The sequence below is a fragment of the Paraburkholderia sp. 40 genome (genome assembly GCF_050434105.1).
Lineage (GTDB): Bacteria > Pseudomonadota > Gammaproteobacteria > Burkholderiales > Burkholderiaceae > Paraburkholderia > Paraburkholderia tuberum.
Window position 1 is genome coordinate 864,751 of sequence record NZ_JBNPVY010000003.1, and the last position, 56,353, is coordinate 921,103.

The following is a 56,353-nucleotide window of genomic DNA, read 5'->3' on the forward strand; positions in this document are numbered from 1 at the left end:
AGAGCAGTTGCGCATCGCTGCGTGTGTGCATCGCGGGCTCACGCACCAGCCACGTGTAATAGCCGCTCGTCGAGACGCCGAGCAGCCGCGCCATCATCGCAATGGGCCAGCGGGCCCGGTTCGCTCTCATGAACCCGTACCGCCCTTCGGTGGAATGGATCCCGTCTCCCTCGCGAACCAGGCTGCCGCGTGAGAATGAAATGAACGCGTCCCACCCGAAACCGTGAGAGCAGAGAAACGAGGTGAATCCTCACGAGCCAACGGCATCGAAGTGCCCAGGTGGAAAATGCACGCATTTCCCCAGCAACCGGAGGATTCACGATGAACAGTATGGCAGTCGGTGTAGACATCGCCAAGAACGTGTTCCAGGTGCGTTACGTCGATCAGGCAACCGGCGAGATCGTGAACAAGCCAATCAGGCGGGCCAAGTTCCTTGAGCATTTCGTGAACCGGGCTCCGTGTCTGATCGGGATGGAAGCGTGTGGCGGAGCCCACCACTGGGCTAGACACCTGATGAAGCTCGGTCACGAGGTCCGGTTGATGCCGGCGGAATTCGTTAAGGCTTTCAACATACGGAACAAGAACGATGCAGCGGACGCCCGAGCGATTTGGCTGGCAGTGCAGCAGCCGGGCAAGCCAGTGGCAGTGAAAACGGAAATGCAGCAGGCGATGATGGCGCTGCACCGCATGCGCGAGCAGCTAGTGAAGTTCCGCACGATGCAGAGCAACGGACTGCGCGGAATACGGCGAGGTGATGAGCAAGAGCCGAGCGAAGCTGGACAAGGAGATATCGGCCGTATTCGAGCGGATCGCAGAGCGTCTACCCGCGGCGCTGATCGATACGTTGCGCGAGCAATGGAACGGGTTGGTGAGGCTCGACGAGCAGATTGCCCAGGCGGTTTCAAGAGTGAAGCGCAACAGCGGGTTTAATGTTTGGAGCCTTGAGGTTGACTTGCTGAAGCAAGGGTCGCGGCGAAGACCTCGAACGGCGAATGGAAGGCATGAGTGAAGTTGACCCGCGAAAACGGACACCTATGCTTTTGATCAGGAGGTGTCGAAAATGGGCAGGCATCGTACCCCATACCCTGTGGAATTCCGGGCTCACATGGTCGAGCTGGTTAAGGCCGGAAGAACGCCTGAGGATCTGGCGCGCGAGTTCGAGCCGACCGAACAGACGATCAACAACTGGGTCGCGCAGGCCGATCGCGATGCGGGTGTGCGTCACGACGGGCTGACCACGGCCGAGCGGCAGGAACTCACACGGTTGCGTCGCGAGAACCGGCAACTGAAGATGGAAAGGGACATTCTCTCGCAGGCCGCGGCCTGGTTCGCGAGGGAGACGGGAGCCGTTCCGCCGAAGGGCGGTACGGATTCATGAGAGCGAACCGGGCCAGGTGGCCCATTGCCACGATGGCACGGCTGCTCAGGGTCTCCGCGAGCGGCTACTACGCATGGCTGGTGCGTGAGCCATCGAAACGCTCGTGTAGCGATGCGCAACTGCTCGAGCGCATCCGCACGCTGCATGCGAATTCACGCGGCACATATGGGGCGCCACGTATCCATGCGCAGCTCGCGTGGGAAGGCGTGCATGTGGGATGCAAGCGGGTCGCACGTCTGATGCACCTGGCCGGCCTGCATGGTGCGAGCCGGCGGCGCTGGCCACACACCACGCGGCAACGCGCGGGGGCTCGGCGCGCTCCGGATCTGGTGCGTCGGCACTTCTGCGCGGAGGCGACAAACATGCTGTGGGTGGCGGACGCCACCTACATCCCGACTGGCGAGGGGTTTCTGTATCTGGCCGTAGTCCTCGACGTGTTCAGTCGCCGAATTGTAGGCTGGGCGATGTCAAGCCATCTGTACACCGAACTGATGCTGCGCGCACTCGATATGGCGTTGCTGCAGCGACGCCACGAGGGCGTAATTCTACATTCGGACCAGGGATGCCAATACACCTCTATTGCATTCGGACGGCGCTGCCGCGAAGCCGGTGTGCAACCGTCGATGGGGACGGCCGGCGACGCGTACGACAACGCGATGTGCGAATCGTTCTTCGGCACGCTTGAAGCGGAGCTACTCTCGCGAGAACTCTTTGCGACTCGTGAACAGGCCCGGCAACGCATCTTCTGGTTCCTGGAGGGCTGGTACAACGTACGCCGCTTACACAGCGGCATTGGCTATCGTTCGCCGCTTGAATTCGAAAACCTCAACGTTAAAAGGCAAACCGTATCGCCTTGCGGGTTGTCCACCGGCGGGCAGCGTCATGGTCGTGAGAGGCGACCCGCCGCCCGCCCGTGGACAACCCGCGACTCAACACTCAACGGAGGTTAGATCGCATCAAATCGCAGGCTGCAAATCCGTCCGTCGAACCGGGTCAACCTCAGAGTTGCACGAGGTCGGCTGTTCAGACTGTCGGCGATAGCGTCAAGTTCGTCCTGACTGTAGACCGGAAGGTCCGTGCCTTTGGGCAGATACTGGCGCAGCAGCCCGTTGGTGTTTTCGCAAGTGCCGCGTTGCCAGGGACTGTGCGGGTCGCAGAAGTACACCTTCACGCCGGTTGCGGCGGTGAGTTCTTGATGCCGCGACATTTCTTTGCCCTGGTCGTAGGTGAAGCTCTGCCGTAATGGCGCGACAATCGAATTGAGTTTGGCGGAGAAGCCGGCCAGCGCTGAAGCGGCGGTGGCATCTTCCATCCTGGCAAGCAGCACCAGACGGCTGGTCCGTTCGACCAGCACGCCTACCGAGGACTGGTTGCCGGCACCCTTGATGAAGTCGCCTTCCCAGTGCCCAGGCAGCAGTCGGTCTTCGATTTCGGGCGGCCGCACATGAATACTGACCATGTCGGGAATCTGTCCGCGCCGGTCTGTGCCCCGTGTACGCGGCATGCGCGTGCTGTGGCCATGGCGCAAGCACGCAATGAGCTGACGGCGCAGTTCGCCGCGCGGCTGGGCGTAGATAGCCGTGTAGATGGTTTCGTGCGAAACCTGCTGGGTCGGGTCGGTCGGATACATACGCTTCAGTGTGCCCGATATCTGCTGAGGTGACCATTTCCACTCGAGCAGAGTGAGAACGATGCGCCAGCAGACGCTTTGCAGGCAAAGCTTTGGGGGGCGGCGACCCGCGCTGCGGCGTGCGGCACTGAGCGCTTCAGCCGACACGGACGCGTAGCCAGCAGGCAAGCTGTTTCGCGCCAGTTCACGGCTAACGGTGGCTGGCGAGCGACCGAGTATCCGGGCCATGGCCCGGATACTCGAACCCTGCAGATGCAGACTTGCAATGATCAGGCGCTCTTCAGGCTGAAGTTGTTGATACTGAGTTCTTTCGTGCATCGCAACACCTTATACGAAACAGGTGTTGCACTTCAAATTTGAGGCCGCCCGTTTCGATAACGACCTACTGGGCAGAGGCTGCAGGACGTCAGTTCGTCTGGAGCGACTGGCAACCAGCCTGGGCGACACATCTCGAGCAGAGACAGAATTGCGGAATACTCCTTGCTCAACCGGAGACCCCCATAGCCACCAGCCCGGAGGAACAGAAGCCCGCAGGAGGTTCTTTACACCCAGCGTGCCACTCTCATTGCGAGTCGAAGGTTCAAGCTCGCTGCGCGCAAGAAGCTCAGTGTCGGTGTCCTTGCGGAGGCGCACTGGTTCCTTCCCCCGCGGGCCACCCCATCGCGCCGAGCAGTCGAAGAGATGTTCATTCGACGCGGCGCGATAGTGCCGGAGCCCATTGTTGACACCTCGTCTGTGGCCGTTTTAAAAGAGCCCTGCTTGATAGCGATTCATAGGGAGTGACTCGCGTACATACAACACTTGCCGGGAACGAGTAAGGTCGCAGCGTCGCCGCTACGCCTCCCCCTAAGAACCGTAGGTGCAAGTTTCCATGCATACGACTCAAGCGTTCCAAAGCCACACGCCTAGGCGACAGGCATCCGTCAACTGACGCCTGCGCATTGCCTTGCCAAGGGGCGCTCACGATGCGCGTGCGTCCACTCGCATACCGTTCGACTGAAGCCGCCAACGGGCTCGGGACCCTCACGCCCAAACGCGGTGCCTGCGCCGCTCGTCACGACTGTTCCGATGTAATAGCGAGGTCGAAGGCACGAGAGTCAAACCGTTTCCAGCATTTACATGTCAACCAATACCTATTTTTTTGTGGCAGCTTTGGCTTGTTCAACGGCCTGTCTGGTCGCCTTGTTTGAGGCGGAAGCTGCTGCCTCACCGTTGTTTTCGGGAATTCCGCGTGCTTCTTCGGCGGCCCTCTTGCTGGTTTCAATCGTTGCGCTCGTCGCCTCACTGACCGCCGTAACAGCTGATTGCAACGCACTCACAGCGGCTTCGCTTCCCGCCGGTGCATTGTTTGAGACCTTGTCAATAAGCGCTTGGGTATTCCGCTGTTGCCGCCTGAACTGGGCCTCAGCACTCCTGGCCAGTTCGGCCTGGGCGTTGAACATGATGTTGTACAAATGCCGCCAGTACGACTGTGCTTCTTCCATGACGGCTTGCGCCCGCTTTGCCTGCAATGCGAACAGCTGCTGCGGGTCTTTGGTTGACAACGCCGTGCTGATGATTGCCTGATTTTCGGAGAGCGTCGATTTAGCCGCCCGCAGGTTCAGCTCAGTCAGCTTTTCGATGCAGCCGAATGCGTGGGCCCACGCATCGGATAGGGTTTCGAAGCTGGCTCTCTGCGAAGCAACCGCCAGTTCGCCGGAAAGACTGCTCATTGCAACCTCCATCTGGGTAACGTGGCGAGTGGTCCGTGGAGCCACTTGAAGGAACCTGAACGACACGCCACAGGGCAGAAATCAGAGGTGCAGCAAGGGTTGGTCCCGGCAACGCGTGCAACGTCAGCTAGTGCTTTGCATTGCATACAGCGGCGCGCCATACAAGGCGCCTCAGTCATGCACGACGATGCATGGCGAGACAGCTTCCCTGACTATCTGCGCAACAGTCGCGGCGCGAGCACCGTCGCGCCGTTCTCTGTGCGTGCGCGTTCGGGAATGGCCGTATCAATGCCCGTCTCATGGGAAGAGCTGAAAAGCGTCGAGCTCGGCGCCCCCTGGACGATGAGAAGTAAGCGCCTCGCGTCGGCCGTTCGTGATGTGTCGCGCGCATGTGGCACGCTATCGGTAACGCGTTGATCGATACCTCGCGGATACCGGCAGGAGACGTTGCGGCGATCAGGTTGTCGCTGACGGCGGAGTGGATTGCGTGGGCAACTTGCCGACCATGTTCCAGGGCAGCAGTTCGTCGATGCGACTGATTTTGTGGTCCGCGATGTGAGTCAGGATGTATTCCAGATATGCACGGGGGTTGATGTCATTCAGTTTGCACGAGCCGATCAGACCGTACATGGCAGCGGCCCGTTCGCCTCCACTGTCGGAGCCTGCAAACAGGAAGTTTTTCCTCCCCAGACTTACACAGCGCAGAGCGTTTTCGGCGAGAGCGTTGCTGATCTCAATACGACCGTCTTCGCAGTACAGAACGAGTGCGTTCCATTGATTGAGCGAGTAGCGTATCGCCTTGGCCAACTCGGATTTTGCCGACAGGGTCGCGATCTTGTCCGTCATCCACGCCTTGATGGTCGCGAGCACCGCGAGGCTTCTCTCCTGCCGTACGCGCAATCGTTCGGCGGCGGGCTCGCCCCGGATATCAGCCTCAATGTCGTAGAGTTCGCCGATCAGCTCGAGTACGTGCCTTGTCGACTCAGTCGGCGTGCGGACATGAACGTCGTATATGTACCGTCTCGCGTGATCCCAGCAAGCCGCCTCACGAATCTTGCCGCCTGCATACAGCTCGTCGAAACCACCGTAGGCGTCGGCCTGCAGGACGCCCTTGAATCCGGCCAGATGAGTCTGCGGATGTATCCCCTTTCGGTCGGGCGAGTAGGCAAACCAGACTGCGGCCGGGTCCGTCGAGCCCGAACGGCTGTCGTCGCGAACGTACACCCACAGGCGACCCGTGCGCGTCTTTTTGTTGCCCGGTGCAAGCACCGGGATCGGCGTGTCGTCCGCGTGCAGCTTGAACGTTGCCATCGTGTAGACGCGCAGCGCTTCGGTCAACGGCTCGCACAAAGCCTCGCACTGGCCGACCCAGCGCCCCATGCTGGCGGGGTCGAGCTTAACGCCGTCACGCGCGGCAATTGCCGACTGCCGGTACAGCGGTTGATGATCAGCGAACTTCGAAACGAGGATGTCAGCAAGCAGGCCCGGATGCGCGATGCTGCGCTCAATTGGCAAGCCCGGCATCGGCGGCTGCGAGATGTGATTGCAGCAGGTGCAGACCGCCTTGCGGCGGATCGTGCGAATCACCTTGAACATGGCGGCGACACGGGCAAGCTGCTCGGACACGTCCTCGCCGAGTGGCCGCATGGTGTTGCCGCAGTTCGGGCAGCTCGGATCGGGTTCGAGCACGCGCTCTTCACGCGGCAGATGGGGCGGCAACGCCTCCTTCGAGGCTGCTGCGCCGGCGGGCACACTTGTGCCCGATGTGCGGTCGCGGCGAACATCCGCGACACCGCGCCCACCGCTCAGCTCATCCAGTTCCGTTTCGAGCCGCTCGATCTGCCGGTCCAGCTGCTCGGACTTGCGGCCAAACTGCACCCGTTTGAGTTTGTCGATCTGGGCCTTGAGCTGTTCGATCTCGATATCGCGCTCGGCAAGCTGGGCACGAGCCTCCAGCAGCAAGGCCTTAAGCGCATCGACGTCATCCGGAAGACGGGCATCATCGGTCATGCGCCGGAGTTTACGCGTGCCCCGAAGCGTTTACAACACCGATAGCGCCGCGGTTCGACGCGGCTGCCGCCAGTCAATGCCCTCGAGTAGCATCGAGAGTTGTGCCTGTGTCAGATGGACCTTACCGCCGTCGGCCTGCGGCCAGACAAACCGCCCTCGCTCAAGCCGCTTCGCCAGGAGCCATAGCCCGTCCTCCGTGGCCCACAGGATTTTGATGAGGTCACCGCGCCTGCCCCGGAAGATGAAGACGTTCCCGTCGAACGGATTCTCCTCCAGTGCAGTTTGCACCTTCGCCGCCAGGCCCTGAAATCCGGAACGCATGTCGGTGACGCCAGCCGCAATCCAGATGCGGGTGCCCGCCGGCAGCCCGATCATCGGGACAGTTCTCGTACCAGTAACCGCAGCATATCAGGCGACACGTTGCCGCGGATGCGCAGGCGTGCACGGTCAAATTCGATCTCGCAGACGTTCTCCGACACAGCCTCGCGCATGGACATCGATGTCTCGGTTTCGGCGACAACGCTCACCGGAAGAAACGGTGCAACGTCAACCTCTGACTGCTGTTGCACATGCGCCGGATGTGGTGCTCCGAATACGCCTTGAAGATATTGGCGACGCCATCTGAACAGCAGGTTGGTGTTAATGTCGTTGCGACGCGCGACCAGCGATACGGAAGCTCCCGGTTCGAAGGTCTGTTCGACCAGCTGTCGCTTGAATTCGCGCGGAAAGTTCGGGCGCCTACCGGGCGCTTCGTTCTTGCCATCTACTATGTCGGCCACTTTGGTTCCCGCCAAAAAATTTGGTGGGAACCAAATTACCTCCATTTATGGCTGCTTAGAGAACGGCCGAGATGAGGCGCTTACGATGAGAAAGGCGGTCGGCCGGCAGCACACGCTGAACGCCGACCCATGGGAAGGCTACTGGCGTACCAGGCAAGGTATCACTGCTGCGATGCGCCGTGCCGTGGGCGTGAAGCGTTAGGTGAGGCGGTTACGCCCGCCAGAGCTGGCAGCGGAAGAAGACGAAGCAACCTCGAAGCTTCTTCGCTCGCGATGGATAGGCTATCTGATGGCGTCGTCGGCGAAAGACGGGTCGACGATTAGGCCGGTGGCATTTCCGCACGCAACGCGGCGCTGCGCCCTCGTTACCCATAGGACTTTGTTCACTGCATGTGCATCGCTATCTCCCGGCGCCCGGTCGCACGGGCGACCGTGACGTTCGTTCCTGCACGCCGGGCATCACCGTAGAGATGGCGTGCTTGAATACAATCTGGCGACCAGTCGGGGGCACAAGGACGACGACTAACCGGTCGAACGTTTCAACCAGGCCGGTTAGCCTGATTCCGTTGACCATGTATATGCTCGAAAGCGTCTTTCCGCTCGCGAGTGCCTGCAGGAAGTCGTCCTGAACAGAGGCGTGATTCGACATACTCTTTCCCGGCGTAGGTGAGGCGGATTCGCTATCGTAGCGTGCTCTAACGGCAGGATGGGTTAGCCGTCGAACAGATTTCGCCGAGTTCCCTTCGGGGCCGGCAACAGGCAAGTCAGGGGCCTCCTCGCGGCCACCTTCGCTCCTTCGGTTCTCCGTCAGCATGAACATGTTGCGGAGGCAACGAAAAGTGATTGAAGTCTCCATGTGCCGATGCCCCTGGTTGTCGGCCTTCAATCCGCTGCGGTAAAACCGGAATGGCTCGAGTCAGCCGTCCAGCTGACTGGCGTCCAACACAACACGTCTCTTTGGAAGATTCAGCAAAATGGCAACCGGTACAGTCAAGTGGTTCAACGACGCGAAGGGCTTCGGATGGCGGTTTCAAGAGTGAAGCGCAACAGCGGGTTTAATGTTTAGAGCCTTGAGGTTGACTTGCTGAAGCAAGGGTCGCGGCGAAGACCTCGAACGGCGAATGGAAGGCATGAGTTGCACGAGGTCGGCTGTTCAGACTGTCGGCGATAGCGTCAAGTTCGTCCTGACTGTAGACCGAAAGGTCCGTGCCTTTGGGCAGATACTGGCGCAGCAGCCCGTTGGTGTTTTCGCAAGTGCCGCGTTGCCAGGGACTGTGCGGGTCGCAGAAGTACACCTTCACGCCGGTTGCGGCGGTGAGTTCTTGATGCCGCGACATTTCTTTGCCCTGGTCGTAGGTGAAGCTCTGCCGTAATGGCGCGACAATCGAATTGAGTTTGGCGGAGAAGCCGGCCAGCGCTGAAGCGGCGGTGGCATCTTCCATCCTGGCAAGCAGCACCAGACGGCTGGTCCGTTCGACCAGCACGCCTACCGAGGACTGGTTGCCGGCACCCTTGATGAAGTCGCCTTCCCAGTGCCCAGGCAGCAGTCGGTCTTCGATTTCGGGCGGCCGCACATGAATACTGACCATGTCGGGAATCTGTCCGCGCCGGTCTGTGCCCCGTGTACGCGGCATGCGCGTGCTGTGGCCATGGCGCAAGCACGCAATGAGCTGACGGCGCAGTTCGCCGCGCGGCTGGGCGTAGATGGCCGTGTAGATGGTTTCGTGCGAAACCTGCTGGGTCGGGTCGGTCGGATACATACGCTTCAGTGTGCCCGATATCTGCTGGGGTGACCATTTCCACTCGAGCAGAGTGAGAACGATGCGCCAGCAGACGCTTTGCAGGCAAAGCTTTGGGGGGCGGCGACCCGCGCTGCGGCGTGCGGCACTGAGCGCTTCAGCCGACACGGACGCGTAGCCAGCAGGCAAGCTGTTTCGCGCCAGTTCACGGCTAACGGTGGCTGGCGAGCGACCGAGTATCCGGGCCATGGCCCGGATACTCGAACCCTGCAGATGCAGACTTGCAATGATCAGGCGCTCTTCAGGCTGAAGTTGTTGATACTGAGTTCTTTCGTGCATCGCAACACCTTATACGAAACAGGTGTTGCACTTCAGATTTGAGGCCGCCGATTCATTACGCCAGATGATGGCGGAGAAGACCTGTTCGCACATTTCTCTGAAGTCCAGGGAAGCGGCTTCAAATCGCTGCAAGAGAGCCAGAAGGTGAGCTTCGAAGTGAAACAAGGCCCGAAGGGCAAGCAGGCATCGAACATTCAGCCGCTGTAGGCGCGGGTCGTCGAATGGTTTGAACCGGATGGCCCGCTCATGCGGGCCATCTGCTTTTCACCAGCATTGCCGCTTCCGGCATCGATAACAGATACCGCAAGATGTCACCGCCATGACGCCCTGGCGCCTTTGCAACAGTGGTTTACGAGTAGCATGCGCGAAGTCGTGACGACAAGGGCTCAAAGCGCTGGCGGCCAATATCCAGACGATATACCCGATTGCTTCTTTGGCCCGGGCCTACACGATTATTGCCACGTCAGCGCCCCCAATGCGTTGCGTGTGTGTTTCGGCCGCAGCGATGTCTGCGGCTTTTTTTGCGCATCGCGGTACATGGAACACTAGGCCGTGTTCACATTTGAAAGCGGCCCGAACGAGCAGGCAAGGGACGCGAACACGAGATAGCTGTCAGCGAGCTTGTCATACCGAGTGGAGACACGGCGAAAATGCTTGATACGGTTGAAGAAACGCTCGACCAGGTTGCGTGTGCGGTACAGCGCTCGACTGTAGCGGCGCTTTGTCTTGCGATTCGAGCGCGGAGGAATGACAGCCTTTGCACGAGCGGCCCGAATCTGATTCACGAAGGCATCGGAATCGTAGCCCTTGTCCGCGATGACTGCTTCGGTGCGCAGATGCTCGACCAGTTCTGCGGCGCACGAGATGTCGGCAACCTGTCCTTCAGTGATGATCAGTCGCAACGGACGACCTGCCGAGTCCACGGCCAGATGCAGTTTGGTACTCAATCCGCCCCGGGAACGCCCGAGCGCTTGCGGCCCACTTTTTTTGAGGCTCCGGCCGAATGCTGGTGCGCTCGCACGACGGTCGAATCGATCAGGACGCGGTCGATTTCCGTCTCGCCTGCCAGTGCATTCACCACCCGTTGCCAGACACCTGTTCGCCGCCAGCGTGAGAAGCGCATGTACACCGTATGCCATCGGCCGAATTCCGAGGGAAGATCGCGCCATGGACTGCCAGTGCGGGCAATCCACAGCACCGCTTCGACAAACCAGCGATTGTCGGCCGCCGTGCGACCCCGATCGCCTTCCTTGCCCGGCAGGATGGGTTCGATCTTTTCCCATACCTTGTCGCTTAGTAACGTGCGAATCATCCCGTCTTGCAATTGCAAAAAACAAGATGTAAACACATTTCGTCAAATGTAAACAGACCCTAGGCTTTTTCCGAAGTTGTAGCCCGCCGTTGCCGGATGGGCGGCTTCATTTTCGTCAACCCGAACCGCTGGCTGGCCCATTGCCGCCGTCATTGGCGGCTGTCTTCCGGGAAAGTACCTACTTAGCGCAAAGCGTGGCCTGTACTGACGACAGGCGTTTAGAACCAGGCCGAGAAGTTCGGAAAGGCGCGCACAATCCGTACTCTTCGGAACGATAGCTACAGCACGTCAAAGGGGTCGTTCCGGTACGTCGAGCGACCTGGCCACGCGACTGGAAGAAAAAGCACAAAATCGTTGCTGCCAATAACACTGGCCGCGCAAACGCCTCCTGACCTTGACCTTGCTTTCGGGTGCGGGGTTGTATCCGTTGGAGGTCGACACTAGCTGGATAATTTCGGCGTTCGCATCGCCCCGCGAGACGAGGGGGTGCATTGCATTCGAATTCGCCTCAGCAGCGTCCCTGACTAACCTGGCGATATCGATTCGCTATCCGCTCTGCTGACAAGCAAACGGCGCTTCAGCGTCATGCGGGGCGTCGCGCACATACAGCGCGCATCCACGGCTCGGACCTACACCTTCCGAGCACGACTTAACCGCGACGGCTCGGGCTCGCGCCCCTGCAAGGAACCACGACGTCAAAGTTGAACCACGGCGAGAAGCGCTGGCCCGTCGCCGATGACACGACTCTGATGCCCCTTGCCCGTCGTGTCCTCAAGCAGTATCGCGCCTCCTGCCGCAACGCGACGTCGCTCGCCGTCGCTTGCCTCGAACTCAATCTCCCCGCTGAGAAAAAATACCAACAGACACATGGGGGTCGCCGACCCATCCGCCGGGCAGGCGCACAAATCCGTAGCGGGTCGCTGCAGCGAAATCCGACACGTCAAAGGATTCTGCCGGCGGCGCGAAGTTGCGGGTAACCAGTTCGATGCTAACCGACGCAAAATGGCTTGCGCCGACCGAGTCTGAATACAGTTGCGAAAATGACAGTACATACGCCACGGAGCTTCTCCTTTTTCGCGGCCTATGTTCCAGTCGGCGTTCGACGTAACCCGTCAGATTGGAATCTCAGAGGTTTGAGTTACTCAGCGCTTTGCAAGACGTCGGCCGCACAACGACTCGGGTTGAGTGTCCCGCCCGCCGGCACAGGCGTCAAGGCAAGGTGACACAGCGGCGAGGGCATAGTGGAAGCTGGTCGCTTGAGCCGAAAAACGAAGCAAGGCGTCTACAGGTACGAATGAACCCCCAGGCTCTCTTTGACGAGAATGACGAAAGCTCCCTCAGGAAGCATCGAAACGCCTGGAAGTGTCGCTCTGCCCTCGCGAGCGCTACACACCTGATGCATTGGACACAAGCTGTTTTCGATGTGCATGACGAACATCCGCACCCTTGACAGCGTAGACGACAAATTCGGCGATGTTCTTCCCGTGGTCGCCGATACGCTCGATGGCCTTTGCTATAAACAGGTAGTCCAGTCCAATCGAAATCGTCCGAGGGTCATCCGTCATATACGTTACGAGCTTGCGCACAAACGCCCGCAACTCGTTGTCGATGGCCTCATCGTCCCGAACAATCTGTGCAGCGGCAACCGCATCCATCCGCGCATATGCATCCAGCGCCCGGCGCAGGATGTTAAGGGCCATTTCGCCGGAGACCCTGATTTCAGCGATGTTGAGCGCTCTGGCAACGCCATCCCTGTGGATTCGGCGCATACGCTTTACCAGCTTTCGCGCCTCGTCGCCCGCGCGCTCGAGGTTTGTAATGCACTTCGAAGTGGCCATCAGGAATCGCAGGTCACGAGCGGCGGGCTGTCGACGCGCAATGATTTGGCAGACTTCTTCGTCGATTGCGATTTCCATCGCATTGAGGCGACGTTCACCCTCGAGGACGTCGTCCACGAGCGCCGAATCGAATTCGTTCAGAACCGCCAGCGCGTGTGCCGTCTGTGCTTCCACGAGTCCGCCCATTTCGAGCAGCTTCGATGAAAGGAGGTCAAGGTCCGCCTCGAACCTGCTGGAAAGGTGCTTTTCCGACATGTTCGTTTCTCCAAAAAAACGCCAGGGACGTAATTGTCGTTGCCTGCCGCGTCCCGTTTCATGGAGGGCCATTCGGTCATTCCGGCCCCGGAGCGCCCCTGCAATCAAAGTCCCACATCATCACGACCTGGAAAACCGTATATACCGTATTATCGTACGCTTCGCGTTCGATGTTCACAACAACAAATGTTGCGGGTCGCCGGAAGTACCGAAACCGGTTGCATACGCAAATATCAACGGGCCCTCCATTCTCCTCGCGCTCTGATGTACGTAGCCACGCCGGCATTCGCGGAGCGGACCAGACTTCGGTTTCCAGTGGTCGCGCCCCCGTATTTGCATACGGACACTTGCACGGAAATACGCCAGCTGTCACGGAGTGCTCAGGTACCGGTACCGTAGCGATGGTTATCGCCGTTGCACCTGGTTCCGGCCCGCCCGTTTCGCTGCGTATAGTGCGCGGTCCGCTCGCGACAGTGCACCGCGCGCATCGTCGGAAGGCAGGACCTCGCACACCCGGCAGAAGACGCGTAGCGAATTCTCCGTCCCGGGCTTGTCCAGACCGTACGTCCAGACACCTCACGTCGCACCCGCTCGATGGCGGCAGACGCTTCGTCCAGCGATGCGCCTGGCAGAACGATGAGAAACTCGTCGCCGCCGATGCGGCTAACAATATCCGACCGCCGTACAGCACCAAGGGCGGTCTGCGCAAAGTCCCGCGCCTTCGGCCCACAAGCCAATGAGCGTAACAGCACAACATGAGCCGCAACTAAGGAGGGCAGGTCTTCTATAGGTTTCATATGTCGTTGTCTCCTGACGAAGCACGGTGGAACCATGTTGTCCCGTTCGACGCGCGTGGCCCAGCGCCGTCACCGAAAATGCCATCCGGCCGTTCTTTCGTCTACGGGATAGCCAACAGAAGAGTCATGAAAAGTGTGTGCGCGACTTGGCCTGCCCGATGCATCGAACGCAATCTCGGACGAAGATGTCGCCGCGTGACGGAATCATCTTTCACGTCCACCGTTGCTCCGGCCCGTTCGGACTGCGTCCGGCGACGGTAATCCGCCTGCGCGCCGGCACCGTACATTCACGTTAAGAGCGCCGTTTCGAGAATCGGGCCTGATAGATGCTGGTCAGCCATCGACACGGATGTGTTCTGCGCGGCCGGGACAGTCATTCGTCGCATCTTGCAGCAGTCAGCGAACGCCTTGTCCACGCTGAATTCATGACGCGTCCTAGACCTGCTTCCAGTTACTGATTACCGGTGCTATGGACCGGCTCAATCCGTGACGTCGTTTGCGATTTGGTCGGACTGGGAATTGATGTGGGCACAACCAGTCAGCTGGTCGCGGTTATCGACGACGAATCCATATTGCGCGCCACCAAACGGCTTCTGCGTTCCCAAGGCATAGAGGCTGACACGTTCATCGACGGAGGCACGTTCCTGGAACGCCTGGCCGCGAACCCTTCGTACCATCGCGAGTGCGTGATACTCGACATGGAATCGCCCGGCCTCAACGGCCCGTCAGGTCCAGCACCGCTCGCAGGAACGGGCACGCCCATAATTTTCATCACTGCAAGCGACGACATCGCTGCGCGGCAGACGGTGTTGACCACAGGCGCAATCGCCCGCTTCCCAAAGCCCTGTGACAGGGATGCGCTGGTCAGAACTGTGCAGGGTGCGCTGGGTGGGACAACGCACCGGGGCGCGTCGCCCGAGGCGCCCACCGGGCAATGAGAAAGGCGGCGCCCTGAAGCAAGTGCGTGCTGTCGAATGGCAGGTCAACTGCTGCACCGCGCATGCTTCCCCGCTGATTGGGAAACAGGTTGCAAGACAAGTCGCAGCCCAGCGGCGCCCAAGGAAACAACGCCAAAAGCTTCATACCAGCAAGACCGAATCTGCGGAGCGCTCAGGTGAGGGTAACGAGATATTGCACGTTCACTCTTCGGATATCCGTCCTGGTACCGGCGAATGCGCTCCGTCGAGCAGACCATGAATCGCCTTTATCACACGGCCTATGGGGGCGGGCTTTAGTAACAGTACGTCCCATCGCGGCTCCTCCGGTTCACGCGGTAGCGCCGCCGCCAGCATGACCACTGAAATGTCGGGTGGGGCGGTATCGCCCTTTAGCCGTCGACACAATTCGACGCCGTTAATATGCGACATCATCCAGTCCGTAACAATGAGACCGGGCTCTCGATGGCAGCTACGGCGCGCGCCGCCTGTCCATCCCCGGCCGTGAGCACAAGGTATCCCTCCTGCTCCGTCAGCGCGATTCACCCCTCGCAGAGGTCGCGGCACGGCCCGTCATATCGAACGTCGAGCGACGACCCGTCCTTGAAAACGAGTCGCTTCACGACTCCGGAATCCTGGACTCTCTGAACGGCGCCCCGCTCCACGAAGACGCCAGGGCGTTCGTCGGGTAAAACCAGCTGCATCAACGGTCCGTATGTTTGCATGGCGTTGAAAAAGCTCGGTTCCGCAGAGGGCTCCGTCACCCCCAGCCAGTAAACCAGGGCTGCGCCAGGATTTCGGACGTCGCGTGCGAGAAAGCGCAACGTCTTGCGGGTAACCTGGCAGGACGAGGGTTCGATATGCGGCATCTCGTGCATGCGGGTCTCCAGCTGGTTGTCCGTACGTTTTGCGAAACGGGCCGCATAACGGCCCATTCATCGCGACGAGGCGAGCGTCGGGCTTGTTACAGCGGCTTGATGTTGGCAGCCTGCTTGCCCTTTGGCCCCTGCTTCACGTCGAAGCTGACCTTCTGATTCTCCTGCAATGATTTGAAGCCGCTGCCCTGAACCTCAGAGAAGTGGGCGAACAGGTCTTCTCCTCCGTCGTCCGGCGTGATAAAGCCGAAGCCCTTGGCGTCGTTAAACCACTTTACTGTTCCGGTTGCCATATTCACTCCACAAAAGTTTAATGTCGCATTCGCGTTTGCTGGATTTCACAGCGCGGCGAATCAGAAGGAAGAGTCTCACCACGCTGACACTGTTTCTGCGCGTCACATCGGTCGTTGATGTGTCGCGACTGGTCCTCTATTGAGCCCTCAATGTGGGCGCCGCGAAGCCGCTTGCATCTCGTCGTACCTTGGCGAAAACGCAGGCCGGGACTGCTAGCGGCCTGCGCGGACCACGCGTCCAAAGAGGTCTCAACCCATGTGAAGCCCACCGTTGAGCGAAAAATCAGCACCGGTCGCAAAGCCGGATTCATTGCTGGCGAGCCACGAGACGATTGAAGCAATTTCCGACGCCTCTCCGAGACGGCGTACCGGAATGCCCTGAATAATTGCGTCCAGTACTTCAGGACGCACGGCACGAACCATATCCGTGCCGATGTATCCGGGGGAAACCGTATTCACCGTGATGCCCTTCGTCGCTACTTCCTGGGCAAGCGACATCGTAAAGCCGTGAATGCCCGCCTTCGCAGTCGCATAGTTGGTCTGGCCAAACTGCCCTTTCTGCCCGTTCACCGACGAGATGTTGATGATTCGCCCCCACTCCCTGCTAACCATCCCCTCGATGACCTGCTTGGTGACATTGAAGAGGCTGGTCAGGTTCGTATCAATGACATCGTTCCAGTTCTCTCTGGACATCTTGCGAAACGTCCCGTCCCGCGTAATGCCGGCGTTATTCACCAGCACGTCAATCTCGCCGACGTCCTTCTTCACCCTGGAAATCGCGGCCTCCGTAGACTCCCAGTCACCGACATTCCCTTCGGATGCGGTGAACGAAAAGCCCAGCGCCTCCTGCTCCTTCAACCATCTTTCTCGCCGGGGCGAGTTGGGTCCGCAACCGGCGACGACCGTGAATCCGTCCTTGAACAACCGCTGACAGATTTCTGTACCAATTCCACCCATGCCGCCGGTAACATAAGCGATTCGCTTTGACATGTTCTTCCCTCGGTTGTTGCGGTTAAGAATTGAAACTTGTAGTTCGCCAACATACATCTGGCTTACGCTGCTTGGCGCGCGTTGGCCGCCCGCAAGGCCGTGCCTTTCAGCTTCCGGGCGGCAGGTTTGCGAGCAGACACAGGTACTGTCGGCGCGCTGGGTACCTCCTCTGGCAAACGGCCACGCTCAATAAAGTGCTGGAGCACCTTGCCCGCCAGCGGCTTCCCGCGCTGCTCCAGTCTTCTCAGAAGGGCGTGCGCAAATGATTTCAGGTCGTCGCGTCCGTGCGAGGCCTCGAACTCCAGAATGGTTTCCGAGACCGCCGCGAGCATGCTTTCCTCGTACAGCGTGTTCGTGATATGCGAGGCGCCTCCCGACAACTCCATCTCGTACTTATTGAGACGCGGTGCCTGGTCGAACGCTGCATCTTGTTTAACTGCCTTCACATCGATTCCCTCCGGGTTTGCCCAAGAGACGCCTGCTGTGCCGCATCCGAAATGCGTACAACTGCATCATTGCGAGTGCGATGCCGACCGGGCTGCGAACTTCAGAACGTACGGGAATCCACGGAGCACAAACTCCCCTGGCCCGCGATTCCCGCGAACTGCGAATCAGGCGACCGGAGGATGCCCAGTGCAAAGCCAGTGAACGTCGAGATGGAGGATGGTGGCGAGACGCGTACAAGCGTTCAGCGGCGGCACGGTGATTCCGCCTCGCCAATATTGCACGTCATATTCGCTCACACCCAGCCACTTCGCTGCACGTGCCGAACTGATGCCGGCGCGCTTCAATGCCCTGTTGAGGCGTGCGGCCAAGGCGCGCGTCAGGCGGTCATTCCAGGCACTGCGCTCGAGATAACCGATACTTTGAGTATGTCGATTCACTTGTCTAACTTCTCTCAGATTTTATTTATTTGCAATTCAACACCGGATTTTCCGGTGCCGGTCGAATCTACTTATTGGTCACGACGGCTTCATGACGCCATGATGCCTTTTCGCCGGCACGCCGAATGCCACTCTGGCGGGCGTTATAGTTGCGAGAACAACTATTCCTCCGCGCGTGCAGCGGCGCCAACCCATAAATAAATGTTCACGTTTGCCGTTGCACATATACGACAAAAAGGTCGTCCAAACCATCCGGACGAGCACAACCCGGGCTTGCGTTTAGCTCGGCCCTGGAGTGACCGCAGACAGCCAAGCAATGCCTAGGCGGCCAGGAGCGCGCTCGCCTCACCACAGCTTTGAGCATCTTCAATGACTTGCAAAAGTGCCTCGAGGGAGAACGGCTTGTGCAGACAGACATCGAAAAGCCGCGCGAGTCCGCCGTCCTCACTATCTCCTGTCATGGAGACCATGAAGGGCCGGTCAGCGAAAGGCGTATTGACAATCGACAGTGCGACTGCACTTCCTTTGATTCCGGGCAGGTTCTCGTCAAGCAGGACCAGTTCGAAAGCGCGGTAGCACAGCAGCGAGAGCGCGCTTTCTCCGTCTTCTACCACCGTGGCGCGGTGACCATAGCAGTCAAGCAGGAAAGCCAGACTGTCCGCGACCACTTCATTATCTTCGACGACCAGCACGTCCATTCAATGTCTCCTTAAATGCCAAAAACCTCGGGTTAACATTGATTCGTATTATTATATTATCCTAATTGTTTGGATGGCTTACGTATGTTAAATGGTTATGCCCAATTCCACCAGACGTTTAGCTTAAAATAGCAGCACGAACGTCCGTGAGTTTGGCGACCGCCCTGCCAGAATTAATAATGTATGTACGTTGGCGCACGTCCGTAACCAGCACTATTTAGCCGCCCGGTAAAGCTGATGACACGCCTTTCACATCATGGAAACTTCATGCGACGAACCATCGGTTTCCGCCGACAACTGCTATCTTTCGGGTTTCCTCCCCCGGCGGACGGTGGAACGCGTTATTTCACTAAAGGTCCCGGTTCAGTATTTCTGGGCGCCCGACGACGCCGACGACGCGCGGCTACCGAAGGCGTTCGCTGACGGAAGCAGGCGAGTCACCGCCGTCGCCGGACGGAAGATGCTGAACTGCGCAACACGAGCCCCGTCGTGCTGGACGCAAGTGGGTTCGGTGACCGGCGCTTTGCCTACCCGTTCTGGCTGCTTCATTTGTGCCCGATCGGGCGCTACTTTTCTTCTCGCATCCCCGGCGTGAAAGTGATACCGACCAGTAGTCCTTCGGGTGATATGAAACGACTCACCCTCTGCCCCCAAGGCTCTTTCCTGCTCCTGACGAGCATTCGATGTCCTCGCGATTCAAGCTCCGCCGTTGCCTTTTCGACACGATCAACATCAAACTCGAGCCAGGCCTGTGGAGCAAGAATGTCGTCGGGCCAGGAGTCCTTGCCAAAACACGACTGCGCCGCCTGAGAAAGTGGCCACAGGGCGAAACTTTTTGCTCCCTTCAGAACCTCCGTATGAAGGTAGCCGCCACTCTCCTCCTTGAAGGGGATGCCGAGGTTCTCACCGTAGAGCTGGCGGCTTGCGCCCACATCACGAACGATTTGAACAAAGCCCGCGGCGAACAGAATTTTGATGTTTTCGATTCGTTCCATGGCATCTCCCCAACTAATAATTGAACGGCGCCTTACGCGATGTATGGCGACACCGCTCCGGTGCCAGGCAGGAGCCGCGAAGTATCTGAAAAGCGCTAGCGACGTGCCGTATCAGACAGAAAGGCAAGCAGCGCAGACACCTTCACATTCTCATCGATGTCAGGCCAGAACAATTGCAAGCGGTCCATCGAGATGGCAAATTTGTTCCCGCTCAGCTGGCGTCGCTGTCTCCCGAACTGGAGACCAGTTCAATGGGAATCGGACAGCCCGTCCGTCGGACAGGTCCAGAAGCAAATGCGTGCCGTCGAAACGCACGTCAACTGCCGCACCGCGCATGCTTACCTCCCAAATGGGAAACAGGTTACAAGACAGGTCGCAGTCCGGCGGCGTTGAGGAAAGAACGCCCGACGACGCGAGTCAGCACTACCTGAATTGCCAACCGCCTGAGTGACGGGAATTTGGCGAGGACCTGTTTGTGCACTTCCCGAGGTTCAGGCAAAAGGCTTCAAATCGCTGCACGAAAACCAGAAGGTAAGCTCTGACCTGAAGCAAGGCCCGAAGGTAGCGGCAAAAATCTATCCCAGCTGACACCTCAGCGCAACTCGCTGACATGCAAAGAATGGTCCGCCCGAGCGGACCATTCTTTCTTAAGCTATTTGCCGTGACACGGTCTCCTCTGGTGTGTTGGTCCCGGCGCGAGCCTGGTAACAGACGCGGGCGGACCTGACGTGCGCCCGAACGACCGACCAGCGCACACGAGAGCCGGGCGTGTCCGGTTGCGGCCAGGTCGAAGTGTGTGGCCAGGCGCGTTAGCTCGCCGCGCCGTGCGACCACGGGTTCGACGTTCCTTCAAATCATTGCTTCGCCGCCTTCGCCGCTTTTGCTGCTTTCTCGACTGCCTGGTCAGCCGCTTCGGTCATCTCCGATGCGGCTTGTGTTGCGGTGTCCAGGTTACTTTGCGCGACTTCGACTGCCTGCTTCGTGGCCTTTTGCACGCTTTCCTGAGTGGTGTTGGCCAGCGTGATGGCTTGTTTCAGAAATGCGATTGCGGCTTCGGAGCCGACCGGGGCGTTTTGCGCGAGATTCTCGACGAACGATTGAACCTGGTGGCTGACCTCCTGGTACCGCGCATTGACGACCTCTGCCAGCTGCGTTTGCGTGGTCGACGCAATCTCCGCAACCTGACGTTCGTACGTCAGGACCTTCTCCGCCGAGTGCAGCGCCAGCGCGTCCTGCAGGCCGGCAACTTCCTTTCGGTCCTTTTTCGCCAGCCCGTCTTGCTCGCGTTGGTGCCAGTCGGCAAGCGTCATTTTCGCCGTATCGAGATTCAGTCTGACGAGCTTTTCCTCGCCCTCCAGCATTCTGCTGGCCAGGCCGAAAAAGAAGTCAAGATTAGCTTGCTGGGCTGTAGCAGCCTGTCTCTGAAAATCACTCATGTTCGCCTCCAGAAGATGTATGCCCAACGCCCAGCATGTTCGGCAACGGTGACCAACTGATGAAGCGCGCCGTCTGCAAGCTCACGGGTCGGCTGCATTTTCGACACCAGTTCCGCAGGCGTATTGGGCCTCGGCCGCGAGCCCGTACAACGTCCTCTGCGCTGGGCTGCGTAAGAGTTCTCTTCGGACGTCGACAGATGCAGGAACTGCAAACGACGAAAATTCAATTACAGGACGGTAGCGGTCGGAGCGCCAATTGAATCTGCCTATCCGGGGCACCCTTGAAGAAGGGTGTTTTTTCTCTCGCCGCCACCTGCTGGATGCGTCTGCGCCCTTATTGCGATGGCGCTTTCGCCGAAACCATCATCGCGATGGTGACGAGGTCGTGGAACAGCACGCCGCTCCTTTCCACGCAAGCAGATATTTCGCCAGTGGAACTTCCGAGACCATCTGCATATGCTATACAGCGTTCCCAAGAACTTTTGCGTGTGTCACACCGTGAGCCTATCTTTCCTGAAGCACTGGTTGAGCAGTCCGGCTAGCGTGGGCGCTGTTGCGCGCTCTTCGCGATATCTTGCAGACGCGATGGCCGAAGACGTGAGGTCCTTCGACGCAATAGTGGAAGTTGGAGCAGGAACGGGCGCCATTACCGAAGTCCTGGTGCGGAAGCACCCCCAGGCTAGACTTGTTTTATTCGAACTCGCCGAAGGTTTGGCAGCGAAACTTGCCCAGCGCTACCCGCGGGCGGAAGTTATCGCGGGACCGTTCCACGAAAACGCGAAGGTGCTGCAAGGGCTTCCCGAGCGGACCATCTTTGTATCAGCGCTCCCGTTCCGGTCGTTGCCGGCAAGTGTTATTGCCTTGACCGTTGACACGCTTGCCCAATCGTTGCGAGTCGCTCCTGTTCGCAAGCTGGTCCAGTTTACATACCAGCCAAGCGCACCTTTTACTCCACCCGCCGGTTTCTTCTGGCGTCGCTGCAGGACCATTTGGCGCAACGCGCCGCCAACTAGTGTGTGGCAGCTCATCCAGGTCTGATTCAAGCCGCCTGTTCGGGCCCAGCCCTCGCTTACCGTCTATGGACGGGAGGGAACCGAATGGAGTGTCGCCAGGGCGACGTTCCGAGCGTTCCGGGTTGTCACGGCCCGCGTTGTAAGTGCTCGGGCACTTCACGTCGTACGACGCATGCTTGCCAGCAACGCGGCACTGGTAGCGCATGGGCTTGATGACCCGTCGGGTCATCCTCCTCCACGACAAGGACTCGCGCATAGTGTCCCGGAAAGATACGCGAGTCGAGTGCATTCGGCTCGGTCGGTCGGATGTCATGAAGCTTGCCAAGGTCCACTCGATTTTGTCGGTCGCGATGCGTTTGCTCTCAGTAGCGCCTCTTGTGGCCCTGCTTTGCACGGACCGCTCGGCATCGGCCAGGCGGATGCATGCTTGTTCAGGTCTGCTCGGTGCATGGCTCGCAAGCGAGATTAGGCCAAACATCATAAATTGGGCGGTGGTCGCGTCATTCGTGGTGACGTCCGTATGAATTCTCATCACGAACAAGCTCGACGACGCTGATGCGGTCCCCACGACGCATCCAATTGGCGTCCTTGGGACCACGGTGCTGGCGTTCTTCGTTGTGGAAATAGGAGACAAGACACGAATCGTTACTCGGCGAACCGTATCCTACCGGCGATTTCACGAAATATACGCTGGTATAAGTTCTCAATGCCAATGCACTATCAGCACGATACGTTGGAAGAATGGATTTGCCAACCCGCCACGGCTACCATTATTTCATGTCGGACGCATTCCCGCTGCGCGCTCGCGACGAAGGGTTAGCGCATCTGCTCAGTCGCAGGAGAACGACATGTTCAATTCGACTATGTACCGGCACCCGGGGGCACAGGAGATTGCCATGTTCATCTATTCGATACGTTATCGCGATGTCTGCGGCCGCTGGTCGGTTGCCTTCGTACAGGCCGCTTCACAGTCCGACGCTGAGGCGATTGCAACCCGCCGTTATGGCGCTTTCCATTCCGCCAGCCGAGCCGGCTCACAGCAAGCATGACTAAGGCAGCGTAGATGCTGGACTTGAATCAGCTTGGGGGGAGCATCAATGGAAGCTTTGAAGACACAGGGAATTGAACCTCCACGCGTCGGATTTGGCACATTCCGCATGCCGGGTGGTGGCTGCCAGCCGGTAGTCGAGAGTGCGCTCGAGCTTGGATATCGACACATCGACACTGCCGAGATGTATCAGAACGAGGAAGCCGTAGGCGGCGCGATTGCCTCCTCGGGTCTCGCACGCAAGCAACTACATCTGACGACCAAGGTATGGCACGAGAACCTCGAGTCGGAGTCGCTCCATCGCGCACTGGACGTCAGCCTCGGCAAGCTTGGTGTCGACTACGTTGACCTGTACATGGTGCATTGGCCGTCGCGTGACATGGACCTCGCGTCGTCATGGAGACAATGCAAGGCTCTTTCTGCAGAACGGCACAGTTCGCTCAATCGGTGTGTGCAATTTCAACGTGACGATGCTGCGAAAAGCCATCGAGGAAATCGGCGCACCCATCGCCCGCCACCAGATTGAATACCACGCGTTTCTCGACCAGTCGAAAATGCTGGGCTACTCGCGCGAGAAAGGCATTCCACTCGTCGCCTATGCCCCACTTGCACAAGGCAGGGCCGCGAGCGACCCTGTACTACAAGGAATCGGGCTCAAGCATGGCGTGACCGCTGCCCAGGTTGCACTCGCGTGGCTTCTGGAACAGGACGGGGTGGCCGTTATTCCTAAGGCTCAACGCCTCGAAAGTCAGAAATCCAATCTCGACGCGCTGGCGGTGCCACTCGACGATGATGACGGGCAAACTATTGCGGTGTTGCCGAAGAACCACCGTTTCGTCACTCCGCCGTTCGCGCCGCAGTGGGATACATAAGTGTTGTCTTCCTGTCGCAGAGTCCGTCCGCTAGTCATTGCCGCAGCGCTAGCGCGCAATCGACGTTGATTCATCGACATTTATCACATCGCACCCCCCTATCTCGGAGCAGTCCATGTATTTGCTAGCCGCCTTCGTAGCCAACCTCGCCCAAGACACGGCCTTTCATCGCTCCATGTCGAGCGCACCGAGGGCATCCATTTTCCCGAGAATGGAGTGGGTAACCTGTGCACGATAATCGCACAACCGCATTGCCAATATATGAGTGCAGCGGCCGCAATCGCATACCTGGTTATTGCTTCAGTTCGTCCTGGTTATCGTAAAGTTCACCTCCTCGCACCCGACCTCAATGCGCTCGCGTTTGCCGCTCAAACCCGCTCAGATTGTCAACCTCGCACTTAAACCGTACGTTGCCCTGGATTGGATTGAACGGTGTGGGCTATGCGAGGAGTGGGCAAGTGTGCGCATCAAATCGAGTAATGAGGCGACGAAATGATGTTCAAACACCTGGCATTTTCATCAGGGCTTGGCGTCATTCGCACTTACCCTTTCGGGGGCAGCTATGGCCCGCGTCAATGTCGGACCAGATATAGGGGTTCCCGCGCCTGTGTATGGGCCACCGCCGCCCGCCTTATGATGCTCGAAGCTGGGGGATGTCGATGAAAGCCGGAGAATATGCATCTAGCACGCTTACCTGCATTTGCATCCTGGGAGGCGCGTGGAACGGGCTGGGGATTCATGGATTCGAGGGCGTATACGACGACTACGGCGGACTTCGAGCGTTTGACGACTTCGTCGATGCCTTCAGATGGGTCGTGGACACGTATCCGTATATTTGCTACGACTCTCTCCGCGATATGGTGGTGACTGTCACGGACGATTCTGGTTACGGCAGTGATGACCCCGATTGCGCATTGCTGACGATGCGGATGCCGGACCCCGAGACGCTTCGCGCCTGCTACGACGAGCACAGGGTCCGAATGGAGCGCGCGGCTGATTAGCGCCGCTTTACAGTGTCGCGGCGGTCAATTCTTGTGTCGGACTTCGGAATTGGTACGTTCGGAAGTCGAAGGCGAAGTCGCTTGACGTCCCTGGGCAAGTCCGGTTAGCAACGAAGCAGGCGACGCAACTCCTCGATTTCGGCCCAGCCGAGGCTCCTGCCATAGTTGACCCGACAACGTGCCCTGATGTCGCCGATGCCAGCTTCGCCCGCATGCCGAAATGCGGCTGACCAGTTCGATGAGCTGCAAGGCGTCGATGCTGCAGCCTTGGTTTGATGCAGGTAGGCCAATCCGATGTCGGCAGCGGGTCAAAATCATTTTGGTGTCGACAGCAAATCTGCTTGTTCCCTCCCCCGGAGGTCACCGCGTCGTTTTTGCCGAAGTACACCGCTCGGCCGCTTAGCCTCCCGCCAGCGGGCGTCGTGTATTATCGGTGAACACCGACGTTGCCCCGAAACAGGTTTTCCGCACAGGAGGAGCCAATGGACGTATCTTTTCTCATCGACCCACTGCGCGAGACTGTGACAAGTGTCCCGGATGGCTACGCGCGAGCCGCTGGACTGATAGGCACCGATACGGCGAGCGGATCGCCACTATGGTCGGAAGCGACTGACCCGGATGCCTCTGTCGAGGTGATTACTGCGGACGACAGCCTGACGAACGAGCCCCTTTCGCGTGGCTTTTTCATGGTTACCTTGACCAGGGACGGTGTACCTTATGAACGCGTATTTGCGGGCAAGGCAATTCTGAACGCCTATGGCAACCCGCCGTCGGACATCAAGGACCAAGTGAAGACGCTGAAAGCTGCACGAGAGCGCGTCAGGTTTCTCGGCTCGGAAGATGCGCTCCTTTGGTTCGAGCAGCACGCAGGTGGTGCCCCCTTCAACCTCGACGGGTCCACGGAAAACTGATTCTCAACGCCGAGCATTTTTGAGTCTGTCGGAGACAGCCCTCGCTATACCTGTAGGTCACCAGGACCCTCAGTGAGGAACTCTATGTCGGCTATTCCTCAGCGAACGCCGAGATTCCTAGTCACGCGAAGCTTGGGTATAGGCACCTGGCTGGACTGTCGTCGCGGTCGCACGCAGCGGCAACGAAGGAATACCGCGCAAGCACCGCGCCGCCGTGCAGTTCGCCAGCAAGAGGAATGTAGTGGCCTGGGTTATGGCTCGGCCACGCACTCAACGGCGTGGCTACTCCTCAGCGCTAGCCGGTTTTCGTCACCCTGGCAGCCGGCCCTTCGGGCCGTCTCCGTTGCCGTCGGCTTCCGATTCTTCCTCATCTATCTGAAACCGCGCTTGTTCCCAATACTCGTCGGCGCGTCCCTCCGGGCTGTCATCTTTTTCCCAGAGTTCGTATCGCGGGAAGAGAGGATTCGTGTACGGGCGTACGTAGTTGGTCGTGAGGAACCTACCCTCATCGTCAGACGTCCGGGCTTTCTGTCGCGGGAGTCCGCGCCCGGCAGTCACCATAGCTGGCTGGCGATCGTCCACTGGGGCTCCGCGGCCGATGCCGACGCTTCGATGGAAGGGCTCTCGTCGGAAGCCATCGCGGCGCAATTCATGTCTCTGATTGAGCCGGGCTCGCTGCGAATGAAACGCTACGGTCGGCACCAGGCACGGTCTGAAAATGTGCTTCCCTCCGGGCAACAATAGCGCTCGCTTTTCAATCCAGGGAAACGACCGGAACGTCTTTCACAACCGGCGAAGGAGATTTATATGCTATACGAACTGACTACGCTTTCGTGCGCTCTTCTGGAGCAGGAAGCCGTATCCGACGGCGCACGCCGCTGGGTGTCCGACACCAACGCGGGTGGTATCGTCCTTGGTTCATGGCGAACGGAGATTGGCGAGCTCGCGAGAATCATCGTCTTGCGCAAGTTCGAGACTATGCATGAACTCCAGCGTGAACGTGAACGGGCTTATATGGACGAGCAGCCGTTTCATATAGAGAACTCGCACATCCGGATAGACATGGAAAGCTATGCGCTGTTTCCTTTTTTGCCAGCAGTCGAACCAGCGGCATTTGGCAGGTTTTACGAGTTTCGCCGCTACTGGTTGAAACCCGGTGGAATCGCGCCAACCATCGCCGCCTGGGAGCAGGCCATCGGCCCGGCCGAAGCTTACACTTCTCATCTGGTCGCGAATATGTACGCACTCGACGGCCCTCCTCGCATCACCCACATCTGGGGATTCTCAAGCCTCGAGGAGCGTATGGCGCTACGGGCACATCACTATGCCGAGGGGCTCTGGCCGCCTGAAGGCGGTCCCCAGCAGATCGCAAAGGCGACCTCGACGATTTGCCTGCCTGAAGCGTGGTCGCCGATGTGCTGATGTTAACGACAGCGATGTTCAGATCCTGTATCGCACCGGGGCATACCAAAACTCCGGTATCGCGACCGCAGGTCCCGATCTGAGTTGCCAAAAGGGTGCTGGCTCGTTGTGCTTCTGAAGACAGAACAGGACGAAAAACTCGTCTTCTCAGACCTCGGCCGGACATGTTTCGCGGAATGGCATAATGTGCCCGCACCCGTTCAAAAGGACCCGCTCGACATGCCGACTCGCAACGTAGTGGTCACGGACCACGAGGATTCACCGGTCGACCGGCCCGCCAAATCTGGCCGCTACCAGAACGCAGGCGAAGTGGTACGTGAAGGCTTGCGGTCGGTCGAACGTGAGGATGCCGAGGGTGGCGCAAGGATCGAAGCGCTACGCGATGCTGCGCAAGCGGGCATGGCGGACGTGAAGGCGAGAAGAATCCAGAGCGTTGACTCCGCAGAGGAACTGTACCAACACTTCGGCACCGTCGCGGCAGGCGCGATCGAATCCGCTCATGACCGGGAAAGCGGACATTGAGTCACAAAGGCAACGGCATGTTCGGTCCGCCCAACGCATAAGACCATGCGCCCTTCGCGTCCAATCCTTCAGTATTTCGGCGGCTCCCTCGGGCCGGTGAAGGTGCGCGACAAAGCTATGCGCGGCATGTGCGCGCACGATGGCCGAATCGATCAGCACATGCTTGATCTCGGTTTCGTCGGCTGCGGCGTGAATCACGGGTTCCCACACGCCCTTGCGACGCCGCCGGGAGAATCGCATGTACACCGTATGCCATCGGCCGAAGGCCTTCGGCAAATCGCGGCATGGGTAGCCGGCCCGGCCGATCCAGAGGGCAGCTTCGACAAACCAACGATTGTCGCTCGCCGTTCGCCCTGGGTCGCCCTCCTTGCCCGGCAAGACGGATTCGATTCGTGCCCATAGTTCATCGCTCAATAACGTTCGAATCATCGTGGCCTCCTCGCGCAAAAGACAAAGATATAAACACATTTCATCGAGTGTAAGCAGCCCCTAGTCGAGGCATGGAGCCTCGCCCCGGTTATGTCTTCGATCCATCCGGGTCCTGTGTCACTTCGCGGAGGATACAGAGTCAGGGGGGCAGCAGAAACAGCATCGACATAGTTACTCGATCTGCGCGAACGTCTCTCTGATTCACGCCTCTCTATCAATCCTGAAGTCCGCGGCCGCCTCCCTGATGTGTTGCCAAAGTAGATCCGCGATCGGCCCGTGAGGTAGATCTCGCCGGCGCGCTGCCGTGATTTCGATCCGTCCGCCTTGCAGATGCCGTCCGCCGATCGACAGAAGGCGCCCGTCACGCAACTCCTGTTCGATCAGATAATCGTGGAGATGGCCCCAGGCTGCGCCCTGCACAATGATCTCCTTCTTCATCAACTGATCGCCCACCGTCCAGGTCTGCGCGCCCTCGATGATGTAGTAGTTCGGCCGATCGATGTGACGCGCCGTGTCTCGTATCACGCATTGGACGTAGCCACGCATCTGCTCAGGCGTGACCTCATCCGAGATGGGAATGTGAAGAAATCCCGGCGCTACAACAGGGACGAGTTTCACCACGCACAAGTCGATGTACTCGAGCCGGGGATCGGCTTTGTCGATATGGTGAATGATCAGATCGGCTTCGCCGTCGAAGAGGCGCTCCCACGGCCCTGCAATAGCCTCGACGTGCAGATGCAGCCGCGTAGCCGGATGGTCATCGAAGAAGCCGCGCAGCAGTCGGAGCACCTCGCGCACAGGTGAAAGATCGCCAATCACGACACGTAGCTCGCTCTCCTCGCCCATGGCCAGTTGCGTAGCGTGGTTCTTCAGTCCACGCAGCTCAAGCAGAAACACGCGGACATGTTCGTGGAACGAACGCCCAGCCTCAGTCAGCGCGACGCGATAGCCGCTGCGATCGAGCAGCGTCAGACCTAGCTGTCCCTCCAGGTTCTTCACAGCGGCGAAAACCGTCGGTTGCGTGCGCCGAAGTTTTTCGGCCGCGGGCTGAAAACCGCCTTCCGAAACGACTGCGTCGAAGCACTGCAACTGATACAGCGTTAAACCTTCAATCATCGGTCGGCCCTATCGAGTTCATCGAAACTTCATTATTTATTGCAATTTCTCCAATCCCTAATATTAGAAGGCACCCACTTACCTGGAGATATTTCATGCGTGCCATCGTCATCAAGCGGTACGGCGGTCCAGATGTGCTGAGCATCGAGGAGCGGCCCGATCCTTCGCCCCGGGCCGGTCATGTTCTGATCGAGGTCAAGGCCTTCGGCGTGAATCGCGCCGAGACCCATATGCGCGAGGGTACATGGCCCGAAGCGACCGAGATCAGCGGAATCGAGTGCGTTGGAATCGTGAAGGCTGATCCGGACGGGCGCCTGATTCCGGGACAAAAGGTCGTCGCCTTTATGGGCGGCATGGGACGCAAGATTAACGGCAGCTATGCCGAGCTGACCAACGTGCCCACCAGCAACGTTGTGCCGGTTGAGACGAATCTGGCCTGGGAGCATCTCGCGGCGATTCCGGAATCCTATGCGACGGCCTGGGCTGCCCTGTTCGGCAACCTCAACCTCGAGTCCGGCCAGACAGTTGTCATTCGTGGGGCCACCTCTGCGCTGGGACGGGCGGCGGTGGAGATCGCCGCGCACGCAGGCGCCTGCGTCATTGCCTCGACGCGCAACCCCGATCGCGCGGAGTCTCTCGAGGCGCTAGGCGCCAGGCAGGTGTTGTCGGAAGAATCCGACCTTCCACGGCGCGTGCGCGATCTGCATCCCGATGGCATAGACGCCGTGTTGGAGCTGGTCGGCAACAGCACCGTCGTCGGCTCGCTCACGATGGTTCGTCGGCACGGCCGCCTCTGTCTGGCGGGCTTTCTCGGCGGCACCAAGCCAATGACCGACTTCACGCCGATGGCGGAGCTCCCGAGCGGGGTGCACTTCAGCTTCTTTGGCAGCTTCATGTTCGGCACACCCGCATTTCCGACATCCGAAGTACCGATGCAGCTCATCGTTGATCGCGTGGAACGCGGCATCTACAAGGCAAAGGCCGCACGAGTCCTTCGTTTCGAGGAGATACGCGACGCTCATCGCCTGATGGAAGCCAACATTGCAAACGGCAAGATCGTCGTGCGCCTGTAGGTGGCGGTCGTCGGGACCTGACGTCGCGGCCTGCGTCTCACCGGCCGCGCGTGGACTTGGCGCAAGGAATTGACCAGGTCCTGGGTGACATGCTCCCGACGGGACCAGGGAACAGCGCGAGGAGCCTTCCCGGATTCCGCTCTATTCAATTTGGATCAACCGGCTTTCACCACGGGCGCTTCGGACGGTTTTGCAGATATAAGCGTCACTTGGGCGACGCGTTGCAAGTGTTGACGAACGGCAAAAAATGGCCGCTCCCTACCTGTTGGTAACGGCTGGACGTGTCCAGCGGCAAGGCCCACGAATGAGCATTCGTAAAACGCGGAAAAGAGAAAGATTCGAGGTCCTACCAGAACAGCCCGTTTTTCGTATGACGCATGTGAACTCTCTCAGATTCTGGCTCGCTTGTGGGAAAAGCTGGAATCTTTCAGCCGGCGTGCGTCGGCTTTTTACTTCCCCCGCAGGTGCATCAACAACGCGGCTAGCACCGGCGAAACCTGTTTGCGCGACGGATAGTAGAGGAAGAATCCGGCAAATGGCGGGCACCAGTCGTCCAGCACTCGAACCAGACGCCCTGTTTCAACCAGCGGTGCGGCCTCGTGCTCCAGCACATACGCCACGCCAAGACCATCGACGGCGGCCTGCATCATCAGGTCCGGCTCATTGAAGGTCAGCGGTCCCGACAGCGCCACTTTCAGTTTTCTTCCACCGTTTTCAAACTCCCACGAATAAACGGTGTCCGCGCTTTCCATCCGGTAGTTGATGCACCGGTGATGCCGAAGCTCTTCCGGCGTCGCCGGCGTTCCATGTTGCGCCAGGTACGCCGGCGACGCGACCACAGCCATCCTGAGCATCGGTCCGACCGGCAACGCCACCATGTCCTGTTCGAGCTTCTCGCCCAGCCGGATGCCGGCGTCGTAGCGACCGGAAACGAGATCCGTGAACGCATAGTCAATGATGACTTCGACAGTCGCGTCCGGATAAGTCGCGCAGAAATCGCCGAGTACCGGACGGATGACCGCCTCATACCCCTGCTTTGTGGCGGTGATTCGAAGCGTGCCCGAAATGCGGTCGCGAGTCCGGCTAAGGTCGCCCAGGACACTGTCGATCGCGTCCAATGCAGGTTCCAGCGTCAACAGCAGCGTTTGTCCCTCGGCGGTGGGCGCTACGCTACGGCTTGTTCGTCGAAGCAACGGATAGCCGAGGCGATTCTCCAGACGCTTGATCGTGTAGCTCAGCATCGAATTGGACACGTTCAGTTGCGCTGCTGCGCGCGAAAAGCTCCGTGTCCGCGCAACTGCCGCGAAAGCCGAGAGGTCATCCAGCACCCCTCGCGTCATTGTTCTATCTGATTGCATGACGCTTACAAATTATCCGGGATGATCGAATGAATACTCGCATTTATCCTTTCTCATGGTCAAGGCATCGGGCGAAACCGATGTCGATATTTCGAAGTGAAACGGAGGAAGGATGATTGACGACAATGCGGTATGGATGATCACGGGAAGCTCGTCGGGTCTCGGTCGCGCGTTGGCCGAGACGGTGCTGCAACACGGCTATCGTGCGGTTGTGACCGCTCGCAACCCGGATGCTGTGTATGGCCTCGCAAAACGCTATGGCAATCGGGCCATCGCGGTGGGTCTCGACGTCACTGATTCCCGGCAAATCAACGCGGCAGTCAAGGCTGCGCATGACGGCTTCGGTCAGGTTGACGTACTTGTGAACAACGCCGGCTATGGCTATATCGGGGCAATCGAAGAAGGCGAAGATGCCGCGATCCGCGCGCAGTTCGATACCAATGTGCACGGCGTTATCGCCATGATCCAGGCCGTGCTACCGGCTATGCGGCAACGCGCGAAGGGGCACGTCGTCAACGTGAGTTCGATTGGAGGACTGACCACTTTTCCGAACGTCGGCTACTACCACGCGAGCAAATACGCGGTGGAAGGTCTATCCGAAACGCTCGCAAAGGAAGTGGCGCCATTCGGCATTGGCGTGACGGTCGTCGAACCTGGCGCATTCAGGACGGATTTTCGCGGCCGCTCGATGCAGCAATCCAGGATTCGTCTCCCTGAGTTCACTGCGACTCTCGGCAAACAACGCGATGCCCTGCTCGCCTCGCACGGAAAGCAGCAGAACGATCCGGCGAAAGCCGCACTTGCGATCATCGACGCGCTGAAGGCGACGCAACCGCCGTTGCATCTTCTGCTGGGGGCAGATGCGCTTGAGCTCGCGCGCAAACAGCTTGCTGCAATGGCCCAGGATTTTGACGCGTGGGAGACGCTGACACGAAGTACTACTTTTGACGAACCGGCGTAGATGCGGGCCAGCGAACGGGTCAGGCTGTAGATGCCAGTCTGCTCGTTCGAGTGGGAATCAACGTCCGCTTTCGAGGGCGGACATTCGCTGGTCAGAAGCGGATGTCTTTTGTTGGCCGATCCTGGCCCGACGCCGCACCATCTGATTACTCCGCCGCTGAAAAGTCCACGTCCGTCAGCACTCGACCCACCCCGGACCTACGGCGGGTCGTCATTCGAACGGCAACTTCCCGAAGTTGAACTGCCATTGACGTGAAGATCGACCACCTGACTCTGAACTTGTAGCGAACACAATTTCCGCGAAAAATCATCAGCCGACCGTTCTTACCACTTGGGTTCAAACTTGCTCGCAAGGATTGCACGCCGCAACCGTCTTCGGGCAAGCAGACGTTGACCCGCACGCATCGCAAACGGAACTGCGAGAACGATGCCAACAATTGCCAAATATTTCATTCCTAGCTCCAAATTACATTTCAGGGCGGCGAGCCCGAGTCCGCCGCCGCAAGCCCACACCGTGCCTTTGCTAACGCACGCGTTCGTGCGCGCACTCGCCGCAACGCCAGCCACCATCCAAGGCGCATCCGCTTTTGCAGCCGGATCGGCGCGGATCCTACGGCCGGGGGCGCTGTCGCTCCGCGTGGCGCGTCTACCTTGAGTTTGTCGACAAATCGCTTGAGAGCGGCCAGTTCACTCTCTTGGGAAAAATGCGCGCGCAGACTAGCCATCCCTGGCTCAAGCTCAACAAGATCGTCAGCGCTACCAGACAACAAACGAACGCGCCCCTCGACCCTTCTGACGAAAGCCCCAAGATCGCCAACGGCGATTTCTTCAAAGTTTGGTGATGCCCAGTATTCCCGGCCGCCGCCGCCGTGATACCCAATCACGTAGTTTCCACACAGCGCAGCCTCAACTGGCGGCAAACCTAGTCCTTCCAAGCCAGAAAACGACATGAATATCCGCGATTCCTTAAGCAGTGCTGCGACTTCTGCCTCATTCATACCGTCGATCCCACGAATTTCCCAACTCGGAGGCAGTCGCTTCTTCAATGCAAAGACCACGGCGGCCGCATGCGCACCGTTCTTGCGCGGCATATACGTGATGAGGTTGCGTTTCTTGCCCTCGGCGTTAAACACGCTGCCATCTACCGAGCAAAACACCCGACCAATCCGGCCTGTCAGGTGCGGATAGTGAAGCGAAATCAGTGAGGAGGTATCCTCTGAGATAGACAGGATTGCGGATGCATTCTGATATGCGTGATCTACGTCGCCATCGGTACAACCGCCGTCGCGGTCACGCAGATAGTATCCGTTCTGGACAAAAATCGAGTACTTCAGTCTGCTCGGAGCCAGGATGCGCGCAAGCTGTGCCGCTTTAATTTCTGGCAACACCAGATGATCTGTCGGGCGCAGCTCCCTGTCGGAAATCAGGTGGGCGGCATGTTCGGCCCACGGGTACTCATAACCACGCCTTTCATGCATGATCGCGGAAGCGATCATGCCACTGTTATTCAGGCGGATGGAATGGTCGTAGATGACTTTAACCCCGCCAGCGTGCTCGTTTGCTCGCGGCGACGTGCAAAAATACACTAAACGCACTTTTACTTTTCCTTCGTTTATTTTGATCCGCTTGCGTGCTTGAAGACGATGACTCAGATCCGATTAGCTAAGTACCTTAGGCACAAAAATCGCTTGCAACCTTGCGAGGTCGACTGAGACCTCACAATCCCGTGCGGTGGAAGCCCTAGCTCCTCCACGCAACACATATAAGCCTCTCAGCCGCTACGCCCGGGTTCCAGTCCGCAAGGTCCTAGCGACCAAATTGGCGATAATACGGCTCCGCAGGACGTCTGCCGCCGGAACCGTGTGAGCAATTTGAGAAAGATCATTGCGACCTCGATCGACTAGCAAACTCGCCGGTAATGCGTTGGTGCGTGGCCGAATCCGAAGATCGGAACGTCGCAGCGCTCTCTGCGTTGATGTCGTCGGTCTGACCGACGCGAATGAGAGCCGGTTGTGACCACAGCAGCGCCGAGCGCCAGCGCTAGAAGCGCGAAGAAACAGTAGCCGGTACCGCCTCGCACGATGAGATTTAGAGCGGGTGCCAAGAACAGGAGGGCTGTGCTGAACCAGATTAGGCTAGGCGCAAAAATCATAGGGCAATAGTGCGTAAGACTACATTCCAGTGAGCCGATGCGAAGTTGCGAAGTCGATCGTATTCCGTGCATTTTCTGAATGATGTTTCATACTTGAAGGGCCAACGGCGGGGGCTAGATACGCTTTCCAGGTCGACAACGCAACCGGAAATGCCTGCCTTTTTGAGGAACCGTGAGCGCTTCAGCCTTGTGTTAAGCCCGACCGCTCGATCGAGGGGCGCAGCGTTGCGCCGTTGTCAGCAACTTCGTTCATGATCGTTGCTGTTGGTGTGCAAGTGCACCGAGAATAACACGCGGAAAAGGTACAGATAATGGCAACTTCGCCCAAATGCTTGAATAGTCTTCGTCCAATCCGGCGAGTGCATCTCGACGCGCGCGTGAACACGTGGACGTCACTGGCAGCCATTTTTTTCGATTAGGCAACATTCTCCTCGCGATTTCGAATGGCCGTTTGCTGCTGCCGAACAGCCGTCTGAATGTCCGAATTATGGTGCAGGTGAATGACGCCTCATGGCCGACCAGCGCCCGACGACCGAACGCCAAAAACACCCCGGTCGCGGGGCTCGCGCAACAGACACGAGCCGACCCAAGACCGTCCTTCGGTAAGCTTCCCTGAACGTCCGAAGTTCGTGTTCGAGAAGTCATTCGACTGTGGACCGACTCGTCGTTCAGCAAAAACAATCGGCCGTTACCTCAGTGGCCACACTGTCCGAGCTGGACAAGAAGCTCAATCCAATGCTCGGATGACCGCTGGACGGGTATTCCTGAGTAGCGTTACGCTGCAACCCGTCGGCACATCGTTGAAGCGGATCGATATGTCATGCATGCCTGCCACAGCATGCGTCAGGCTCAGTCCAAGGCCATTGCCGGGAGTGTGTCGACTCGCCTCGCCGCGATAGAAGCGGCGCAGCACTGCCTGTCGCTCGTCGGGTGCGATCCCCGGGCCGTCGTCAGCGATTGTGATCCCGAAGCCAGCAGCGTCGCGGAAGAGGTCCACCGACACGTGACCTTCCTCCGGCGCGAACTTGATCGCGTTCTCGACGACGTTGGCGATCGCTTCGAACAGCAGATTGCGGTCGCCTTGTAGCTCGATCGAGCCGGACGCCGTGCGTCGATAATCGAGCGTCACGCGCTTTTCTTCCGCTGTCGGCTCATAGAACTCGATCACATCGTCGACGACTGCGGCCAGGTCGACCGTCACGAAGTTACCGTGCCGCGCGTTGCTCTCGATTTCGGAAATGCGCAGCAGCGCATTGAAGGTGCGCAAAATCCCACCCAGTTCGACTATCGCGTTCTCGGTGGCGGCACGGTACTCCTCTTCGGAAGCGGCACGTCGTTGCGCGCGCTCAAGCCCGGCCATGAGCCGCGTCAGCGGCGTACGCAAGTCGTGGGCGATTGCGTCGCACACGCCCTTGACCTCCTGCATCAGGCGCTCGATCTCGTCGAGCATGCCGTTGACGACGCGCACCAACCTGTCAATGTCGTCCTGCTTCGCATGGACTGGCAAGCGGCGGCTGAGATTGCCCGCCACGATTTCCTCGATCGATTGTGTCACCGCATCCAGCCGCCGCACCGCCCCGACCCCAACTATCGCCGCGCCAATCAGTCCGGTAAAGAGCATCAGCACACCCACCGACACCAACGCATGCAACAGTTCTTCATCGAAGTGATCGAGTTCGCGCGTGTTCTGGCACAGCAATGCGGTGCGGCCATCCGGAATCCGCGCGGCGATGCAGCGTGCGGGCACATTTTGCTCAGGCAGTTCAAGGCGCGTCGAAAACGGCCGGTCGAAGTACGGCAGTTCCGGCCGGCCGCCGGGAAGACCGCCCGCGATGTGTTTGCCCTGCGTGTCAAACAACGCAAACGGACGCTGATGGCGCGGATCGAACTGGCTCTGATGATTAAAGCGCGCCACCAGCTCGTCGGTTCCTTCCCGTACCAGCGCCGCATGCTCGCGCCGCAGCCATTCGTCGACGCGCTCGATCTCGAAGCCCGTGATCTCGAAATAGAGGTAAGCAAACAGCAACAGCGAGACGACACCGAACATCGCGAGAAACAGCGTCGCGAGACGGAAACTGGTGGTGCGGTGCAGGTCAGTCAGGCGCACGGAGGGTATATCCCGAGCCACGTACGGTATGGATCATCGGCATCGAACCTGTGGGGTCCAGCTTCTTTCTCAGGCGGCTGATATGAACGTCGATCACGTTGGTGCGCTCGTGGAGCCGGTAATCCCACACGGCTTCGAAAAGCATCGTGCGGCTGATCGTCTGACCCGCATGCTGCATCAGGTATTCGAGCAGCCTGTATTCGCGCGGTAGCAGTGCAATCGGGCGTCCGGCGCAGGTGACTTCGCGCGTGAGCAGATTCATCCGCATCGGTCCCACCTGGTATTCCTGGACGCTGGCCGGTACGTGGCGGCGGCGCATCAGCGCGTCGAGGCGTGCGGTCAGTTCGATGAATTCAAATGGTTTGGTCAGGTAATCGTCACCGCCGGCGCGCAGGCCGCGCACGCGCTCGTCGACACCCGAAAGCGCACTCAGGATCAGAACGGGCGTAACAATGCCTGCGCTGCGCAACGCGGCCAGCATGCCAAGTCCCTCAAGACCGCCGGCCAGCATCCGGTCGAGCACGATGGCGTCGTACTGGGTGGCGACGGCCAGCATCAGCCCGTCACGGCCGGTCTCGGCCGAGTCAACGCGGCACCCGTGATCGGTAAGTGCGTCGACGATCTCTTCGCGTGTCTGGCGGTCGTCCTCGACGACCAAAACGTTCGGCATACAGATTCCGGAGTAAGAGCGCATTGAGTCGCCATGGTGCCGCCCGGGCAGACGGCTTTGCGCTACGCTATGCGTTCACAGTATGCCGTGGCGCGGAAAACACCTGTTTCGCCCCAACATTAAAAAAATTTAACCCAGTTCAAATGACAGCTTACGGTTGGCCTGCATGCGAATCCTGATCGTGGAAGACGATGCGCGCGGCAGTCACTTCATCGCACGTGGCCTGATGGAAAGCGGCCATATCGTCGACACGGCCGCCGACGGAGCAACCGGACTCGCGCTTGCCCGCGAGGGCATCTACGACGTGATCGTCACGGACCGCCGCCTGCCGGCGCTCGACGGCATCGAACTCGTTACGCAACTGCGGGCGCACGGTCAAGCGACGCCGGTCCTGATGCTGTCCGCCGTCGCCGGGCTGACCGACCGCGTGGACGGCATTCGCGCGGGCTGTGACGATTATCTGGCAAAACCCTACGCATTTGCCGAACTGCTTGCCCGCGTCGAAGCACTGGCGCGCCGGACCGACCGGGCGCGTCTGCAGGACGTCTTGCAGGTGGCCGACCTCGCGCTCGACCGGCGGGGGCGCCGCGCGAGCCGCGCGGGACGCGACCTGCATCTGCAGCATCGCGAATTCCTGCTGCTGGAGTGCCTGATGCGTCACGCCGGGCAGATCGTCACGCGCAGCATGCTGCTCGAATCCGCGTGGAACTACCAGTTCGACCCGCGCGGCAACATCATCGACATGCACATGCACCGGCTGCGCGGCAAGGTCGATCGCGGCTTCGACAAGCCGCTGATTCGCACCGTGGTCGGTGCCGGCTACGTGCTCCGCGCGAACGGTTGAGCGCGCGGCGGCCTCGCGCAATTCCCCATTAAATTTTTTTAATAATCGAGCGAACGACCCGACAGGACGGGCTCGCTATCCTCGCGTCGTCCATGTTGCGAGGAATGCCCTTTATGCCCCGGTTGTACGGTTCGCCACCACTCGGTCGCCTTGCGCCGCTCACGTTGCGCGTGGCTGTCAGGTCGCGGCTGTCGCTGATCGCGTGCGTGCTGACGCTTGGGCTGTTGCCTGGCTGCTCGCTCGTGCCCGCCTATCAGCGTCCGGCCGCGCCCATGCCGATCGCCTGGAGCAGTGCCGCGCAGGCGCCGCTGGCCGATACGGTGCCGGTCAAAAGTGGTTGGTGGCGCGTGTACCGGGACCCGGCGCTCGATGCGCTCGTCGAGCGTAGCCTGCATAACAATTTCTCGCTGGCCTCAGCGGTCTCCAGTGTCGCCGAGGCGCGCGCCAATGCAGAAAAGGCCGGCGCGCCGCTGTATCCGTCGCTGACGCTGAACGGCACCTTCGAGCGCAGCCATCTGAGCGGTGCGGGAGGCAGTTCGGGCATCTCCACCCACGGACAGACTCTGTTCGCGGAAGCGGCTTACGAGGTGGACTTCTGGGGGCTCAACGCCGCCAATGCCAATTCGGCGCAGATGCTCGCGCGCGCCAGCAGTTTCGACCGCGATACGGTGGCACTGACGCTGACTGCGTCGGTGGTCGATACGTGGTTCCAGATTCAGAGCCTGCGTCAACGCGTGGCGCTCGCGCAGACCATCTCGGACGATGCCGCCAGGATCCTGACCCTAATGCAGGCTCAGCAGGCGGCCGGCGTCGTGACGGAATTGCAGGTCCAACAGCAGCGCAACGTACTGGCGACGTTCCAGGCTGCGATTCCGACGCTGCAACTGCAACTCGATCAGAACGTGCACCTGCTCGCTACGCTGGCGGGCGCGGCGCCCGAGGGATTTGTCGTCCCCGAGGCGAAGCTCGCCGGCATTCCTGTGCCGCAACCGCGGCCGAACCTGCCGTCGAGCCTGCTCGATACCCGGCCCGATATCCGTTCGATGGAAGCGCAGTTGCAGGCGGCGAACTTTAGCGTGGGCGCGGCGCGCGCGGCCTTTTTCCCAAGCATTGTGCTAACGGCCGACGGCGGCCTGAGTAGCCGTTCGCTGTCGCAGTTTCTTTCAAGTCCGTTTTCGAGCCTGGCGGCGTCGCTGGCGGCGCCGATCTTCGACGGCGGCGCGTTGCGCGGGCAGTTGCATGCGAACGAAGCAGCCGAGGACAAAAGCGTCGCCGGCTACCGACAGACCGTCGTGACCGCGCTGCAGGACGTCGAGGATTCGCTGTCGGCCGCCGCGCAGCAGCGCCAGGCGGAATCGGCCGACCAGGCGGCGGCCGATGCTGCCGCTAAGGCCGCCACGCTCGCTGACGCGCAATACAAACTTGGCACGATCGATTTCCTGACAGTGCTCGACACGCAACGCACGCTCTATCAATCCGAGGACACGCTCGTGCAGGCACGGCTCGCGCGCTTGCAGGCGTCGGTCAGTCTGTTCCGCGCGTTCGGCGGCGGTTACGGCGTGACCGCGCAGAACGGTGACGGCGACGCGAGCGGCGAACCCTCGGCCATCGGTTCAAGCGGCTCGATCGGCTTAACCCGCCCTGTCTACCACACCGACACCACCGCCGTCGCCGAAGACAGCTACGCGCAGCGCCCCTCTTCAACAAATCCCGTCGCGCCATGAATCACGCCGCAGATCTGCCTCCTCAGCAACCGCCCCGGCCGCAGCGCCGTTTCCCTCTGCCTGTCATCGCAGCCCTCGTGGCTATGCTCGCCCTGCTAGTCTGGTGGCAATGGCCCAAACACCCCGCTAGCGCACCGGTGCCCGCCGTTCCGGTGAACGCCGGCCACGCCGTTACCGTAGACTTCCCGATCCGCGTCGCCTCGGTGGGCACCGTGCAGGCGCTCAATACCGTCGACGTCAAAGTGCGCGTCGACGGTCAGTTGCAGCGCGTCGCTTTCACGGAAGGTCAGGACGTGAAGGCTGGGCAAATGCTCGCGCAACTCGATCAAGGGCCGCTCACCGCGCAATTGCACCAGGCTGAAGCGGCACAACGCAAGGACCAGGCGAGCCTCGAGAACGCGCAGCTCGACCTGGACCGCTATTCGAAACTCGTGGGCATTGGCGCGGCGACCTCGCAGAGCGTCGACACGGCGCGGGCGCAAGTCAAGGCGCTGGCCGCGACCGTCGCCGCGGACGCGGCGCTGATGGAAAGCGACCGCCTGCAACTGAGCTTTACGACGCTGAGCGCGCCGTTCACGGGCCGCGTGGGCGCGCGTGAGGCCGACGTCGGCGCGATAGTCCATCCTGCGGACACCACCGGCATTGTGACCCTCACGCAGATGGAGCCGATCGACGTGCTGTTCTCGGTGCCGCAGGACGTGCTGCCGAACCTGCTGGCGAATCAGGCGAAGGCGCCACTGCCGGTGAGCGTTACGACGCGTACCGGCAGCGACGAGCTCGCTCAAGGCTCGCTCGTCTTTGTCGACAGCCAGGTTGATCCGGCCACGGGCCAGATCAAGCTGAAGGCGTCGTTCACGAACACGGACCGCAAGCTGTGGCCGGGCGAACTCGTCACCGCGCGCGTGCTCGTGCAGACCGACCGTCAGCGCATCGCCGTGCCGAGTCGCGCCATCGTCAATACGCAGGCCGGCACGCAAGTGTATGCCATAGGCCCGGACGGCAAGGTGCAGATGAAAGCCGTTGAGACCGGCGTAAGCGTCGACGGCATGACAGAGATCAGGCATGGCGTCCAGACGGGCGAGCTGATCGTGTTCGATGGACAGAGCCGTCTGAATCCGGGCGTGAAGGTGGCGGCGAAGATCGTCAGCGCGAACGCGGAAGCCGCCTCCGCGTCTGCGTCCACTGCGAATACGGACTCGCCGTCATGAGCCTGCTCGAAGTGTTCATCCAGCGACGGATAGCGACCAGCTTCCTGGCGATTGCCGTCCTGCTGGTCGGCATGGTGGCGTATTTTCTGCTGCCGGTCGCACCTCTGCCGCAAGTGGATTTCCCGACCATCCAGGTCATCGCGAATCTGCCTGGTGCCAGTGCCGATACGATGGCGACGTCGGTGGCGACGCCGCTTGAACGGCAGTTGTCGAACATCGCCGGCATTACGCAGATGACCTCGTCGAGCTCTCTTGGCACGACAAGCATTGCGATCCAGTTCGACCTGTCGCGCGACATCAACGGGGCGGCCCAGGACGTGCAGACGGCGATCAACGCTGCAGGCGGCATGTTGCCAAAGAACCTGCCGAATCCGCCGACATACCAGAAGGTCAATCCGGCTGACTTTACGCTGCTGTCGCTCGCCTTGACGTCGCCATCGCTCACGCTGACACAGCTCGACAGCTACGCCGAAGATTTTCTCGCGCAGCAGATTTCGCAGATGCCGGGCGTGGGCCTCGTCGATTTTCACGGCCAGCAGCGTCCAGCGGTGCGCATCCGCGTCGATCCCGACAAGCTCGCCGCGCGCGGCCTGACGCTGGAAGACGTGCGCTCGATCGTCGGTGTGCAGACCGTCAACGCACCGAAGGGCAGCCTGAACGGTCCGGACCGTTCGGTCGTGTTCAACGCAACCGACCAGATCACCACTGCAGCCGGTTATCGCGACCTTGTCGTCGCGTACAAGAACGGCGCGCCGATTCGTTTGCAGGACCTGGGCACCGTGATCGACGCTGCCGAAGACACCCAGCAGGCTGCCTGGCTGCAGCATGAACGCGCGATCGTTCTCGACGTCCATAAGCAGCCGGGCTACAACGTCGTCGACACGATCCACAACATCACGACTCATTTGCCGGAGATGGAGGCGTCGTTACCCGCGGCGGCGCACGTGCATGTAGTGGGCGACCGCACGCAGACCATTAACGCGTCGGTACGCGACGTGCAGTTCACGCTGATGCTGACTATCGGGCTCGTCGTGATGGTGATTTTCTCGTTCCTGCGCAACGTCTGGGCCACCGTGATTCCGAGCCTGACGATTCCGCTGTCCCTCGTGGCGACCTTCGGCGTGATGTATCTGCTCGGCTATAGCCTCGACAACCTGTCTCTGATGGGGTTGACGATTGCGGTCGGCTTCGTCGTCGACGACGCGATCGTTGTAATCGAGAATGTGATGCGTCACATCGAGGAGGGCGTGCCGCGCATGCGAGCCGCGTTGCTAGGTGCGCGCGAAGTGCGTTTCACGATCGTCTCGATGACGATATCGCTGATCGCCGTGTTCATTCCGATCCTGATGATGGGCGGGATCGTCGGCCGCCTGTTCCGCGAGTTCGCGGTGACGGTGAGCGCGGCCATTGTGATGTCGGCGCTGGTCTCGCTGACCGTTACGCCGATGCTATGCGGCTGGCTGATCCGCACGCCGGCGGCAAACCGCGGTGGCCTCAGCAAGCTGGAGCGATGGCTCGAGGCGGTCTTCGTTGCGGTCGAGCGGCGCTATGAACAAGGGCTAGATTGGGTCCTGCGCCACCAGAAGACCATGCTTGTCGTCACGATTGCGACGGTGATTGCGACCGGCGCGCTGTTCGTGCTGATCCCTAAAGGCTTCTTTCCGCAAGAGGACTCGGGTCTGATTCAGGGTATCGCACAGGCCGCGCCGGATATTTCGCCTCAATCGATGGCGGCAAAAATGCAGCAACTGGCTCATATCGTCGAAGCAGACCCGGCGGTCGACAACGTCTACTACTGGATCGGGCCTAATCCGACCGTCAGCCAGGGCCGCATGATGATCAACCTGAAGCCGTTCAATCAGCGCACGGCGAGCGCGGGGCAGGTGGTCAACCGTCTGCGACCGAAGCTCGCGGCGGTGATGGGCATCACACTGTCGATGCAGGTGCGTCAGGACATTCAGGTGGGTGGACGGCTCAGCGCCGCGCAGTACCAGTACACGCTGCAGGACCCGAATGTGCAGGAGTTGGACCACTGGGCGCAACTTCTCACGGACCGATTTGCGAAGCTGCCGCAATTGACCGACGTGACGTCGGACCAGCAAGCCTCGGCGACGAGCGCAACACTGGTTATCGATCGTAGTACGGCCTCGCGTTTCGGCATCACAGCGCAGGCGATCGACGATACGCTCTACGACGCATTCGGCCAGCGTCAGATTGCAACACTCTTCACACAGTTGAACCAGTATCACGTGGTTGAAGAGGTCGATCCGAAGTTTCAAATGACGCAAGACGCGCTCGCGCATCTCTACGTGCGCTCGCCGTTGACGAATGAACTCGTGCCATTGAACGTGCTGGTGACAGTTCAGAACAACGTGTCGCCAATTTCGGTGAACCACCAGGGCCTGTTCCCGGCCGTGACGATCTCGTTCAATCTCGCCGCGGGTCAATCGCTCGGCAGCGCGGTGACGGCGATTCGCGCGGCCGAAGCGGCGGCCGGCAAGCCGGACTCGTTGACGGGCACGTTTCAGGGCACCGCGCAGGCGTTCCAGGCCTCGCTGAAAAGCGAGCCTTACCTGATTCTGGCGGCGCTGGTGGTCGTGTATCTCGTGCTGGGCATTCTCTATGAAAGCCCGATTCATCCATTGACGATCATCTCGACGCTGCCGTCAGCCGGGGTAGGTGCACTGTGCGCGCTGATGTTGTTCCGCCAGGATCTGTCGATCATGGGCATGATCGGGATCATTCTGCTGATCGGCATCGTCAAGAAGAACGCGATCATGATGATCGACTTTGCGCTGGTCGCGGAGCGCGAGCAGGGTCTTTCGCCCACCGCTGCGATCCGCCAGGCCTGCGTGCTGCGTTTTCGTCCCATCATGATGACGACACTCGCCGCGCTGTTCGGTGCGCTTCCGCTGGCGCTCGGTCATGGCGCCGGGGCAGAGTTACGCGTGCCGCTCGGGATTGCGATTGTCGGCGGTCTGGTGCTGTCGCAGATGCTGACGCTATTCACGACACCGGTGGTGCACTTGTGGTTTGCCCGTCTTGCTCATCGACTGAAACGGGACCATCGCGAAGGCAATACGGCTTTCATACATGCGAGTGAGACAGAATCTTGACCCCGCGGATGACGGCGCGAAACCCGGGTCGCGCCTTTAACCCCACCGCGAGCCTTGGCTAAAGGTAAAGCATTCCTCGCGTCCTCCAGAAAATTGCGTGACCGGTTTTTTCCACCCAATCGGCGAATTCTGGTTCGTCGATAGTGTTTCAATCAGCAGCGGGCTCTTTAGCAATCAGGATCGCCCACATAAATTGATCGTTCAGACTGTCGAACCGCAGGTTATGCCGTTGACAACGACCGACCTGCTCTAGCCCTTGAAGAGACGTTCAAAGGCAATCTTCGTTCGTCTCTTCATGGCCCAGACTGTGTCAAAACGCCATTTTGACAGGTTAAAATGGCTCATCCGATAGCGGAGGATGGGCGAGATGAAGCGGTTCGTTCAAGGCGACAGTCGTACACAAAGCTTTCTCCTCCCTGAAGCACTTGACGACTACGTGACGGACACCAATCCCGTGCGTGTAGTCGATGTTTTTGTAGATGAGCTTGATCTTCAGAAGCTTGGGTTTGAAGGTGTTGAGCCAGCGCTGACAGGGCGGCCTTCGTATCATCCGGAGGTGATGCTCAAGATCTACATCTACGGTTACCTGAACCGTATTCAATCCAGCCGTCGCCTTGAACGCGAGGCTCAGCGCAACGTCGAACTGATGTGGCTCACGGGCCGCTTGGCGCCGGACTTCAAGACCATTGCTCGGTTCCGTAAAGACAACGGCAAAGCAATCCGCAGCGTCTGTCGTCAGTTCGTCATGCTATGCCAGCGTCTGGACCTTTTCGCTGAAGCGTTCGTTGCGATCGACGGCAGCAAGTTCAAGGCGGTGAACCATCGTGATCGCAACTTCACAAGCGCCAAGCTCGAACGACGCATGCGCGACATCGAGTCAAGTATCGCTCGCTATCTCGAGGCGATGGACACAGCCGATCGTCAGGAGCCTGCAATCGCGAAGGCCAGAACAGAGCGACTGCAAGACAAGATCGCGGCCTTGAAGGAACAGATGCGAAGCCTCAAGGAAATCGAGGTTAAGCTGAACGAAGCACCGGACCGACAGGTGTCGCTCACGGATCCCGATGCCCGTTCGATGAAGACACGAGGAACGGGAGTCGTCGGCTACAACGTCCAGACGGCGGTTGACACGAAGCACCATCTGATCGTCGCGCACGTCGTTACGAATGATGGCATTGATCGTGATCAGTTGACGTCGATGGCGAAGCTGGCGCGTGATGAGATGGCCGTCGACAAGCTCACCGCAGTTGCGGATCGCGGCTACTACAAGAGCGAGGAGATACTCGCATGTCATGAGGCTGGAATAAGCGTGCTCGTTCCCAAACCGGTGACATCGAGCGCAACGGCTAATGGCCGCTTCGGCAAGGATGACTTCATTTACAACGCACAGACGGACGAATATCGGTGCCCGGCGGGCCAGCGGCTCATCTGGCGATTCTCAACTGTTGAGCGCGGTCTGAAGATCAGTAAATACTGGAGTTCAAATTGCCAGCAATGCTCACTAAAGGGGGATTGCACGCCGGGTCCTCAACGTCGCGTGACACGCTGGGAGCACGAGGCTGTTCTCGATGAGATGCAGGCGCGACTTGATCATGCGCCTGAGATGATGCGCATCCGGCGACAGACTGTCGAGCACCCGTTCGGCACGATCAAGGCATGGATGGGCGCCACTCATTTCCTGACACGGACCATCGAGCGGGTGAGTACGGAGATGAGCTTGCACGTGCTGGCGTACAACATGAAGCGAGTGATCAAGCTACTCGGTTCAGAAGCGGTTATGAAGGCGATGCGGGCGTGATGCCCGTACGGGGTTGTTGAGCCTTTGCGATATGTTCGGTTGTGGTTTGCGTTCAGATTGCCGCAAACGACAAGCCGCGACATGCGCCGGAACAGGTTTCGTCAATTCCCAGTGGCCACGCGTTTTGACACAGTCTGGGCCGTTCAGTGTCTCACGCAAAAAGCATGGACGGCTGCATCTTCCGCGGTGCGATCGAAAGCGCGCGACCGGTTTCGGCCATTCGACCCGGCGGCAAGCGGACTCTGGAAGCTAGTGGGCCAATTTTTCGTACAGTGACCAGACATAGCCGTCGGGTTTCAGTCCTACGCGGGTAAATCCAAGCGACTCGTAGTAGGCGCATAGCTTCGCATTTTGGGCGTCGCAGTCGAGTCGAACAAAACACCGGTTCAAGCCGCTCACTTTATTAGCGCACCAATCAAGCATGAAGCTGCCGAGTCCACGTCCGTTAAAGCCTTTCCGCACACAAAGCCCATGCACATAACCGGCGATCGGTTCTTGAGGTCCCCAGTGCTTTTCATCGTCTAGGGTGTTAGGCACTTTTTGTCGGACCTGGTATCCTGGCAGGATGAAAAAACGAAGGCCATACCCAACGGATATGTCGGACGAAGAATGGTACTTCGCCGCTCCGTACCTGACCTTGATGAACAAGGACGCACCGCAACGCCGTTACGAACTGCGCGAGATGTTCAACGCGCTACGCTGGATCGTACGCGCGGGTGCACCATGGCGTTTGTTGCCAAATGACTTTCCGCCCTGGGAACTGGTCTACCAGCAGACGCAACGCTGGATTCAGGCCGGCTGTTTCGAGGCTATGGTCAATGACCTGTGTTCGATCATCCGGATCGCGCAGAAGCGTCGTGGCTAACCCAGCGCGGTCATCCTCGACGGACGGACGCTGCAGTCGACCTGCGAAAGTGGACCTCGCGCCGGTTACGACGGTTACAAGCGCAAACGCGGCAGCAAGGTCCACATGGCGGTTGATACTTTGGGGCAACTGCTTGCTGTGCATGTTACGCCGGCCAATGAACAGGAACGCGCGCAGGTCGGAGAACTGGCCCGTCAGGTTCAGCAGGCCACCGGCCAGACGGTCAAGGTGGCGTTCGCGGACCAGGGATATACCGGCGAAGAGCCTGCGCAGGCTGCACTCGACGAAGGAATAGAGCTTCAGGTAATCAAGCTGTCGGAGGCGAAAAAGGGCTTCGTGCTGTTGCCGCGCCGTTGGGTGGTCGAGCGCAGCTTCGGCTGGCTCAACCGCTTCCGCCGACTGGCCAGAGACTATGAGCGATTGCCTGAAACCTTGGCCGGTTTGCACTTCATCGTATTCTCCGTGCTTATGCCTGTTCACTTTGCAGCCCTTAACAAAAGTGCCTAACACTCTCTAAGCGATCAGGAAAACGCAGTCCTGAGCCAATGATGTTTGAATACCTTTAGCCGACAGATAGCTGCAATGGGTTCATGTAGTCACGGAAATGCGTCACTCGGCCCTCGCGCAGAGTAATAAACCAAACGTAGCTGAGTTCCCACGGCGCATTGTCCGAAACCCGCCGATGATGCCCGGTAGCCTCGACGATGAGTTCATTGCCCACCTGCCGCGCACGGACGTCGCTGAACGAGCCGAGCCGGATTGATGCCAGCAAATGGGCCATATAGGACGCAATCGCGTGGCGTCCCTCCAGCTTTGTGACCCACCCCGCTGGGGCGAACGGAAACTCGTGGACTGCGTCCGCTGCGTACATCTTCATCCAGCCATCGACATCCCCGGCTTGAAGTGCCTGGAGCGCGTTTACAAGCCATTCGGGCAAATCCGATGTTGGTGCCATATTCTTCTCCCATAAAATTGATTGATGATCCTGAACATTTCATAAACCTCTGCATCCACCAGCCTGCGACAAGCTGTCGCAGCCGGGACTCTGGAAGCGGACATACATCGAGCCCGAACTGCTGCGACGGTGACAATGCGCCCAATGTTCCGCGGATGCTCGATTGTCGTGATGCGCGTTAAGACCCGGCGCACATCCGCGGTCATAGGGTCCGTGGCGTGCTTTCATCGCAATGTAGGAAAACGTTTCGCTCACTAATCACGTTATTTCGGTTACGAAGTCGGCACGACTGCGGCGCACTTTTTTGAGACTCACGAGCCAATCTCCGTCCGCGGCGCGATAACCCAGGGCCATCAGAACAACGCTACGCAGTTGCTTCGATTTCAGATCAAGGATTTCGTCCACCGCCGCCGGGTCGAACCCCTCCATTGGTGTGGCGTCGACTTCCTCAAAAGCCGCAGCAACGAGGGCAATGCCCAAACCGATGTAAGCCTGCCGCGCAGCGGCCTGATGGTTGGCTTCGGTTCCCCGATCAGCGACGATGCCCAGCAGTTGGCGGCGATAATTTTCCCAACCTTCGTTCCTGAAGCCCCGAACGTCGTTGGTCAGATCGAACATCATGTTGACGCGATCGGCAGTGATGTCGTCCCACGCCGCAAATACCAGCAGATGCGAACAGTCAGTGATTTGCGCCTGATTCCAGGCAACGGCGCGAATCCTTTCGCGAGTTTCCGCATTGCTCACGACAAGCAACTCGAAGGGTTGAAGCCCGCTTGAAGTGGGTGCCAGCCGTACTGCTTCGACGATACGTTCAAGTGTTTCATCAGGCACCCTTCTCGTTGCATCGAATTTTTTGGTGGCATAGCGCCATGTCAGTCTTTCATTTACGGTCGTCATTCTGTCTTTCTTCATGTTTGGGGTTGAAAACAGAGGCAGCACGCAGGCGCCCTTTCGTGCGCCATGTCAGCGATTCAAGCCTTCGTAGAGAATGAACCTGCTGAATCATGGCCAGTTTGAAGCGGGCGAAAAACCAGTGCCAGCGCAGAACAATGCTGCAGCACATGCAGCAACCGGACGTTGCTGACAAGTCATTCCCCGGTTATTCTGAACCCATGAATCTGGATCAGGGACGAGCCGATGAACTCGCCGCATTGCTCGCTGTCGCCCGGGAAGGTTCGTTCGTTGCGGCGGCCGCTGCGCTCCAACGCCATTCGACGATCATTTCCAAACGCATCAGCACGCTGGAGCAACGCCTTGGCGTGCGCCTGCTCGAAAGGACGACGCGAAGGGTTCGCCTGACAGAAGCTGGCGCGCGGCTTGCCGAACGCGTGCAGATGGCGACGGACGCGATTTTCGAGGCCGAACAGGAAGCGGCGGCAGGCGGCACCGAGTTGCGGGGCCGCCTGCGCCTGGCATTTCCGGCAGCGATGGGACGGCAGTGGCTTGCGCCGGCGCTGCCGGATTTCGCGCGCCAATATCCCAGTCTGCATCTCGAGGTTGACTACGCCGAACGCTACGTCGATCTTGTCGGGGAAGGTTTCGATGCTGCCTTGCGTCTTGGCACCTTGCGCGACAGCCGGCTGGTTGCCCGCAGGCTCGGTGATCACCGGATCGTCCTGGGCGCTTCGCCGGAGTACCTGAAGCGCCACGGCGTTCCCGCCTCACCAAGTGCATTGGCGAGCCACAATCTGCTGCGATATACGGGGCCGGTGTCGACTCCGGAATGGCGAATGCGCAAGGGCACTCTGCGCGACACGATCGTGCCCGCGGGCACCTATCATTCGAACGACATCGGCGCCCTGCTTGAAGCGGCGCGCCAGGGAATCGGGATTGTGGGTTTTGGCGATTGGTCGATGGCCCGTGACTTTGCAGCGGGCACGCTCATCCAGGTCTTGCCACAATGGCGGTTCGAGATGGACGAAGGAATCTATCTGGTCCGCCCTTCCAGTCAGTTCACGCCCGCGCGGACCGAGGCCTTCATCCGGTGGATCACCGGACTATTTGCCGGCGGCCTTCCTTGGGACGCGGCAGTGGAAGCACCTACTAACTCCCAGTACCCGTGACGGGGGCACTAAGGAGACGTATCAACGTCATTTGCCCCTCCTACGATTTCTCCACGTAGATCGACAGTTTGAGCCTCGGATCATCGTTCGCCTTAAACGTCGAATAGCGGAAATCAAGCGGTCCGCGGCCCCACGTGCATGAGATGTTTCTCGCCCGACACTGGAGCCGAAACCCCATGCTCGCGCCACCACGCCATGAACTCAGGGCAACCCGCGCGAAGACGTTCCACAATCTCCACGAAGCTGGGGTCGGGCGCCCAGAGATCGTAGTTCACGCGGAAGAGCGAGACCATTCGTCGGGCCTCCGCGGCCCAGCTCCCTCCGAACAGCTTGCGGGCTGCCGGATCCAGCAGCATATAGAGAGGATATTCCGGTCTTCATCGGGCAATGTCGCGAAGTCGGTGAAGAGCTGCACCGCCGCGTTATTCCAGGCGAGGATGTCCCAGCGTTCGCCGGTCAGGTACGCGGGTTCTGCCAACCCCTCTACGACAATGCGAAGAACTTCCGGCACCGTCTCGCGAAGGAAGCGCCCGTCCCTTCCGCCTTGCGCCAAAGCCCGGAGATGCGCTTCCTCAACGGCGCTCAGCATCAGCGCCTTCACGAGTGACGCGAACGTTTCGGCCGAAGAGGAAATCACGCGACCTTGCTCGAGCTTGACGTACCACTCGGTGCTGATACCGCTGCGCCGCGCAACTTCTTCGCGACGCAGGCCGGCTGCGCGCCGGCGCCCTTCAGATGGGAGACCGACATCTGCTGGCATTGGATTTAAAGGCCGGGGAGACACTGCTCGTGAGCGGCGCGACCGGCAATTTTGGCAGCGCCACTGTGTTGACAGCACTGGCGATGGGCGTGCGCCAGGTCGTCACGCCGGGACGCAACGAAACGGTCCTCGTGGATTTGAAGCAACGTTTTGGACCCCGTATCATACCCGTCCGTCTGTCGGGCGATGGGACGCAGGACATCGCGGCGATAGATTCGGCAACCGAGGGACCTATCGATGCAGTGCTCGACTTTCTGCCACCTTCGGCCGACGCTTCGGTCGCGCGGACAGCGATCATGGCGGTACGGCCTTATGGGCGCGCCATACTCATGGGTGGAGTCGGTATGCTGGGTGGCGATGACCTTTCCCTTATCAAGGGGCAATGGGTGTACGAGCCGCGAGCGGTACATACTATGGTAGGTATGGTGCGCAGTGGTCAACTCGATCTGAACCAGTTCGCGGTGACGGAATTCGCTCTCGAGGAGGTCAACCATGCCGTCTCGCACGCTGCCGCGAACAACGGTCCGTTCAAGCTGACTGTGGTCCGGCCTTGAATGCGAAGGCGACGCTACACGATTGAACCCGATAGAGTCATCGGCGTTCGCGGCCGTTCGGCGCCCCGGTCCCCGTTACTCCTGAACGAAACAATTGCATCCGTGCAGCTCGAAAAAATTCGCAGCCCGCCTCGGCTTCGTGATATTTGGACAATCGCGTGCTGCGCGTTCCGGATGCAGCTCGTCTGCTGCTTTCAAGCAGCAGAAAAGATGGGACAAATACATTGCCTCCGTCCTCCATGTCATCAGCAACTTGAAAGTCGTCAAGATATGACGGCGCGAACGTCATCTTCTTCTGGGCGTTTTTGTTCCGGACGGTTTTTGTTCCGGGTGCCGTTTCTTGCGGCTTTTCGTTTCATAAAGGACTGGTTGTTCTTCGCTTGTCGCTTCTTCCTCGGCAGTTGCTTTCTGTTCGTGCCGAGCCTGACGGCGAGACCCAGACACAGGCGTGCGCGCATGATCTGCCCCACGGAAGGCCGGGTCATGAAGCGCCTTGGACAGCGAAAGTGCCGGAATTGCGGGGCCTGGTTTCGTCCAGATCCCCGCAGGTACCGCAGCGGACCCTTGTGTCGTCACGCGAGCAAGGGCGCCAGCCAGCGCCAATAGCAGGCCAAACCCGAGAACCACGACTATTGCCGCAGCATGGAGTACGTCGCGCGGGTGGCGCGTTGGCGCGCCAAGCATCCCAGCTACTGGCGTCGAACGAAACAGAAGTCCGAGAACACTGCCGATGAGTTACAAGAGGACTGCTCCGCGCAAACCTGCCTTCGGAGTATCCGCCTTCAGAAAGCCGTTCCTCAGTATCTCAAACACAGCAGCCGCTGCCGTTTCCAATTCTTCAGGCTTGCAGTCTACTGAGCTATCGAAGCGCGCGTAACGAACAGCGATCCTTTGGCGCCTCGCAGCGCAAGGTCGAGGGAAGGCGTCGGCCCCGATGCGGTACCGAAGCTGACCAGATTTCATCGGCTTTGCTCCGACGGCCGACATATTCACAGGCGATCATCCCCGCAGAACAAAATAACCGCCTGCGGTATGGCTCGGAACGGCGGTCCGAGGACTTGGGCACAGCGAAGCTTCAGACTCACAACTCTTGTTCCCACCAGCCTTGGGTGTTCACGTTAGCCGCGTCGGCGAGAGCTTCCAGCTCTGCAATGTCGTCGCTGGCAAGCGTCATGCTGGTGGCCCGGACCAGACCATCGATGTAGTTGGGCCTGGTGACGCCAATGATCGGCGTCGTTCCCTTGGCGATAGCCCAAGCCGTCGCGACGTCGGGAGCTGCTGCACCCTGCTTCTGGCCGATCGAGGCGAGCTTGTCCGTCAGCGCCTTCAGCTGAGGCAGCATGCCATTGTAAGTCTCCGCCCGGTTGCTGCCTTTCGGCAGCGGGTTCTCCGGACTGTACTTGCCGGTCAAGGCGCCCTGTTCGAGCACCATATAGGCGAAGAATGGGATGCCGTGGCTGCGGCAGTAGTGGACGATGCCGGCATCCTCAGAGCTGCGGTAGAGAAGGCTGTAGTGGTTCTGGACGGCTTCGACCCGGAACCCGGCTTCGCCGAGGATCTGGTCGGCGAGTTCGATTTCGCTCAGGTTGTGATTTGAGACGCCGACATGTTTGACCTTCCCGCTCTTCAGCAATGGGATCAGGTGCGGCGTCCACCGCGCCACATCGGCGGGATTGTGAATCCAATAGAGGTCGATGTAGTCGGTACCGAGGCGGGTCAGGCTCTGCTCCAGCATGTCCGCCACCGGATCGTCACTGGTTCCCGCGGCCTGCGGGGTGAACTTCGTGGAGAGCTGGTAGTCGCTGCGGGCGTAGCGCTTCAGTACTTCCCCGAGTACGGTTTCGGAACGGCCCATGCCGTACACCACGGCGGTGTCCCACAGGATGAACCCGGCCGCATGTGCCTTGTCGCCGACCTCTTCCAGGCCAGCCTGAGTCAGCTGGCTGCCGAAGTAGCCGTTGCCAGTCTCGCCGCTGTCGCCCCAGGCCCAGGTGCCCAGTGCGACCGTGGGGGTCTTCAGATTATCGATTGTCATGTTTGCTCCATGCTTGTTCTGCGGCCGGGTTTGCTGTGACCCGGGCGCCGCCTACACTGTGATGCGCGGCGACGTCGAACCGTGAGCCTGATGCGCCGGAATTACTGCCCAATCCTCCAGAAGCACGGTTCGCATTGCCGCCCTCCCGCGCGCGTGCGATAGTCAGATTCATGGAAACATTGACCGAAATCGCTTCCGTGATTGCCCGACACGTCTCGAAGGATGGCTTCCAGGCCACCCCAATCGAACGCGTGACACTTGTTCGATCCTCCACGGTGACGATGCCGATGCCGAATGTTTACCGGCCGCAACTGTGCCTCGTCGCGCAGGGGCACAAGGAGGTCACACTGGGCGACCGCGTGTTCAGATATGCACCGGGGCGCTATGGAGTCGTGACCTACGACCTGCCGGTGACAGGCCATGTGGTCGAGGCGACGCCTGACAAACCCTATCTCTGCCTGTACCTCGATTTCGATCCGGTCATGCTGGGGGAGTTGGCGTTGCGCGTGCCGCCACCGTCGGGAGCGCCATCCCCGCCCGTAGGCAAGACAGTGTCCGACGCCGGCACCGCGCTGCTCGACGCGGCGTTACGCCTGCTGCGCCTGCTCGACGATCCGGCAGCGCTGCCCGTGCTCGGGCCGCTTGCCGAGCAGGAAATTCTCTACCGCCTGCTCGCCAGCCCGGACGGCGCCAGGATGCGCCACATCACCTTCAGCCAGGGTCGGGTGGCCCAGGTCGGCCGCGCCATCGCCTGGATCTGGAAGAATTTTCGGGAACGGTTCAGCATCGAGCGGCTTGCCGCGGAAGTAGGCATGAGTCCGTCGAGCCTGCATGAGCATTTTCGCGCTGTGACGGCGATGACGCCGCTGCAATTCCAGAAGCAACTCAGGCTGCAGGACGCGCGCAGCCTGATGCTGGTCCAGGACATCGACGTCACGACTGCCGCCCTCCGCGTGGGTTACGAGAGTGCGTCGCAGTTCAGTCGCGAATATCGCCGCCACTTTGGAGAACCGCCGGCGCGCGACATAGCCCGCTTGCGCGCTTCGGCGGGCTTGGCAGTGGTCGCTTGAGTTCTTGACCTAACCGCTGATGTGGTCCGGTCCGGCCACTTCCTTGATGAAGGCAAGCAGGAGCTCGCTGAGCCGAACCGGCTGCTCCTGTTGGATCCAGTGACCGGCGCCGTCGATCAGCTCAATGTCCCCCATTCTCGTCGCCACCCTCGTCCTCATTACATCGAGCGCGCCAGGCGCCGAATAGGTGCCCCAATCGCTCTTCCCGCCAATGAAGAGCGACGGGACATCGATCGTCTTGCCCGAAAACAGGCGCAACTCAGCGTTCAGGTCAGGATCGGAAAAGACGCGATAAGCCTGCAGGGCGCCTTGAAACCCAGTGCGGCCATACTCCTGCGTGTAGACCCCGAGTTCCGGCTCGGTGAGCCATTTGCACGCCAGGATCTCGGCGGCGGAAGGTTGGAATGGAGCGACTGTCTGGGGCATCGTCTTGCCGAGATCCATGACGTAATAGGTGGGCATTTGTGCAAGTTCTGCGGCGGTTAGCGCCTTCAACGGATGCGGCTTATTTCCCGGCCAGTCAGCGCTCTTGACGTAGAAAAATGCACGAAGAAATGCGTGTAAGCCTTGAGGGGGACGCCACATGTCATGGTTCGCCTCCCGTGTGCTCAGGTATTGCTGGTAATACTCTCTCGGCGGGTCGAGCGCTGCCAGCGCGGCCGCTAACTTCTGATTTTCAGTGTTCGGTTGAACCGACGATGCGCCACTCTGCGCGGTGTTGAACGGAAGCGCCGGCGGCCCAGGGAACGGTGCGCTCATCAGCACCACCGAGGGAAAGACGTCAGGCCGCGCTAGCGCACAATACGCCGCCACGGGCGAGCCGAGATCGTGCCCGACGAGCATTGCCGTACGCCGATACCCCAACGCCAAAACCAACCCAAGGGCGTCACGCGTCATATTCAAAAGGCTGAAGGGCGCTAGCTGGGCGTCATAGTCGTTCACCCAACCGGTGGTGCGGCCGAAGCCCCGCTGGTCGGGCGCCACGACATGGTAGCCCGCGTCAGCCAGAATTTGCATCAGGTGTCGCCAACCGTAAGCCAGATCGGGAAAACCGTGCAGAAGCAGTGCCAGCGGCCGGCCGGGGTTCTCGTAACCTGCCTCGAGAACATGGACATCGAGGCCGTTGACCCCATGGATCATGCGCGAGCGGACCCCCTTGGGAAGCGTTCCTTCGGCATATGTTGGCGTGGCCAAATCACTTTCTCCTGTAGGGTTTGCGCGGGCCGGTCGAAGTAAAGCAGCTACTAGGCCGGCCGCGCCCATCGCTAAGACGGCTCGTCGGGATGCCGATGGCTTCATTTTGTCGAGGGGCACTATTGAAGTCCAAAATATGGTGACCACCATAGTATGGCGACCGCCATAGCGGCGTCAAGCGAAACGTGGTAGTTTTTCGGCATGACACGTAAGACTGACGCGCGCGCTCGCGCTATTGAAACGGCCGAACGACTGTTTCGCATCCAGGGATACACTGCGACCGGATTGACCCAGATTCTCGAGGAAAGCGGCGCGCCTAAAGGATCGTTCTACTTTCACTTTCCACGCGGCAAGGCACAACTTGCAGAAGAAGCAATCGACAATTACGTTGCGAAACGAATTGCTGTATTACGGGGCATCTCGGCGACTACGACGGGTGATGCTCTGAATTTTGTTCATCAGATATTCGGCACATTTGCGGCTGAGATGGTCGCCTCTGATTTCCAGTATGGGTGTCTGATGCAAAATCTGGCGAATGAGTTGCCCGCGCTCGACGCTGAGCTGACCAAACGGGTAGCGCGCGGTTTTGTTGAGTCGACCGCGATTATTGCGGAGCAT

54 protein-coding genes and 9 pseudogenes (2 of these 63 running past the window's edge) are annotated in these 56,353 nt (G+C 59.6%); 26 read left to right on the plus strand and 37 right to left on the minus strand.

The features are described 5' to 3' along the window. A protein-coding gene (locus OKW28_RS19390; RefSeq protein WP_429448098.1) for an IS3 family transposase crosses the window boundary here: on the minus strand, positions 1-130 show its start. Its footprint begins 836 nt before the window's first position; the window shows 130 of its 966 coding nt (coding positions 1-130); its start codon is at positions 128-130; the stop codon falls past the left edge of the window. Positions 131-321: 191 nt separating this feature from the next. On the opposite strand from OKW28_RS19390, the pseudogene OKW28_RS19395 reads away from it, so the two are divergent. Both OKW28_RS19395 and OKW28_RS19400 read left to right on the plus strand, forming a co-directional pair. Then, positions 322-913, plus strand: a pseudogene (locus OKW28_RS19395) (IS110 family transposase); the annotation flags it as partial. A gap of 147 nt (positions 914-1,060) precedes the next feature. Further along, positions 1,061-2,199, plus strand: a pseudogene (locus OKW28_RS19400) (IS3 family transposase); the annotation flags it as partial. A gap of 182 nt (positions 2,200-2,381) precedes the next feature. Here OKW28_RS19400 and OKW28_RS19405 read toward each other — a convergent pair. Next, positions 2,382-3,326: pseudogene (locus OKW28_RS19405) on the minus strand (IS30 family transposase); the annotation flags it as partial. Positions 3,327-4,141: 815 nt separating this feature from the next. Next, a complete protein-coding gene (locus OKW28_RS19410; RefSeq protein ID WP_429448100.1) occupies positions 4,142-4,720 on the minus strand; it encodes a phasin family protein in 579 nt (192 codons plus the stop codon). A 177-nt stretch (positions 4,721-4,897) separates the two neighbouring features. Here OKW28_RS19410 and OKW28_RS19415 point away from each other — a divergent pair, with 177 nt between their 5' ends. Next, complete coding sequence (locus OKW28_RS19415; protein WP_429448102.1) at positions 4,898-5,137, plus strand: hypothetical protein; 240 nt, start codon at positions 4,898-4,900, stop codon at positions 5,135-5,137. A gap of 39 nt (positions 5,138-5,176) precedes the next feature. Here the strand turns inward: OKW28_RS19415 and tnpC are convergent, their stop codons facing one another. The 5 genes from tnpC to OKW28_RS19440 all read right to left on the minus strand — a co-directional run bounded on the left by tnpC (position 5,177) and on the right by OKW28_RS19440 (position 9,587). Further along, the gene (gene tnpC / locus OKW28_RS19420) at positions 5,177-6,730 is read right to left on the minus strand and encodes an IS66 family transposase (RefSeq protein WP_429444456.1); all 1,554 of its coding nucleotides are present in this window, start codon (positions 6,728-6,730) and stop codon (positions 5,177-5,179) included. A gap of 30 nt (positions 6,731-6,760) precedes the next feature. Further along, positions 6,761-7,105 (minus strand): IS66 family insertion sequence element accessory protein TnpB, encoded by a 345-nt coding sequence (tnpB, locus tag OKW28_RS19425; RefSeq protein ID WP_429444458.1) that lies wholly within the window; start codon positions 7,103-7,105, stop codon positions 6,761-6,763. After that, complete coding sequence (gene tnpA / locus OKW28_RS19430; RefSeq protein ID WP_429444462.1) at positions 7,102-7,509, minus strand: IS66-like element accessory protein TnpA; 408 nt, start codon at positions 7,507-7,509, stop codon at positions 7,102-7,104. The genes tnpB and tnpA overlap by 4 nt, the downstream gene beginning before the upstream one ends. Before the next feature lie 400 nt (positions 7,510-7,909). Continuing rightward, positions 7,910-8,365, minus strand: coding sequence for an RNA chaperone Hfq (hfq, locus tag OKW28_RS19435; RefSeq protein ID WP_429448104.1), 456 nt, complete (start codon positions 8,363-8,365; stop codon positions 7,910-7,912). A 199-nt stretch (positions 8,366-8,564) separates the two neighbouring features. Next, complete coding sequence (locus OKW28_RS19440; RefSeq protein WP_429448106.1) at positions 8,565-9,587, minus strand: IS30 family transposase; 1,023 nt, start codon at positions 9,585-9,587, stop codon at positions 8,565-8,567. A gap of 54 nt (positions 9,588-9,641) precedes the next feature. Here OKW28_RS19440 and OKW28_RS19445 point away from each other — a divergent pair, with 54 nt between their 5' ends. Continuing rightward, on the plus strand, positions 9,642-9,794 hold the full coding sequence (locus tag OKW28_RS19445) for a cold-shock protein (RefSeq protein WP_429448800.1): 153 nt from the start codon (positions 9,642-9,644) through the stop codon (positions 9,792-9,794). 338 nt (positions 9,795-10,132) lie between these two features. Here the strand turns inward: OKW28_RS19445 and OKW28_RS19450 are convergent. From OKW28_RS19450 to OKW28_RS19465, 4 genes are all read right to left on the minus strand, one after another. Beyond that, positions 10,133-10,899 (minus strand): IS5 family transposase gene (locus OKW28_RS19450; RefSeq protein WP_429448108.1). Its coding sequence is split into 2 segments (ribosomal slippage): positions 10,133-10,581 and positions 10,581-10,899, totalling 768 coding nucleotides; the frame shifts between segments, so codons are not numbered across the junction. A gap of 831 nt (positions 10,900-11,730) precedes the next feature. After that, positions 11,731-11,958 (minus strand): hypothetical protein, encoded by a 228-nt coding sequence (locus tag OKW28_RS19455; protein ID WP_429448110.1) that lies wholly within the window; start codon positions 11,956-11,958, stop codon positions 11,731-11,733. Between the two features lie 326 nt (positions 11,959-12,284). After that, the gene (phoU, locus tag OKW28_RS19460) at positions 12,285-12,992 is read right to left on the minus strand and encodes a phosphate signaling complex protein PhoU (protein WP_429448802.1); all 708 of its coding nucleotides are present in this window, start codon (positions 12,990-12,992) and stop codon (positions 12,285-12,287) included. Positions 12,993-13,372: 380 nt separating this feature from the next. Beyond that, positions 13,373-13,825 (minus strand): GGDEF domain-containing protein, encoded by a 453-nt coding sequence (locus OKW28_RS19465; protein ID WP_429448112.1) that lies wholly within the window; start codon positions 13,823-13,825, stop codon positions 13,373-13,375. Positions 13,826-14,313: 488 nt separating this feature from the next. On the opposite strand from OKW28_RS19465, the gene OKW28_RS19470 reads away from it, so the two are divergent. Continuing rightward, positions 14,314-14,727 (plus strand): response regulator, encoded by a 414-nt coding sequence (locus OKW28_RS19470; RefSeq protein ID WP_429448114.1) that lies wholly within the window; start codon positions 14,314-14,316, stop codon positions 14,725-14,727. Positions 14,728-15,266: 539 nt separating this feature from the next. Here the strand turns inward: OKW28_RS19470 and OKW28_RS19475 are convergent. From OKW28_RS19475 to OKW28_RS19510, 8 genes are all read right to left on the minus strand, one after another. Beyond that, positions 15,267-15,602 carry a hypothetical protein gene (locus tag OKW28_RS19475; RefSeq protein WP_429448116.1) on the minus strand — a complete coding sequence of 112 codons (336 nt, stop codon included), beginning with the start codon at positions 15,600-15,602 and terminating at the stop codon, positions 15,267-15,269. An 86-nt stretch (positions 15,603-15,688) separates the two neighbouring features. Then, on the minus strand, positions 15,689-15,892 hold the full coding sequence (locus OKW28_RS19480; protein ID WP_187635655.1) for a cold-shock protein: 204 nt from the start codon (positions 15,890-15,892) through the stop codon (positions 15,689-15,691). Between the two features lie 249 nt (positions 15,893-16,141). Then, the gene (locus tag OKW28_RS19485) at positions 16,142-16,882 is read right to left on the minus strand and encodes a 3-ketoacyl-ACP reductase (protein ID WP_429448118.1); all 741 of its coding nucleotides are present in this window, start codon (positions 16,880-16,882) and stop codon (positions 16,142-16,144) included. 62 nt (positions 16,883-16,944) lie between these two features. Then, positions 16,945-17,328 carry a hypothetical protein gene (locus tag OKW28_RS19490; RefSeq protein ID WP_429448120.1) on the minus strand — a complete coding sequence of 128 codons (384 nt, stop codon included), beginning with the start codon at positions 17,326-17,328 and terminating at the stop codon, positions 16,945-16,947. Positions 17,329-17,493: 165 nt separating this feature from the next. Next, positions 17,494-17,766 carry an XRE family transcriptional regulator gene (locus tag OKW28_RS19495; protein ID WP_429448122.1) on the minus strand — a complete coding sequence of 91 codons (273 nt, stop codon included), beginning with the start codon at positions 17,764-17,766 and terminating at the stop codon, positions 17,494-17,496. 320 nt (positions 17,767-18,086) lie between these two features. After that, the gene (locus tag OKW28_RS19500) at positions 18,087-18,464 is read right to left on the minus strand and encodes a response regulator (RefSeq protein WP_429448123.1); all 378 of its coding nucleotides are present in this window, start codon (positions 18,462-18,464) and stop codon (positions 18,087-18,089) included. Between the two features lie 566 nt (positions 18,465-19,030). Further along, positions 19,031-19,459 carry a VOC family protein gene (locus OKW28_RS19505; RefSeq protein ID WP_429448125.1) on the minus strand — a complete coding sequence of 143 codons (429 nt, stop codon included), beginning with the start codon at positions 19,457-19,459 and terminating at the stop codon, positions 19,031-19,033. Between the two features lie 159 nt (positions 19,460-19,618). Continuing rightward, positions 19,619-19,795, minus strand: coding sequence for a DUF2442 domain-containing protein (locus OKW28_RS19510; protein WP_429448127.1), 177 nt, complete (start codon positions 19,793-19,795; stop codon positions 19,619-19,621). A 124-nt stretch (positions 19,796-19,919) separates the two neighbouring features. On the opposite strand from OKW28_RS19510, the pseudogene OKW28_RS19515 reads away from it, so the two are divergent. After that, positions 19,920-20,047 (plus strand): annotated as a pseudogene (locus OKW28_RS19515) (cold-shock protein); the annotation flags it as partial. A 266-nt stretch (positions 20,048-20,313) separates the two neighbouring features. Here the strand turns inward: OKW28_RS19515 and phaP are convergent. Continuing rightward, on the minus strand, positions 20,314-20,895 hold the full coding sequence (gene phaP / locus OKW28_RS19520) for a TIGR01841 family phasin (RefSeq protein ID WP_429448128.1): 582 nt from the start codon (positions 20,893-20,895) through the stop codon (positions 20,314-20,316). Between the two features lie 585 nt (positions 20,896-21,480). Between phaP and OKW28_RS19525 the strand changes: the two genes are divergently transcribed. After that, positions 21,481-21,933 (plus strand): methyltransferase, encoded by a 453-nt coding sequence (locus OKW28_RS19525; protein WP_429448129.1) that lies wholly within the window; start codon positions 21,481-21,483, stop codon positions 21,931-21,933. A gap of 90 nt (positions 21,934-22,023) precedes the next feature. Here the strand turns inward: OKW28_RS19525 and OKW28_RS19530 are convergent. Continuing rightward, positions 22,024-22,326 (minus strand): annotated as a pseudogene (locus tag OKW28_RS19530) (SOS response-associated peptidase family protein); the annotation flags it as partial. Positions 22,327-22,756: 430 nt separating this feature from the next. On the opposite strand from OKW28_RS19530, the gene OKW28_RS19535 reads away from it, so the two are divergent. From OKW28_RS19535 to OKW28_RS19555, 5 genes are all read left to right on the plus strand, one after another. Further along, positions 22,757-22,957 carry a hypothetical protein gene (locus tag OKW28_RS19535; protein WP_429448131.1) on the plus strand — a complete coding sequence of 67 codons (201 nt, stop codon included), beginning with the start codon at positions 22,757-22,759 and terminating at the stop codon, positions 22,955-22,957. A 48-nt stretch (positions 22,958-23,005) separates the two neighbouring features. Continuing rightward, complete coding sequence (locus OKW28_RS19540; RefSeq protein ID WP_429448132.1) at positions 23,006-23,482, plus strand: aldo/keto reductase; 477 nt, start codon at positions 23,006-23,008, stop codon at positions 23,480-23,482. Beyond that, positions 23,427-23,828 (plus strand): aldo/keto reductase, encoded by a 402-nt coding sequence (locus OKW28_RS19545; protein WP_429448133.1) that lies wholly within the window; start codon positions 23,427-23,429, stop codon positions 23,826-23,828. Before OKW28_RS19540 ends, OKW28_RS19545 begins: the two co-directional genes overlap by 56 nt. 653 nt (positions 23,829-24,481) lie before the next feature. Continuing rightward, positions 24,482-24,829, plus strand: coding sequence for a hypothetical protein (locus OKW28_RS19550; protein ID WP_429448135.1), 348 nt, complete (start codon positions 24,482-24,484; stop codon positions 24,827-24,829). Positions 24,830-25,311: 482 nt separating this feature from the next. Further along, positions 25,312-25,740 carry a hypothetical protein gene (locus OKW28_RS19555; protein ID WP_429448137.1) on the plus strand — a complete coding sequence of 143 codons (429 nt, stop codon included), beginning with the start codon at positions 25,312-25,314 and terminating at the stop codon, positions 25,738-25,740. A gap of 309 nt (positions 25,741-26,049) precedes the next feature. Here the strand turns inward: OKW28_RS19555 and OKW28_RS19560 are convergent, their stop codons facing one another. After that, positions 26,050-26,301 carry a DUF2934 domain-containing protein gene (locus OKW28_RS19560; RefSeq protein ID WP_429448804.1) on the minus strand — a complete coding sequence of 84 codons (252 nt, stop codon included), beginning with the start codon at positions 26,299-26,301 and terminating at the stop codon, positions 26,050-26,052. A 246-nt stretch (positions 26,302-26,547) separates the two neighbouring features. Between OKW28_RS19560 and OKW28_RS19565 the strand changes: the two genes are divergently transcribed. Further along, complete coding sequence (locus tag OKW28_RS19565) at positions 26,548-27,162, plus strand: NIPSNAP family protein (RefSeq protein WP_429448138.1); 615 nt, start codon at positions 26,548-26,550, stop codon at positions 27,160-27,162. A 108-nt stretch (positions 27,163-27,270) separates the two neighbouring features. Then, a complete protein-coding gene (locus OKW28_RS19570; protein WP_429448140.1) occupies positions 27,271-27,684 on the plus strand; it encodes a type II toxin-antitoxin system ParD family antitoxin in 414 nt (137 codons plus the stop codon). 126 nt (positions 27,685-27,810) lie between these two features. On the opposite strand, the pseudogene OKW28_RS19575 reads toward OKW28_RS19570, so the two are convergent. Beyond that, a pseudogene (locus OKW28_RS19575) lies at positions 27,811-28,113 on the minus strand (transposase); the annotation flags it as partial. 201 nt (positions 28,114-28,314) lie between these two features. Then, positions 28,315-29,229 carry a LysR family transcriptional regulator gene (locus tag OKW28_RS19580; protein WP_429448142.1) on the minus strand — a complete coding sequence of 305 codons (915 nt, stop codon included), beginning with the start codon at positions 29,227-29,229 and terminating at the stop codon, positions 28,315-28,317. A 95-nt stretch (positions 29,230-29,324) separates the two neighbouring features. Here OKW28_RS19580 and OKW28_RS19585 point away from each other — a divergent pair, with 95 nt between their 5' ends. After that, a complete protein-coding gene (locus OKW28_RS19585; protein WP_429448144.1) occupies positions 29,325-30,302 on the plus strand; it encodes a zinc-binding dehydrogenase in 978 nt (325 codons plus the stop codon). A 449-nt stretch (positions 30,303-30,751) separates the two neighbouring features. Here the strand turns inward: OKW28_RS19585 and OKW28_RS19590 are convergent, their stop codons facing one another. Beyond that, entirely contained in the window at positions 30,752-31,630 is an 879-nt protein-coding gene (locus OKW28_RS19590) for a LysR family transcriptional regulator (RefSeq protein ID WP_429448146.1), read from the minus strand. 142 nt (positions 31,631-31,772) lie between these two features. Between OKW28_RS19590 and OKW28_RS19595 the strand changes: the two genes are divergently transcribed. After that, positions 31,773-32,621, plus strand: a complete 849-nt coding sequence (locus tag OKW28_RS19595; RefSeq protein WP_429448148.1) for an oxidoreductase — start codon at positions 31,773-31,775, stop codon at positions 32,619-32,621. Between the two features lie 472 nt (positions 32,622-33,093). Here OKW28_RS19595 and OKW28_RS19600 read toward each other — a convergent pair whose 3' ends face one another. The 4 genes and pseudogenes from OKW28_RS19600 to OKW28_RS19615 all read right to left on the minus strand — a co-directional run bounded on the left by OKW28_RS19600 (position 33,094) and on the right by OKW28_RS19615 (position 37,549). Next, positions 33,094-34,215, minus strand: a complete 1,122-nt coding sequence (locus OKW28_RS19600) for a glycosyltransferase (protein WP_429448150.1) — start codon at positions 34,213-34,215, stop codon at positions 33,094-33,096. A gap of 422 nt (positions 34,216-34,637) precedes the next feature. After that, positions 34,638-34,772 (minus strand): annotated as a pseudogene (locus OKW28_RS19605) (O-antigen ligase family protein); the annotation flags it as partial. A 727-nt stretch (positions 34,773-35,499) separates the two neighbouring features. Further along, positions 35,500-36,879: a sensor histidine kinase gene (locus OKW28_RS19610; RefSeq protein WP_429448152.1), complete on the minus strand. Its 1,380-nt coding sequence runs from the start codon at positions 36,877-36,879 to the stop codon at positions 35,500-35,502. Next, positions 36,866-37,549 carry a response regulator transcription factor gene (locus OKW28_RS19615; protein WP_429448154.1) on the minus strand — a complete coding sequence of 228 codons (684 nt, stop codon included), beginning with the start codon at positions 37,547-37,549 and terminating at the stop codon, positions 36,866-36,868. Before OKW28_RS19615 ends, OKW28_RS19610 begins: the two co-directional genes overlap by 14 nt. Before the next feature lie 166 nt (positions 37,550-37,715). Here OKW28_RS19615 and OKW28_RS19620 point away from each other — a divergent pair, with 166 nt between their 5' ends. The 5 genes from OKW28_RS19620 to OKW28_RS19640 all read left to right on the plus strand — a co-directional run bounded on the left by OKW28_RS19620 (position 37,716) and on the right by OKW28_RS19640 (position 46,239). Further along, on the plus strand, positions 37,716-38,393 hold the full coding sequence (locus OKW28_RS19620) for a response regulator transcription factor (RefSeq protein ID WP_429448155.1): 678 nt from the start codon (positions 37,716-37,718) through the stop codon (positions 38,391-38,393). Positions 38,394-38,506: 113 nt separating this feature from the next. Beyond that, positions 38,507-40,117 carry an efflux transporter outer membrane subunit gene (locus tag OKW28_RS19625; RefSeq protein WP_429448157.1) on the plus strand — a complete coding sequence of 537 codons (1,611 nt, stop codon included), beginning with the start codon at positions 38,507-38,509 and terminating at the stop codon, positions 40,115-40,117. A gap of 83 nt (positions 40,118-40,200) precedes the next feature. Next, a complete protein-coding gene (locus OKW28_RS19630; protein ID WP_429448806.1) occupies positions 40,201-41,325 on the plus strand; it encodes an efflux RND transporter periplasmic adaptor subunit in 1,125 nt (374 codons plus the stop codon). After that, complete coding sequence (locus OKW28_RS19635; RefSeq protein ID WP_429448159.1) at positions 41,322-44,441, plus strand: efflux RND transporter permease subunit; 3,120 nt, start codon at positions 41,322-41,324, stop codon at positions 44,439-44,441. Before OKW28_RS19630 ends, OKW28_RS19635 begins: the two co-directional genes overlap by 4 nt. 367 nt (positions 44,442-44,808) lie before the next feature. Next, entirely contained in the window at positions 44,809-46,239 is a 1,431-nt protein-coding gene (locus OKW28_RS19640; protein WP_429443949.1) for an IS1182 family transposase, read from the plus strand. A 249-nt stretch (positions 46,240-46,488) separates the two neighbouring features. Here the strand turns inward: OKW28_RS19640 and OKW28_RS19645 are convergent, their stop codons facing one another. Next, a complete protein-coding gene (locus OKW28_RS19645; protein ID WP_429448161.1) occupies positions 46,489-46,776 on the minus strand; it encodes a GNAT family N-acetyltransferase in 288 nt (95 codons plus the stop codon). Positions 46,777-46,804: 28 nt separating this feature from the next. Between OKW28_RS19645 and OKW28_RS19650 the strand changes: the two are divergent. Beyond that, positions 46,805-47,611: pseudogene (locus OKW28_RS19650) on the plus strand (IS5 family transposase). Positions 47,612-47,666: 55 nt separating this feature from the next. On the opposite strand, the gene OKW28_RS19655 reads toward OKW28_RS19650, so the two are convergent. Next, positions 47,667-48,059, minus strand: coding sequence for a nuclear transport factor 2 family protein (locus OKW28_RS19655; protein WP_429448163.1), 393 nt, complete (start codon positions 48,057-48,059; stop codon positions 47,667-47,669). A 258-nt stretch (positions 48,060-48,317) separates the two neighbouring features. Continuing rightward, positions 48,318-48,971, minus strand: coding sequence for an NAD(P)H-dependent oxidoreductase (locus OKW28_RS19660; protein WP_429448165.1), 654 nt, complete (start codon positions 48,969-48,971; stop codon positions 48,318-48,320). Between the two features lie 92 nt (positions 48,972-49,063). Between OKW28_RS19660 and OKW28_RS19665 the strand changes: the two genes are divergently transcribed. Then, positions 49,064-50,122 (plus strand): LysR family transcriptional regulator, encoded by a 1,059-nt coding sequence (locus OKW28_RS19665; RefSeq protein WP_429448166.1) that lies wholly within the window; start codon positions 49,064-49,066, stop codon positions 50,120-50,122. 113 nt (positions 50,123-50,235) lie between these two features. Here the strand turns inward: OKW28_RS19665 and OKW28_RS19670 are convergent. Beyond that, a pseudogene (locus OKW28_RS19670) lies at positions 50,236-50,882 on the minus strand (helix-turn-helix transcriptional regulator). Positions 50,883-50,911: 29 nt separating this feature from the next. Here OKW28_RS19670 and OKW28_RS19675 point away from each other — a divergent pair. After that, positions 50,912-51,436: a hypothetical protein gene (locus OKW28_RS19675; RefSeq protein ID WP_429448168.1), complete on the plus strand. Its 525-nt coding sequence runs from the start codon at positions 50,912-50,914 to the stop codon at positions 51,434-51,436. A 263-nt stretch (positions 51,437-51,699) separates the two neighbouring features. Here OKW28_RS19675 and OKW28_RS19680 read toward each other — a convergent pair whose 3' ends face one another. Next, entirely contained in the window at positions 51,700-51,921 is a 222-nt protein-coding gene (locus tag OKW28_RS19680; protein WP_429448170.1) for a hypothetical protein, read from the minus strand. A gap of 596 nt (positions 51,922-52,517) precedes the next feature. After that, positions 52,518-53,471 carry an aldo/keto reductase gene (locus tag OKW28_RS19685; RefSeq protein ID WP_429448171.1) on the minus strand — a complete coding sequence of 318 codons (954 nt, stop codon included), beginning with the start codon at positions 53,469-53,471 and terminating at the stop codon, positions 52,518-52,520. 170 nt (positions 53,472-53,641) lie between these two features. On the opposite strand from OKW28_RS19685, the gene OKW28_RS19690 reads away from it, so the two are divergent. Continuing rightward, a complete protein-coding gene (locus OKW28_RS19690) occupies positions 53,642-54,541 on the plus strand; it encodes an AraC family transcriptional regulator (RefSeq protein ID WP_429448173.1) in 900 nt (299 codons plus the stop codon). A gap of 9 nt (positions 54,542-54,550) precedes the next feature. Here OKW28_RS19690 and OKW28_RS19695 read toward each other — a convergent pair whose 3' ends face one another. Further along, complete coding sequence (locus tag OKW28_RS19695) at positions 54,551-55,681, minus strand: alpha/beta fold hydrolase (RefSeq protein ID WP_429448808.1); 1,131 nt, start codon at positions 55,679-55,681, stop codon at positions 54,551-54,553. Positions 55,682-55,936: 255 nt separating this feature from the next. Between OKW28_RS19695 and OKW28_RS19700 the strand changes: the two genes are divergently transcribed. After that, positions 55,937-56,353: the 5' portion of a TetR/AcrR family transcriptional regulator gene (locus tag OKW28_RS19700; protein ID WP_429448175.1), read on the plus strand. It continues 165 nt past the right edge of the window; 417 of the gene's 582 nt are visible here — the first part of the coding sequence; it begins with the start codon at positions 55,937-55,939; its stop codon lies off the right edge, out of view.

Bases quoted from the DNA above. Each gene is read 5' to 3' on its own strand.
- OKW28_RS19580 (WP_429448142.1), bottom strand. From the start codon at position 29,229: ATGATTGAAGGTTTAACGCTGTATCAGTTGCAGTGCTTCGACGCAGTC.
- OKW28_RS19635 (WP_429448159.1), top strand. From the start codon at position 41,322: ATGAGCCTGCTCGAAGTGTTCATCCAGCGACGGATAGCGACCAGCTTC.
- OKW28_RS19410 (WP_429448100.1), bottom strand. From the start codon at position 4,720: ATGAGCAGTCTTTCCGGCGAACTGGCGGTTGCTTCGCAGAGAGCCAGC.
- OKW28_RS19535 (WP_429448131.1), top strand. From the start codon at position 22,757: ATGTTCAATTCGACTATGTACCGGCACCCGGGGGCACAGGAGATTGCC.
- OKW28_RS19660 (WP_429448165.1), bottom strand. From the start codon at position 48,971: ATGAAGAAAGACAGAATGACGACCGTAAATGAAAGACTGACATGGCGC.
- OKW28_RS19465 (WP_429448112.1), bottom strand. From the start codon at position 13,825: ATGGTTCCACCGTGCTTCGTCAGGAGACAACGACATATGAAACCTATA.
- phaP (WP_429448128.1), bottom strand. From the start codon at position 20,895: ATGAGTGATTTTCAGAGACAGGCTGCTACAGCCCAGCAAGCTAATCTT.
- OKW28_RS19485 (WP_429448118.1), bottom strand. From the start codon at position 16,882: ATGTCAAAGCGAATCGCTTATGTTACCGGCGGCATGGGTGGAATTGGT.
- hfq (WP_429448104.1), bottom strand. From the start codon at position 8,365: ATGGAGACTTCAATCACTTTTCGTTGCCTCCGCAACATGTTCATGCTG.
- OKW28_RS19540 (WP_429448132.1), top strand. From the start codon at position 23,006: ATGGAAGCTTTGAAGACACAGGGAATTGAACCTCCACGCGTCGGATTT.
- OKW28_RS19480 (WP_187635655.1), bottom strand. From the start codon at position 15,892: ATGGCAACCGGAACAGTAAAGTGGTTTAACGACGCCAAGGGCTTCGGC.
- OKW28_RS19620 (WP_429448155.1), top strand. From the start codon at position 37,716: ATGCGAATCCTGATCGTGGAAGACGATGCGCGCGGCAGTCACTTCATC.
- OKW28_RS19565 (WP_429448138.1), top strand. From the start codon at position 26,548: ATGCTATACGAACTGACTACGCTTTCGTGCGCTCTTCTGGAGCAGGAA.
- OKW28_RS19665 (WP_429448166.1), top strand. From the start codon at position 49,064: ATGGCCAGTTTGAAGCGGGCGAAAAACCAGTGCCAGCGCAGAACAATG.
- OKW28_RS19525 (WP_429448129.1), top strand. From the start codon at position 21,481: ATGGCCGAAGACGTGAGGTCCTTCGACGCAATAGTGGAAGTTGGAGCA.
- OKW28_RS19510 (WP_429448127.1), bottom strand. From the start codon at position 19,795: ATGCGCGGTGCGGCAGTTGACGTGCGTTTCGACGGCACGCATTTGCTT.
- phoU (WP_429448802.1), bottom strand. From the start codon at position 12,992: ATGTCGGAAAAGCACCTTTCCAGCAGGTTCGAGGCGGACCTTGACCTC.
- OKW28_RS19695 (WP_429448808.1), bottom strand. From the start codon at position 55,681: ATGATCCATGGGGTCAACGGCCTCGATGTCCATGTTCTCGAGGCAGGT.
- OKW28_RS19685 (WP_429448171.1), bottom strand. From the start codon at position 53,471: ATGACAATCGATAATCTGAAGACCCCCACGGTCGCACTGGGCACCTGG.
- OKW28_RS19690 (WP_429448173.1), top strand. From the start codon at position 53,642: ATGGAAACATTGACCGAAATCGCTTCCGTGATTGCCCGACACGTCTCG.
- OKW28_RS19625 (WP_429448157.1), top strand. From the start codon at position 38,507: ATGCCCCGGTTGTACGGTTCGCCACCACTCGGTCGCCTTGCGCCGCTC.
- tnpC (WP_429444456.1), bottom strand. From the start codon at position 6,730: ATGACCGATGATGCCCGTCTTCCGGATGACGTCGATGCGCTTAAGGCC.
- OKW28_RS19560 (WP_429448804.1), bottom strand. From the start codon at position 26,301: ATGGTGACTGCCGGGCGCGGACTCCCGCGACAGAAAGCCCGGACGTCT.
- tnpB (WP_429444458.1), bottom strand. From the start codon at position 7,105: ATGATCGGGCTGCCGGCGGGCACCCGCATCTGGATTGCGGCTGGCGTC.
- OKW28_RS19615 (WP_429448154.1), bottom strand. From the start codon at position 37,549: ATGCCGAACGTTTTGGTCGTCGAGGACGACCGCCAGACACGCGAAGAG.
- OKW28_RS19630 (WP_429448806.1), top strand. From the start codon at position 40,201: ATGCTCGCCCTGCTAGTCTGGTGGCAATGGCCCAAACACCCCGCTAGC.
- OKW28_RS19500 (WP_429448123.1), bottom strand. From the start codon at position 18,464: ATGGACGTGCTGGTCGTCGAAGATAATGAAGTGGTCGCGGACAGTCTG.
- OKW28_RS19550 (WP_429448135.1), top strand. From the start codon at position 24,482: ATGTCGATGAAAGCCGGAGAATATGCATCTAGCACGCTTACCTGCATT.
- OKW28_RS19440 (WP_429448106.1), bottom strand. From the start codon at position 9,587: ATGCACGAAAGAACTCAGTATCAACAACTTCAGCCTGAAGAGCGCCTG.
- OKW28_RS19640 (WP_429443949.1), top strand. From the start codon at position 44,809: ATGAAGCGGTTCGTTCAAGGCGACAGTCGTACACAAAGCTTTCTCCTC.
- OKW28_RS19545 (WP_429448133.1), top strand. From the start codon at position 23,427: ATGCTGCGAAAAGCCATCGAGGAAATCGGCGCACCCATCGCCCGCCAC.
- OKW28_RS19555 (WP_429448137.1), top strand. From the start codon at position 25,312: ATGGACGTATCTTTTCTCATCGACCCACTGCGCGAGACTGTGACAAGT.
- OKW28_RS19475 (WP_429448116.1), bottom strand. From the start codon at position 15,602: ATGCACGAGATGCCGCATATCGAACCCTCGTCCTGCCAGGTTACCCGC.
- OKW28_RS19585 (WP_429448144.1), top strand. From the start codon at position 29,325: ATGCGTGCCATCGTCATCAAGCGGTACGGCGGTCCAGATGTGCTGAGC.
- OKW28_RS19505 (WP_429448125.1), bottom strand. From the start codon at position 19,459: ATGGAACGAATCGAAAACATCAAAATTCTGTTCGCCGCGGGCTTTGTT.
- OKW28_RS19680 (WP_429448170.1), bottom strand. From the start codon at position 51,921: ATGACCCGGCCTTCCGTGGGGCAGATCATGCGCGCACGCCTGTGTCTG.
- OKW28_RS19595 (WP_429448148.1), top strand. From the start codon at position 31,773: ATGATTGACGACAATGCGGTATGGATGATCACGGGAAGCTCGTCGGGT.
- OKW28_RS19415 (WP_429448102.1), top strand. From the start codon at position 4,898: ATGCACGACGATGCATGGCGAGACAGCTTCCCTGACTATCTGCGCAAC.
- OKW28_RS19655 (WP_429448163.1), bottom strand. From the start codon at position 48,059: ATGGCACCAACATCGGATTTGCCCGAATGGCTTGTAAACGCGCTCCAG.